Below are 40,582 nucleotides of genomic sequence, written 5' to 3'. Positions count from 1 at the left end.
CCCATAGGCATTTCTGAACCAGGTGCTTGATCTACAGGAGTTTGCGTACTTAGACCCTGCCCCATAGGCATTTCTGAACCAAGTGCTTGATCTACAGGAGTTTGCGTACTTGCACCTTGCTCCATCGAAACCTCTGAGCCCTGTATCTTTTCTGGCTGTTTTCTTACGGATATATCTTTGTTTGATAACTGCTCAGACACTGAAGAATCATCTCTACTTGATATTTCCGGTTCAATAACACGTCCTGAACCACCCATCATATTATAATTCAAATGAGAAATAGCCCACCAAGTTCCCCCAATAATAACAAAAACGCAAATAGCAGCAAACCACAACGCGCTTAAATTCCACTTGGCGTCTGGACCAGAATTCAAGTGCAAAAAGAAAACAATTTGTACTATAATCTGAATAATCGCCATCCCAATAAGATACGCAACCTTTGTACTAACTGCCCAACTTTCCATCATTCCATACATCACAGGAATAAAAGAACCCAAAGTGAAAAATACAGCCAGAATAAAACCAACCAAATAGGAACCAGTACTGGGACCATGTGTTTCATTTTGCACGCTCATCACAACGCTCCTAATAGATAAACCATGGTGAAAACACCAATCCATACAATATCAAGTAAATGCCAAAAAATGGAAAGACATGCTAAACGTGTTTTATTGTTCTGATCCAAGCCATTACGACGAAGATGAAAAAACATCACAACCATCCAAAGAAGGCCAACACTTACGTGAAGTCCATGGGTGCCAACCAAAGCAAAAAATGCTGACCAATAAGCAGAGAGAATTTCCCGTCCAAAAAGCTGTAAACCTGTTGCAGGATCAATACCCGCATAAGCATTTGGATCAAAATAAAAAACCTCACTCAAAAGTTCATGAAATTCGTAAAGTTCCATACCAATGAAGCAACACCCCAATCCAAAGGTAATAGCCATCCATAAACGCACACCACTGATGTTATTTTTATGTGCTTGTACCATTGCAAAGCCATAAGTGACGGACGAAAACAACAAGAAAGCAGTCTCAACCAAAACAAACTTTAAATCTATAAACTCACTGCCCGCTTTACCACCACCATAAGAAGCAGAAAATACAGCAAAACTTGAAAACAGTGTCGAAAACAGGATTAAGTCTGAAAGAATATAGACCCAAAAACCAAACGTCATTACCGAACTACTATCGTGGTGAAGTTCATCTATAGTACTCGCGTTATTCATTGTTACAGCACTCATACTGTCACTCCTTGTTCTTTAAGAACAGCCGTAAAGGCATCTTCAGTTTTTTGCACTTCTTCAGCTGGAATATAGTAACCATGATGATCACCTGTTAATGAATGACACACAAGCGTTGCAATAAAACCAACCAGTCCAACCGCAACAAGCCACCAAATATGCCAAACAAGCGCAAAACCAACAACTAATGAGAAGAAGCCAGCAATAATTCCAGCCGATGTATTCGATGGCATATGAATTTTTGTAAATCCACTTGTCGGCCGTTGATAACCACTTTTCTTCATATTCCAATAAGCATCATCAGACTGTATCTTTGGAAGGAGGGCAAAATTATAAGAAGGAGGCGGTGAAGAGGTAAACCATTCAAGTGTACGTGCATCACCCCAAGAATCATTTAATGTTACCGGTAAGTGCCCTTTATGCTTAATACCGTACCAAATCGCCAAAACAACCTGTAGCACAAAACAAAGGATACCAAGTAAGATAATACAAGCACCCAATGCAGCAATAATAAACATCGGCTGCCAACTAGGTTCCATGTAATGCTGAAGACGACGCGTCGCCCCCATTAAACCAAGCGCATAAACGGGGAAAAAGGCAAGGTAAAAACCAATAAACCAACACCAAAAAGATGTAATACCTAGTATGCGATTTGGTTTATAACCAAAAACTTTTGGAAACCAAAATGCAATCCCCGCTAAGTACGCAAAAACCACACCTCCAATAATTGTATGATGGAAATGTGCTATCAAAAAGAGCGAATTATGAAACTGCCAATCAGCAGGAACAATAGATAATAAAACACCTGTTAATCCACCACCAACAAATGTAAAGATCATACCCATGCACCAAAGCATAGGAGGCTCAAAGCGAATCCGACCTCTATACATCGTAAGCAGCCAATTAAAAACTTTTACACCGGTTGGAACTGCAATAATCATCGTAGCAATACTAAAGAAGGTATTTACAGCTTCACCCCCACCCATTGTGAAGAAATGATGGCCCCAAACAAGAAGCGAAAGAATCAAAATAACCAACATGGCCCATATCATTGAAGTATAACCAAAGAGGCGTTTTGAAGAAAAAGTTGATACAACTTCAGAAACAATTCCAAAAGCAGGAACAACCAAAACATAAACCTCAGGATGACCAAAAACCCAAACATAGTTAATCCATACCATCGGATTTCCGCCACCAACATTGGTAAAGAAATTCATGTTCAAATAACGATCACATGCCAAGAGTGCAAATGCTACAGCCAAAACAGGATAAATGACTACAATAAGAACATTGCTGACAAAAGCACTCCAACAAAAAATAGGCATTCTCATCATTGTCATTCCAGGAGCACGCATTTTAATCATCGTTGCAATAAAATTCACTGATCCCATTGTTGTTGCAATACCAGAAAGCTGAAGTGACCATAAATAATAATCTACCCCTGTATCTGGACTCGTTTGCAATTCTGTAAAAGGTGGATACATCAACCAACCACCACGACCAAAATTCCCAACACCTAGGGATATGTTAATCAATATCGCCCCTGCAGCCGTAATCCAAAAACCTAGATTATTTGCAAAGGGAAAAGCAACATCACGCGCACCAATTTGAAGTGGTATAAGATAATTAAAAAGACCAAATAAAATAGGCGTGGCCATGAAAAAAATCATGATCGTACCATGCGCCGAAAAAATTTGATCAAAATGCTCAGGGGGCAAATAACCTGCTGTTTCACTCCCAAGAGCTAAAGCTTGATGCGTTCGCATCATAAGTGCGTCCGCAAAACCGCGAACAAGCATAATAATTCCAAGAACGATGTACATAATACCTATGCGTTTATGGTCAACCGTTGTAATCCAATTTCGCCATAGAATCCCCCACCACCCAAGTACTGTTAGAGCAATAACAGCAATTAAACCAACCAAAACAATCGCAATACATGTATACAAAACGATCGGTTCATGTGCAAGCGCATGAAAAGCACCTGCCGTAGGATCTGTAAGTCTTCCAAACATTTCTCAACCCATTTCAAATGAAATTCAAGTTTAAAAGAAACCTTTGTTAAAAGGGCTCTTTACTTTATTGACTCTGTTAAATAACATCAGGATCAAATACTGAACATAGTGCACCCCATAGCGTCTGAGCAGCAGCACGTTTCATTAAATCTTCATTACATACCGTCTTTTCATCGACACATCGATTCACAACACGATAGTAAAGCCGCTTCTCAACAGGTGCAAAATAACGAACTTCAGCATCTTTTTCCTTCGCAGCAATATCACCCATACGAGGCGCAATAGAAAGTTGACGATAAGATGAACGATCAAGTACTCGACCATTAGCCCGAGCTTTTACAATCCAATCCTCAAAATCCTGCAAAGACACAGAATGCCACTTAAACCGCATACCCGAAAAACCATCACCACTATAATTTGCTGAGGCTCCTTTGAATACTCCTTGCTCTTCAGCGACCAAATGCAACTTAGCATTCATCTGCGGCATAGCGTAAAGAACTGTACCCAATTTGGGAACCCAAAAAGCATTGACAGAATTCTCTGACGTCAATTGCAATAAAACTTGACGTCCTTCAGGCGCATAAATCTCATTAATCGATGCAACACCGTATTCAGGATAAATAAAAAGCCATTTCCAATCAAGAGCAACAGCATCAATCTGTAATGGCTTTCCTTCACCTACAACTTCCACTGGAAGAGGATTTGTAGGTTCAAGCTTATAGGTATAATAAGCTGTTAATGAACCTAAAACCATTACAATTACAACTGGAATACCCCACATCAATGCTTCAATTTTATTTGAATGTGCCCAATCAGGAGAATAGTCCGCTTTCATATTCGATGCACGATATTTTATAGCTAAAAATACCACACTCACCATAACTGGGATAACAATACAAAGCATCACCACCACACAAACAACGATCAAAATGAGCTGTTGACGTGCAACATAACCTGATGGCTGCATAACATCAATTTTACAACCAGACAAAAGCAGTGCTCCCCCTAAAATCACAAGCATTTCTAATTGTCTAACAAAGCTTTTCATCTCTATTTACCCCCGTCATACGCACTAAAAACTGTCATAAATATATACCTCACATTGTACAGATTTGAAAATAATTATCAAGAGAATAAAATGCCTATATTACTCTTATTAAACGCTTACTCTTTACCTATCACAATTTAATTGTTTTGCTTAATTGTTTTGCAATATACTCAAGTGCAAACCGATATCCATCACCTCCACACCCAGTTATAATAGCGTCTACACCTGCAGATGTATAAGAATGGTGACGAAAAGCTTCACGCTGATAAATATGAGATAAATGAACTTCTACTTTCGGCCCTGAAAACATTTTTAGGGCATCAAGAAGTGCAACAGATGTATGACTGTAAGCCGCTGGGTTAATGATCAATCCAGAACTTGCCTCTATTGCTTCTTGTATCCATGCCACTAATTGCCCTTCATAGTTACTTTGATAAAAATTTATTATAATATCATTTTTTTTTTGCCCATTCTCTGCATCTTTTTTCAATATCTTCTAGAGTTTCAGTTCCATAAATTTCTGGCTCACGTTGACCTAGAAAATTTAAATTAGGACCATTTAAAATCGTTATTATCTCTGACATAGCAAGCCTTTTCTTTCAGACCTATCACTTATTAAAAAAATATTTAGCATGTTTTTACGGCAATAAAGCTCCATCCTTAATCTCAAAGAATTCTGCGCGTCCTTTTAAGTCATCAAATAAAAGACGATCTGTTCCTGTCATAAATGTTTGTACAGCTAAATCATCAAGAATATCAAATAGAGCAGCACGTCGATGCGAATCAAGATGGGCAGCCATTTCATCAAGAAGAAGAATAGGAGATCTTTCCGACATCATACCTGTTAGACGTGCATGACACAAAACTAAACCTGTTAGCAGCGCTTTTTGTTCACCTGTTGAACAAGATGTTGCTGCTCTATTTTTATCAGCATAAAAAACCTGCAAATCTGCACGATGTGGTCCTTCTAACGTCCGACCAGCAGCACGATCCATTGCGCGATTATGCCGCAATCGATCACAAAATTGTTCTTCAACTTCAGTTGCTGATATTTCACTAAGAGCTGTTTCTAAAAAACCATCAATTTGCAAAAAAGCTCGTGGAAAAGGTATCTGTGAGGGCATTTGTGTAAACATGTCATTTAAAAGACGAATAACATCAACACGCGCCGCAGAAATAGCTGTCGCCAATTCTGCCATTTGCTTTTCTAAAGCATCAAACCAAGCACAATCTTCATTTCCATCTAAAAACAAACGATTACGTGCGCGCATAGCTCTATCATAATCGGCTATGCGGCGCCTATGCAAGGGATCAATCGCCAAAACCATACGGTCCAAAAAACTACGGCGCTCAAGTGAAGGACCTGTAAAAAGACCATCCATAGACGGTGTTAGGACACTAATATGACAATAATCTGTTAGGCAATCACTCGACTCATTCACACCATTAATATGGACCTTTCGACTGTTATCGCTAACCTCAAAAGCTGTACCAATCTTTACTTCACCATAAAGAGCGCATTCAAGACGCGCAAATACAACAAATCCTCCACCACCACCATCTACAAAACTAACGTCAGAATAAACAGCACGCCGCAAACCACGACCAGGAGAAAGAAAAGATAACGCCTCTAAAAGATTCGTCTTACCAGCACCATTATGGCCAGTAAAAACCACATGCTGACCAGAAAAATGAATATTGAAAAAAGAATAATTGCGATAACGTAAAAGCTTCAGCTGCCTCACTGCCACTTTGTGCACATGACTGGCCATGCATTGCAAAACAACGGCCCCTAAACGCGAATAGGCATCAGTACATAGAGCACATCCGCATCATCATTATCACGAATCAGAGCTGGTGCTCCAGCCTCAGCCAACATAAAAACCATCTCATCACTTGAAAGCTGCCCAGCAATATCCAAAAGATAACGTGAATTAAATCCTATCTCAAGCGGTTCAGATGCATAAGTTACTGATAATTGATCTTCTGCACTGCCCGAATCTGGGCTATTAACAACAAGCCTTAACTGTCCATGCTCAATCGTTAATTTAACTGCACGCCCCCGATCACTTGAAATCGTTGAAACACGATCAACTGCAGAAGAAAAGTCCTGCCTATTAACAATTAATTCTTTATCATTTCCAAGAGGGATAACACGTTGATAATCTGGAAATGTTCCATCAATTAATTTTGATGTAAAAATCACAGAGCCTATAGAAAAACGAATTTTTGTCTCCGAAAGCTCTATACATACATCGCTATCATTTTCTTCTGAAAGAAGTTTTTGCAATTCTCCTACAGCTTTACGGGGAACAATAACACCAGGCATTCCCTCAACTCCCGAAGGAGCTTCCATCTCAACTTGTGCCAAACGATGACCATCAGTTGCAACCAAACGCAATTTCAAAACACCATCATTAATAATATGGAAATAAATACCATTAAGATAATAACGGGTTTCTTCAGTAGAAATGGCAAATTGTGTACAATCAAGTAAATGTTTTAAGCCTGATGCCGATAAAGAAAAACGATAACCAAATTGCCCAGGAAGCGACTCTGGAAAGTCTGCCTTCGGAAGACATTGAAGCTGAAAATGTGCACAACCCGAAACAACGGACATTGTACCTGCTTGATTCTCATCGAGGGATAATACAACTTCATTGCTATCAGGAAGTTTTCGAATGATATCATAGAGCAAATGTGCCGGAACAGTTGTTGCTCCAGCTTGTTTAACATTAACTGCAAAAGATTCCATAACCTCTAAATCAAGGTCTGTTGCTTTTAACTGTACACGGCCATTTTCTGCATCAATCAACACATTCGATAAAATAGGAACAGTATTACGGCGCTCTACCACACGGTGAACCCGACCAAGAGACTTGAGAAATTGACTGCGATCAACTGTAATACGCATAAAAGCCCCGTATGATTTACTAAAAACTATAAGAATTCTTTAGACTTAAAGAATAGATCCCTTTAGAGAATCGCCTGCTAGAGTTTATTAAACCTCTCTTAAAATGGCAAGTCACTCCTGCATAAGAAAAAATAAATCTTTTCATTAAATTCTTTAAAGTCTCTCCAAAGAAAGAAACGATAAACACTATACAGCCTGTTCTCCAATCAACCGCTTAAGCAACTCAAGTTCCTTAGCCAAGGTCTGATCACCACAAACCAAATCTTCAATTTTACGCACAGCGTGTAAAACTGTTGTATGATCACGCCCACCAAAACGGCGCCCAATTTCTGGTAATGAGCGAGGAGTTAATACTTTTGCTAAATACATTGCAACTTGCCGTGGCTTCACAACCGTACGTGTTCGACGATTAGATAACAAGTCCTGTTTAGAAACATTATAATGGCGTGCTACCGTACGCTGAATTTCTTCAATCCGAATACGCTTAGGTTCACCAGGACGTGTCAAATGACCTAATAATTCATCAATCCGCTCTAAAGATAAATCAGACTCAAAAGATTGACGAAACAAGAGCTGATTAAACGCACCTTCAATATCACGCCCCGACCCTAAAACCGTTTTCGCAATATATTCCAAGATATCATCAGAAATTGATACCATGCCATCATCTTGTTGTGCCACCTTCAACCGCTGGCGCAACATTTGCAAACGCATTTCATAATCTGGCGCTTCAATTTCAAGAGCTACCCCTCCCTGAAGACGAGAGCGAACGCGAAGATCAAGCGATTCTAATTCTGCTGGTGGACGATCTGCAGCGACAACAACCTGTTTTGCACTATCAAGTAACATATTAAGCAAATGGCAAAACTCATGTTGTATCGACTTACCCTGCAAAAACTGCATATCATCAATAATCAAAAGGTCGATATCACGAAGCTGTTCTTTAAAAGAAAGAGCATCATTATCACGAATAGCTGTTGCAAAACGCCACATAAAATATTCAGCAGTTAAATAAATAACGCGCGCAGACGTTAAACGCTTCAATGCAGAAGCAGCAATCGCTTGAAGCAAATGTGTTTTTCCTAAACCAACAGATGCGTGAATAAAAAGAGGATTAAAACGTAAGGCACTTTTATGCCCCTCTGCAATGGAACGCGCAGCTGCTAAAGCAACACGATTAGAAGCCCCCTCAACAAAACTTTCAAAAGTATAGCGAGAATCAAGTGGAGATCCAAAAACTCCCGTTTGAGAATTCTTAACTGAATGCTCTGCGCAACTTTCAACAAAAGATGAAGTCGCCTGCTCCTCTAGCACAACAGGAGGAACACTTCTTTTACAAACGACATCTCTTGAAACGCGTTCCATACCACGAACAATAACTTCAACACGAAGAATTGCTGAATTCTCTTGTTTCCATAAATGAGTCAAAAGAGAACCATAGTGATTATTAATCCATGAACGTAAAAAAGCAGTAGGAACAGAAAGCTTTACAAGAGTATGACTATATTCAGCAAGCTTCACACGTCCAAACCAACTGGTATAAGCCTCAACACCAACCTGCACCTTTAATTGCGCCATAACACGTATAAAAGCCGCCGCACTTTCCTCCTCTGAAACAATAGAATGCCCTATAGAAGCATTTCTACAAACGTTCTCATCACTTTCCGTCATCCTATTCTTTATTATGTTCTCTGCCGACAGGATATTTACCGAAACCCTTTTAAAGGAACTAGCTTTAGAGTTCAATTTATCCACCATCTTCCATCCTGATAAAAATAAAATTTTGTCCTGCCAAACAACTAAAATAAATCTAGCGAAGGCAAAACGCCCTACCCCAAATAAGATTACTCACCCTCCCCTAGGATAGCCTCATCACAACCCTACTAACAAAGATGACCAATAAGATTTACTTGCACTCATGATATGACCCACCCTTCTAAAATGGTAAACATATCCATTAAGAAAACTAAAAAACCGTCAGAAAACCTCTCCAACACAAAAATTTCGAAAAGCCTAAATCAAAACATCTTGTATTCAACAAAATACAGAATAATGCGCTGATGTGACCCCTTCATGCTTCTTAGTCTTCATAAGAACCATACAAAACAGCAGAGGTAAAATGCAAGAGGTCAAAATAAAATCAAAAAACCCGAAAAAAATGCTTATATTAATGAGGACTGAAAAAAATATTGATTCAATTCATTTTTTTTCTCTAAATTTACCAATAATTAAAGAATCTCTTCAGATTTAAAAAAAAAAAATAAAATGCTTGACAAAAAAGACTCTGTACAAATCCACAAAGCTTGTGGATAACCATACCTCCCTCTATAAACTTTCTCTCCTTTTTCAAGTGGAGAATCATTATCGATTCTTATTTTCAATAGAAACTTTTTGAAATAATAAACAAAAAGCCAGCATCCTCATGGATACTGGCTTTGTTCTCAATTAAAGGAGAAAAAGCTTAAACGCTGAGAGCCTTCAAACGTTTAGCTAAACGTGATACTTTCCTCGCAGCAGCATTTTTATGAAAAACCCCTTTAGAAACTGCACGCATAATTTCAGGCTCAAAATTCTTAAAAGCAATCTCTGCAGATGCCTTATCGCCACCCGCTAAAGCGTCATCAAACTTACGTATAAAAGTACGAACGCGTGAACGGCGGGCCTTATTAACCTGTGTGCGCGCCGCAACCTTGCGCACTGCTTTTCGAGCAGAAGGTGTATTCGCCATAAATATAATCTCTCTTTCAACACCTTGGTAAAATGAGTCTCAATAACAACTCTACCAATATAAATAAATCCAACTCAAGCAAAACTATAAAGCTGCCTATAACCGTGTGGGTTATAGCGCAATCCTAAAGCTAACGTCAATTAGATTTTCAAAGATAGCCATAAAAAAACGAAGCCAAACTCTTTGATCCGCAACTTTATAGCTTAATAATAGATATTCCTTAACAAACAAAAGAATTTAAACGGCTAACTTACGCAAGACATATTGCAAAATTCCACCATGATGCAAATAATCTAGCTCATCTTCAGTATCAACACGGCATAATAATGGAACAGTTTTTACCGTACCATCAGAAAAAGTAATTTTCGCTACAGTCTTTTGACGAGGTTTCAAGTTATGAATCCCTTCAATTGTCACCTGTTCATCTCCCTTTAAGCCTAAAGATTTCCAACTTAGCCCCTCCTCAAAGACAAAAGGGACAACGCCCATACCAACAAGATTAGAGCGATGAATCCTTTCAAAAGACTGCACAATCACTGCTTTGACACCAAGAAGATTGGTCCCCTTGGCAGCCCAATCGCGGGATGATCCATTACCATATTCAATACCTGCAAAAACAACGAGTGGAATACCTTCTTGTTTATACGCCATTGCTGCATCGTAAATGGTTTGTTCTACCGCTGACGGATAATGAACCGTATAACCTCCTTCTCGACCATTTTCCCCTAACATGAAATTACGAATGCGAATATTGGCAAAGGTCCCACGTACCATAACTTCATGATTCCCACGACGCGTTCCATACTGATTAAAATCAGCCACTTTAACACCATGATTCATTAAATATTTTCCGGCAGGAGAAGCTGCTTTAATAGAACCAGCAGGAGAAATATGATCCGTTGTGATTTTATCACCAAATAAACCTAAAATCCGTGCATCTCTAATATCTGGTAAGATATCAGGTGTTTTCTGCATATCATCGAAATAAGGTGGATTGCGTACATAGGTGGATTGCTCATCCCAAGAATAGGTAGAACCCGTAGGAATCTGAACTTTTTGCCAATTTTCATCTCCCTTAAAAACATCTGCATACTTTTCGGCAAAAACCTTACGCGTGACATTTTTTTCGATAAATTCCTGTATTTCTTGAGAAGTTGGCCAAATATCTCTCAAATAAATGGGGTGGCCATTTGTATCTTCACCAAGAGGCTCCTTAGTTAAATCTTTACACACCGTCCCGATGAGCGCATGTGCAACAACTAACGGTGGTGACGCTAAATAATTCGCTTGCACATCAGGGGAAACACGCCCTTCAAAATTACGATTTCCTGAAAGAACTGCAGATGCAATTATACCATTGTCATTAATCGTTTTGGAAATAGCTGGATGCAAAGGACCAGAATTCCCAATACATGTTGTGCACCCAAATCCTACTAAGTTAAATCCTAATGCATCTAAATCTTTTTGCAGACCCGAATTTTGAAGGTAAGCTTCAACGACTTGTGAACCAGGTGCAAGAGAAGTTTTTACCCATGGTTTGCTCTTGAGACCCTTTGCCACAGCATTTCGTGCCAAAAGGCCCGCTGCAATAAGAACACTTGGATTCGATGTATTCGTACACGACGTAATCGCAGCGATCACCACATCACCGTGACCAAGCGTATATTCTTCACCCTCGACCTGATAACGTTTATCTTGTCCAGAAGTCTTCTTATAGTCTTCGACCAATGCCTTCTCAAAACCCTGTCCAACATTTTCCAATGCAATACGTCCTTCAGGACGTTTAGGACCAGCCATAGAAGGGACAACGGTTCCCATATCTAATTCAATTGTATCACTAAAAATGGGATGAGCCACCATTTCATCATGCCACATCCCTTGTGCTTTGGTGTAAGCCTCCACTAAGGCAATCCGATTTTCATCACGCCCTGTCATATTGAGATAACGCACTGTCTCCTTATCAATTGGGAAAAAACCACACGTTGCTCCATATTCAGGTGCCATATTTCCAATCGTTGCCCGATCAGCAAGCGTCATATGCTCCAAACCAGGACCAAAAAACTCAACAAATTTACCGACAACACCCTTCCGACGTAGCATTTGGGTCACCGTTAATACGAGATCGGTGGCTGTTACACCTTCCTTAAGTTTACCTGTTAGACGAAAACCAATCACTTCAGGTAACAACATAGAAACAGGTTGGCCTAACATTGCTGCTTCTGCTTCAATACCACCAACACCCCAACCTAAAACCCCTAAACCATTTACCATAGTCGTATGCGAATCAGTTCCCACACAGGTGTCAGGATAAATCGTCTCACAGCCCTCTTCATTCTTCATCCATACACATTGTGCTAAATATTCTAAGTTAACCTGATGACAAATCCCTGTTCCTGGAGGAACAACGCGAAAATTTTGAAAGGCTTGTTGCCCCCATTTAAGGAAACGATAGCGTTCACCATTGCGTTCATATTCATGCTCAACGTTTTCCTTAAAAGCCATGGAATTGCCAAAAGCATCAACAATAACTGAGTGATCAATGATGAGATCAACGGGAATGAGAGGATTAATTTTTTCAGCGTTACCGCCAAGTTTAACCATAGCATCACGCATTGCAGAAAGATCAACAACTGCTGGAACACCTGTAAAATCCTGCATAAGAACACGTGCAGGACGGTAAGCAATTTCTGCCCCAGCGCTCCCTTTGTCGTTTAACCACTTAGCAACATTGAAGATATCCTCTTTTTTAACTGTGCGACCATCTTCGAATCGCAATAAATTTTCGAGAATAACTTTCATCGAAAACGGTAAACGAGAAACACCTTCAAGTCCGTTCTTCTCCGCTTCAATCAAGCTATAATAAGTATATTCTTTGCCACCAACATTTAATACTCTACGACAATTAAAGCTATCAATTTGAGTCATGACTGTCCACCCTCATACTATAACCACCCAATTTCCAGGAATGAACAACACAAACTACGAGTCAAGGTCGCAGCTTGAGCGCAGACGCAATTACCTCCGCCATCCATTTCCCCCTCCACCCTCTAGGCATAATGCGGAAATCAGCGCCAGAAACCATTTTACACCAGATATTGATGTAAGGTATCCCTTATAGAACTATTTCTAGAACTATTCTAGGTACAATTGCATAAAAAATGTGTTTTTTATTCTATAATGCAATAAAGAATATGAAAATAAAAACAAAATAGGCAATCACATGGTGTTATCAGGCAAAGATTTAGCCGCTTACAGAAACGAGGAAATTCTGTTTCAAGGTCTTTCTTTTTGTTTATTTTCACAGCAACTTATGACAATCACCGGTCCTAATGGTATCGGAAAGTCTACATTACTCCGAATCATTGTCGGTCTTCTTGAAGCTGCTGAAGGTCATATAATACTTAAAGACCATGATCAAATATACCCTGTTGCAACTGCTTGTCATTATCTTGGTCCTCAAAATGCTATGAAACCTCTCTTATCTGTCATTGATAATTTGCAATTTTGGGCAGATTTTTACGGTCAACATTTACGTTTTGCGCATGAAGCTCTTGCCGATATTGGTCTTTCTAACCTTGAACATTTACCCTTTAACGCTCTGTCAACTGGACAACAAAGACGCGTAGCTATTGCGCGCCTTTTGCTCTCCTATCGTCCTCTTTGGATTTTAGATGAACCAATATCTGGGCTTGATAACCATGCTCAAAAACTCCTTGCTCGTATTTTCCAGCGTCATCTCAATCAAGGTGGTATGATTATCGCTGCAACTCATAATTCCATAGGCATTCCAGAAAACCATAAAATCGCTCTGGAAAAATTTTTACCTCTCTAGGAGAGAATAAAATGAAAGCACTGTTCTGGCGTGATCTTAAACTATTATTAGCGCTACAAGCCACTTCACTAACAGGATTATTGTTTTTTATCGCTGTTGTTGTCATAACCCCCTTTGCCATTGGACCAGATCCCAAAACTCTTGCACAAATAGGACCAGGTATATTGTGGTTTGGGGCCCTTCTTGCAGGGCTCCTCAATCTGAACAAACTTTTCCAAATCGATCGCGATGATGGTAATCTCGACCAATTTATCCTTTCAGGAAAAAGACAAAGTTTTACACTAATTGTCTTTACAAAATGTCTTGCCCATTGGGTAGGAACAATGCTTCCTCTTATTTTTGCCACACCTATTTTAGCCCTCATGCTCCATTTAGATGTAGTAATAACTTTTACAACAATACTTACCCTTTTATGCGGAACACCAGCTATTATTTTTATTGGTGCTATAGGCGCTGCACTCGCAACCTCATTGTTGCACAGTACTTTGCTTATTTTTATCATTATCTTGCCGTGGATCATTCCAATTATGATTTTTGGTGTTTCCGCTGCTACAGCCCCAATAAACCCAAATACCTCTTTTCTCACTTCTCTAGCTCTTCTCAGCGCTTTTTCACTTCTTTTGAGTCTCTTTAGCTCTTTTGTTGCTGCGATAACGCTTAAACTTTTATCAGAATAATAAAAGATGATTGCCGCATAGCAAAACTCTGCCTATTATGAATTTTATGAATAAACTATCTCGTACATATAAAATCAGGTTACTCCCTGCAAGTTTCACCCTTTTCATGAAAATAAGCAGAGTCGTCTTACCTTGGTTGGCCGGCATAACATTGTGTTTCCTTATCTTAGGGCTTATTCTAGTGATGCATTCCCCTGATGACTATCAACAAGGCATTACTGTTAAGATTATGTACCTTCATGTACCCTTTGCGTGGTTGTCTACATTCTGCTATGTAACGATGAGTGCAGCGGCTTTAGGAAATCTGATTTGGAAATATCATCTTGCTGATGTAGCACTTAAATGTGGAGCGCCTATTGGGGCAATTTTTACCGCCTTGGCTCTCATGACAGGAGCGCTTTGGGGGCGACCTACATGGGGAACATGGTGGGTCTGGGATGCACGATTAACATCAGTTTTAATTCTGCTTTTTATCTATCTCTCCATTATCCTGCTTGGGCGTGCTTTTGACAACCAAGTAAAAGCCGCTCGTGCTACTGCAATTCTTACACTTGTTGGATTTGTTAATATCCCTGTTATTAAATTTTCCGTTAATTGGTGGAATACATTGCATCAACCAGCATCATTGTTACGTGCTGGAGGATCAACAATCGACAATGCTATGTTATGGCCCCTTATAACAATGCTCTTTTGTTTCATCTTTATGTTTATTGCTCTTTATTTGATGGCTATGCGAAATGAAATCAATCGTCATTATATCCGAATACTTCAGATTAAAAAATCCCGTCGTGCACAACAACAGGACGCTTCATCATGCTCGACCTAAATGGCATCCACGGCGGACTTTTAGGAAATCTATCTCAGAAAATTGATTTTTTCCTGAGCACCCTTAAACACGAGCAAATTGTTGTTTTAAGCTATGTGCTTTCTGCAATATCCCTCTTATGTCTTATTGGATATATTCTTTGCAAAGCCCTCTACCAAAAAAAAATTCTCCAACAGCTAAACAAAAAAGAGCTGTCACAAAAAGAAAAGTATAATGAAAAACATCCCTCCAAAACTTAAAAAAAATATATCTTTGCCTGTTCTGCTTGTTTTTTTTGGACCATTTGTGCTTTTTCTTCTTCTCATGATGTTTTTTTTCAACTTTATGGATAAAAAACACCTTCAAGATTCTTCTCTTCTCCCAAACGCATTAGCTGAAAAACCTGCTCCCAATATTTATCTTCCTCTTCTTGATAAAGAAAGTTATCTCAATTCAAAACAGTTTAAAGGACGTGTCACATTGGTCAATTTTTGGGGCTCTTGGTGTCTGCCCTGTCGCGAAGAACATCCTATTCTTATGCAAATTGCACAAGATAAACGTTTTGATCTGATTGGTATTAATTATAAAGATAATAAAACAAACGCTCTGCGTTTTTTAAACAGTTTTGGTAATCCTTTTAAATTTATTGGCTTTGATGTTTCAGGATATACAGCCATTGATTGGGGAATATATGGCCCCCCAGAAACCTTTCTCTTGAATAAAGAGAGCATCATTATTGCCAAACATGTTGGTCCCTTAACATGGCAAATTTATCAAAAAAAAATTCTACCAAAAATTGAACAAGCGATTATGACAGAAGAAAAATAATGCAGGTTTGTAAAAACATAACGTTTTATCATGCTATGTATGCTATTTTATTTATACGGACCATCATTCTTCTTAGAAAAATTTTACAAGAGCATTACCATTGTTGATTCAAAAACATGTGTAAAGAAATATCTGTTTGGGAGCTTTATTTTTGATTATTTGGACAAAACAATATTGCTATAGAACCATCGTTAGCTTAGTGACAGCAACCAACTATTGTTTTCAAAATCATATAGTATTTTTTCTCCGCTTTTTTATCTGAAATACACATTGTTATGAGGGGACTTCACCACTATTCTCATCTTTATAAAATAATAAATCTGCTCTTTTGCAGCGTCATTGTTATATTTATTCCCATTACACTTATCTGTTCGTAATAGACTCCATAAAGTCTATATTGAATCTATACATTCTTATTCTCTCGATAATTTCCCTTATGATTATAACTAATAAGCTTTATTGAGTCTTAATAAGATAAATTCGAGTAAGAAAATATGACTACAATCAAAAAGTCTCATTTAACAGAGAAGATAAGTTATGAGTACATACTCAATTTATCAATGAAAATTATAAAAGAATTCATTGTAAGAAATAAACTTTTGAGATGTAAAAAGTACAAAAGAAGCTTTTTCGAGAGGAGAAAATATATTTTACAGAGAACTCTTTTTTAAGCACTCTATGACGTAATTACCGATCTCAACAGAACGATCACTCGTATACACTAAAAAAACTCTAAGACAAGAAATATTCTAGAAGTTCATATGAGCTTATGCGTAAACTTTTATGACGCAAATAAAATAGGCTTTTGTTGCAATCATCATTTTTTATGAAAAATATTTGATTATGTTTTTTCTTCTAAAAATTCTTGCGGTGTAAAACAATATGTTTTTGAGCAAAATTCACATGTGACTGAAATATATTTATTTTTAACCATTTTATTGCGTTCATCAATAGAAAAGCCTTCTAGGATTCCTTTAATTTTTTCGTGTGAACAAGAACATTGATCGACAAGAGAAAAAGGGTTAAAAACTCTAATACCTTGTTCATGAAAAAGACGGAACAAGAGCTGTTTACTACCGACTTGGGGATCTGTTAATTCTGAACTTTCAATCGTTGCCATGAGTATTTTAGCTTCCTGCCATTGGTTATCCAATTGGGTATGAGTTTTCGTTTCTTCTCGCTTTTGATGAGGGGCATCTATTTTATGATGAGACGATTCTTGGGGTAAAAGTTGGATCAAAATACCTCCAGCTCGCCAGCTTTTCTGCTGTTTTCCTTGTTGGTCACGATTAATTAATATAGCAACAGCCAGACGGATATCGGTAGGAATTTGTTCTGATTGATCAAAATAAATACGAGAAGCTTCTTGTAAATTTGATCCATCTAATGCAACTATCCCTTGATAGGGTTGCATATGGGGACCTTGATCAATTGTGAAAGCTAAAGTGCCTTTTCCTAAAAGTGTTTCTGAAGAGGTTTGACCATTGTCTATGGCTTGTTTAAGCTGTTCTTTATCAAAACGAGCGTATCCACGTAAACTTGAAGGAGGCAAAAAATCGCACACCAACATATTAACTGGTCCATCGGAATGAGTTTGTAAAATAAATTTTCCCGTAAGTTTTAGAGAAGTTCCAAACAGAACCGTTAAAAGTAAAGCTTCTGCTAGAAGATAAGAAACCGGTTCAGGGTATTGATGTCTGTTAAGAATAGAATTTAAAGTTTCCCCAAGTTGTACGGCACGTCCACGGATATCAAGTTCTTCAACTTGAAAGGGAATAACACTATCATCTTCATGCAAGAAGTTGTTGTTGAGAGAGGCTTCATCTTTAGCTTGTTCACTCATAGCTTTGCCTTTTTTATATAATTTGTTGTAGGGAGGCTATTGTGGAGAGAAAAACGCATCTTGTAAACACCAAGAAAGAATTGCTTTTTGAGCATGAAGACGATTTTCAGCCTCATCGAAAACAACGGAGTGCGGTCCATCAATCACAGAATCAACCACTTCTTCACCACGATGAGCAGGAAGACAATGCATAAAAAGAGCATCAGATTTTGCTAATTTCATGAGAGATTCATTGACTTGATAAGGCTGAAAAATAGAATGACTGCGAGCACGAAATTCTTGTCCCATGGAGACCCATGTATCGGTCATAATACAATCAGCATCTTGAGCCGCTTTTTGGGGATCATGGGTTAGCATAAGATGTGCTCCCCGCTCACGTGCCCAATGGATAAATTTTTCCTGTGGTTCACTGCCCTTTGGTGTGGCAATACGCAAATGAAAACCAAAAAGAGCTGCAGCTTCAATTAAGGAATGAAGCACATTATTACCATCCCCCATCCACGCAAATATTTTGCTAGCAATTGGCCCCCGATGCTCCTCATAGGTTAAGATATCTGCTAGAATTTGGCAAGGATGTGTATCATCTGTAAGGGCATTAATGACAGGAATTTGTGCATATTGTGCCAATTCGAGCATACGTTGGTGTTTCGTTGTTCGCAATATCACGATATCCACAAAACGGGATAAAACGCGCGCCGTATCAGCTATGGTTTCACTATGACCAAGTTGCATCTCTGAACCCGTGAGCATGATTGTATCTCCGCCAAGCTGGCGCATACTGATATCGAATGAAATACGGGTTCGTGTGGATGGTTTTTCAAAAATCATCGCAAGTGTTTTACCTATAAAAGGTTTTGAACCTTTTCCTGCTTTAAAAGATGCTTTAAGGATCTTTGCATAATCGATCAGTGCACGTGCTATTGCTGGCGTTAAAATGGATAAGTCCGTGAAATGACGAAGAGCATTTGTCATGTGTGTGATATTTGTCTTTCTTTGTTTACTTGTGAAAGATACGCTATTGCTTTTTCAATACGATGTAAACTTTCATCTATTTCTTCTTCCCTAATGATAAGAGGAGGCAATAAGCGCACAACGTTGTTGTTGGCTGCAACGCTTAAGAGATATTCATTTTCCAAAGCATTAACGACAAGATTTGAAGGTACAATACACTGAATACCCAACATAAGCCCCATCCCCTGAACTGCGCAGATAATATCAGGATAGATATTGAGAATGTGCAAAAGCCCACTTTTTAGTTTATCACCCATGCGCTGAACATGGATGAGAAAACTTGGCTCTAACAAAACATCAAGAATACTATTTCCTACAGCCATTCCAAGCAAATTTCCTCCAAAGGTTGATCCATGCGTTCCAAGTATCATACTTTTTGCAACTTTATCCGTTGCAAGGCAAGCGCCCAATGGAAATCCACCTCCTAGTCCTTTTGCGAGGGTAAGAATATCAGGCGTGACATCACTCCATTCATAAGCAAAAAGCTTTCCTGTTCGTCCCATGCCCGTTTGCACTTCATCCAAAATCAACAACAGACCATTATCATCGCATATTTTACGCAAAAACCTTAAATATTCATGAGAAACCGTTCGTATTCCTCCTTCTCCTTGAATAGGTTCAATAAGAATAGCGGCGGTATTTTTATTAATAGCGTTACGCAAAGCGACTTCATCACAAAAAGGTACTTGAATAAATCCACCAGCTTTAGGTCCAAAGCCTTCAAGATATTTTTCATGCCCAGTCGCAGCAAGTGCAGCAAGTGTACGTCCATGAAATGCCCCTTCAAAAGTAATTATTTCAATGCGTTCTGAATGACCAGCAGCATAGTAATAATGGCGTGCCGTTTTGAATGCGCACTCCAATGCTTCAGTACCTGAATTGCAGAAAAAAACCTTATCCGCAAAACTATTTGCACAAAGCCGCGTGGCAAAAGATGCCTGTTCAGGAGATTGAAAAATATTAGAAATATGCCAAAGTTTTTCAGCTTGTATTTTGAGCGTATCAACCAATTTTGGATGTGAATACCCTAATGCGTTAACAGCAATACCAGATGTGAAATCAAGATAATGTTCTCCTTTATCGGAAATAAGCCATACACCATGCCCTTGTTCAAAATGCAAATTTCGTCTTGCGAAGCATTCATAAAGTGGTTGTATAGAGACGGCATCCATCATAATTCCCTTTATATTTTAGTCTTTTCAATATATATATACAAAGCAACACTACAAATAAAACAGCATGGTATATTTCGTTACGGTGCTTTCAACATTTCATTACGATTAGTGATTACACCTATAGAATAGATCATTACACCAATTGAAAAAAAGTCAATGAAGGTTCTACAAATAAGCATTTTGGGAAAAAGCCTTAAACAAAAGTGAAAGTTTAACCTATGATTGATTTGCAAGTTGGGGAAAACATTCTAAATAAACTCTTTAAGAGGTAAAGACTCTTGTCATAGAGTGAGTGCATATTGTAATTTACAATATAATAAGCAAGATGATGTGTTTTGATTTGTAAATCCACAGGTTGGATGATTTTTTTATGCTCACGTAGAGTGTAAAGTTCTTTCATTCAGCGTAATGAAAACATTATTTAAACATTTGAAGATGCAACGGGGGAGAGCATCTTAGTGACGTAATCGGAATGGAGTGCTGGTATGGGTTGGACATGTGAACGCGTTGAGCTTCTTAAAAAGCTTTGGAGTGAAGGGTTAAGTGCAAGTCAAATTGCTGCTCAATTGGGTGGGGTCAGCAGAAATGCAGTCATCGGCAAAGTACATCGATTAAAGTTACCAGGACGTGGTAAGACAGCACAAGGAAGCACCACGCGTGCGCAAAAAACTCCCGTGGGAAGTAGCAGCCCATCATCTCCACGTGTGCGTCGCAACACATCCACGGTATCGCCAATAAACACATCATCTGTAAGTATTGAAGAAACCGCTTTAAAGACAGAATTTGTAGTGGAAGATGTAAAAGAAGTTGATATGTCCACAAAATCCAATGTAGTTGTGCCTATATCACGTCAACTTAATCTTCTACAATTGAGTGAAAATACATGTAGATGGCCGGTTGGCGATCCATTATCAGCAGATTTTCATTTTTGTGGTGCAGATTCTGATGAAAATAGCCCCTATTGTGCCTTTCATGCTAAGCTAGCATTTCAACCAATATCTGAAAGACGTCGGATAAGAGTGTAATATCCTCAATTGAATCTCGTATTCTACGCCTTCTGCGCTTCGCTATTAAATTTTAATTATCGAATTATTATGAGAAAGAAATTTAATGGAGCTTTTAATGAATGAAAAAATTTCTTCATGAAACTATTCAACGAAACTGTATCTTTTGGTGCTATTGCGCAGCTGTGTGTTGTAAAGTTATATTCCTGTTTATTTTCACAATTTTCTTTAATTTAGTTGTACTGCTTTTAACACTATCCATAGCGACATCTTTTGAATAAGCTAGTTTCTCAATTTCTCATGTTTTTATGCTTCGTGTATTTAATAGAGTAATGCTGTGGTTTATAAAAATAATTTATCGCTTTGCAACCTGAATGAGATCCATTTATATCTCTCTCATTTTAAGTCCTCTTATATTGAATCAATCAAAATCTTTTGTTTGGGCGTCACGAGCGAGATGAGAACTGTGGAGAGTTAAAAACACTTAAAGAAAGGCATGCCTCTTATAAATGCTTTCAAGTGCCAAGGACTTAAAGGGTTGTTGCAACATTGGGAGATGGCAAAGTGTATGATGATGCCAGATTGCCCTTTTATTAAGTATAAAGATAGGGGGTGCTTCATGGATTTATCATTATACTCTTCACGGATGCCGTCGCAAAATAGGCTTGGGAGCGTTGAGAGATGTTTCTTTAAAACAAGCCTGTGAATACATGCAATTCAATGTCATTCTGTTTTGCGTGAGGGATGTGCCCCGTTAAAGAATGCGATAAACAAAAGCGTGAAGCAATACGTAGAATGTAAAATAATATCTTTATAATTTTTTATAAAAAATTATAAAGAAGGGAATATTGTATTCAAGGCTCTTACGAAATATACAAAAACAATAAATTATAAGTATAAATAAATATAAAATCTAGAGCGACCACAATAACATCACTTTCCTTCTCCCGACACAAAACGGCGTAACCAAACATAAAGCGCACCTTCTCCGCCATGCTGACGCGCTGCTTGCTCAAACGCGTGGACATAATATCGAAAAGCTGGTGTTGATAACCAATACGGAACAAATCTATACAAAGCTCCATCGCTCCCAACGGATCGTCCTTTTCCTGTAATCACAAGGACATAACGCAATCCTCTCTGCTGAGAGGACTGTAGAAATTTTTTTAAGAAAAAATAAGCTTCTTCCTGCATATAACCATGGAGATCAAGACGCGCCTCAAGAGGACAACGACCTTGGGAAATTTTACGATATGCAACATGATCAAAGAAATGAATCTTTTGTGCTTGTGTAACTGACCTCTTTTCTCTTTTAATAATTGTCGAGGGTTGTTGATTTTCCTGAGACAATGAGGAGATTTGAGTTACAGGCTGTTTTTTATCATTAATATTTGCAATAGTTTCTGAAGCAGAAGAGAGCATCTTACCGTGAAGCGGTGTTATCGTACGACAAACCATCTCCCATAAAAGACGATCTTGTGAAGCCAATAAATCTCTTTTTTGTCTCCATTTACTTGAGGACATTTTAATTTCTCATAAATCATTGAATGCTTATGGAAGAAAAACAAAAAGTATTTTAATTTTCATTTTCTGTAGCAAAAAGCTTCCAGTTGGGATCTGACGATAAACTATTGCGAACAAAAGTCCAAATATCCCTGATTTCTACAATAGCATCAGGATCACCGTCTATACGCTCGCCCTGTTCATTATAAGTAACAGAAATCATCTCACTGACAATACGTATTGTTAAAAGTTCATCTTTTTCTTGTATTGCCGCCGCAACAAATTCGGCCTTATTAATTCCAACAAAAGTGAATTCTATTCTTTCTTTATTTTTTTCTCGTTGCTCAATAGCCATACAAAAGCTCTCAAAAACATCCTGACAAAGCAAGCTTTTAAGTTGATTGCGATCACCTTTGGCAAAAGCTGTTACAATCATTTCATACGCAATTTGTGCACCTTTTATAAAAAGTTGAGGAGAAAAATGAGGATCAATTCTATGAAATTCCCGCAAATTTTTATTCAAAACACTCCCCTCCGGTGAAATTTTATCAATTTCACTAAAGTCGTCTTTTTGTGAATTTTTCTGATGAGGGAACGAAACAATATTATCAGCCGTTTCTGCTTCAACTTGTTTTTTAGAACGTCGTGAATAAGGATCAAAGGGTGGCTTTTCAAACCCAATTCGTTTCCCTAATACATTACGGAGTTGCACAAAAATAACAACCATAACAACAAGAGCTATGACAAGTATAACGTCAAATTCCATAGGCGCTATCAATCTCCAAAGCTTAAGTCTCTAATAAACATTGCAGTCAATACCATTTATCAATAAATATGTAAAATAAGGAATCTTATCATTCAAATATTTTTATAGATTTTGTATTTAAACGGAGTTCTCTTAAGAATTTCTCCCCCTACTCATCTAGAAGGAAACTTTCATGTGATAAAACTTTATTCTATAAATCCTCGTTTTTTTGTTGTTATCTTTCTTTGCATTCTTTTAATCGAGATTGCTGGTTTTATCTTTGTTGGTCAAGAAATTGGTATTTTGGCAACCTTGAGCTTGGTTATTCTCACAACCATAGTTGGGGTTGTTTTATTGCGAATTCAAGGGATTAGCCTCTTAAAAAATATACAAAATGAACTTATCCAAGGACGCACATTAGAGAATAATATTATTAATGATGCTTTCATCATGTTTAGTGCAATTTTACTTATTCTTCCCGGCTTTGTAACTGACCTCTTGGGAATATTACTTCTTATTAAACCAATTCGCTCTGTTGCTTGGTATTTCTTTGCATCATTAAAAAACAAAATGAATCCCAATACTAAAAGAAAAAATGACTCTGAAAAAATAATTGATCTAAAAGCAGAAGATTACACAATTCATGATACGACAGAATCTCCATGGCGCAAAAATGATGATAACCATTGAAATACCTAAAAAATCTGTAACAAACTAAAAAAATATTCAAGATAAAGAGCGCATTTCTTGCAACCTTTTGCAAGGCGTGATAACCAATCTGGTCTTTAGATCTAAAATAAATATACATATTATAATGGAAGAGGTTTGTCGTATGGCCGAAGATGAAATGAATAACAGTGGTGGAGAGCCGGTTTTTGCTGTATTAACTCAATATTTAAAAGATTTATCATTCGAAAACCCTGGTGCTCCTCGTTCATTACGTGCACGTGAAAAATCACCACAAATTGATATCAATATTAACGTCAATGCTAACCCAATTGGTGATGACAATTATGATGTCGTTTTGTCTCTCTCCGTCAAAGCCAATGATGAAACTGAAACCTTATTTCATGTAGAACTTATTTACGGTGGTGTTTTCCACCTTAAAAACATTCCACAAGAACATGTTATGCCACTGGTCTTTATTGAATGTCCCCGTCTTTTATTTCCATTTGCTCGCCAAATTATATCTGATGCTACTCAAAGTGGTGGTTTTCCACCTTTGTGGATTGATCCTATTGATTTTGCAGCACTCTTCCAAAAGCGTCTTTCTGAAGAGCAAAAAGACAATCAAATACAGCCCTCTTAAAAAATTTATTTTTTTGCTATCAAAAAGCCCCTTGATATATTATTGGTATATTAGGGGCTTTTTTCCTTTAGACGACTTTTGCGGCATGATAAGCCGCAAGCATTGCAATATTGACAACATCTGTATCGCTCCCACTAAACGGTACAATTTGGACAGATTTTTCCAATCCAATTAAAATAGGACCAATGATAGTTGCTTCACCGAGTTCTTGTAACATTTTGCTTGCAATGGAAGATGCGTGATATCCAGGCATAACCAAAATGTTAGCAGGCTCCGTTAATCCCATAAATGGATATTGCTGCATCAATTTGGAATTGAGCGCCACATCAGCGCTTATTTCTCCATCAAACTCAAAATCAACCTTGCGTTCGTGCAAAATATTAATTGCATCCTGAATTTGCTGCGTCGTCTGCCCTTTCATGTAGCCAAACGTAGAAAATGCTAAAAATGCTACCCGTGGTTGATACCCAAATCCACGTACAAACGAAGCTGTTTGTTCCGCTATATCAGCAAATTCTTCAGCATTAGGATTTTCATAAACAGCTGTATCGGCAATAAACACAGTTCGGCCACGGCAAATGGCCATTGAAATACCAATCAATCGTTCTTTTGGTTTTTCATCAATTGCCCGACGTATATCGATCAACGCTGTTTCATAATTGCGTGTCACCCCTGTAACCATTGCATCAGCATCTCCTAGTGCCACCATACACGCAGCAAAATAATTGCGATCATTATTGATACGACGATGACAGTCACGCAACAGCCAGCCTTGACGCTGCATCTTTTTATAAAGATAATTCGCATAAGCATCTGTACGGCAAGAAAGCTTGGCATTTATAATAGAAATACCTTCACGCTCCAAATCAATTCCAGCGATAACAGCTGCTTCTCTTATTTGCTCTTCCCGACCAACCAAAATCGCTTGTCCTAATTTTTGATGAACATAAGAAACGGCTGCCCGCATAACTTGTTCTTCTTCACCTTCTGCAAAAACAATTTGTTTTGGCGCTTGACGAACGTGGTTATAAACCCCACGCATTATCGAAGAAGTAGGATCACGCCTCGCATTTAAATCACGCTCATAGGCCTCTAAATCATCTATGTTCTTTTGTGCAACACCGCTTTCCATTGCTGCTTTTGCTACCGCTATTGAAACAACTGTGAACAAACGCGGATCAAAAGGAACGGGAATGATATAATTAGGACCAAATTTTAATCGCTTTCCACGATAAGCTTCTGCAACGCTGTCAGGTACTTCCTCATGCGCTAAATCGGCAAGAGCCCTTGCCGCAGCAATCTTCATGTCTTCATTAATAACTGTTGCACGCACATCAAGCGCACCACGAAATATATAAGGAAAACAGAGAACATTATTAATCTGATTTGGATAATCGGAACGCCCTGTTGCAACAATAGCATCATGACGCACTTGCATAACCTCTTCCGGTGTAATTTCTGGATCGGGATTGGCCATAGCAAAAATGATCGGCTGCGGCGCCATGGATTTTACCATTTCAGGGGTAAGAGCACCTTTAGCAGAAACCCCGAAAAATATATCTGCTCCTTCCATTGCTTCCATAAGCGTACGTTTATCCGTTTGAATAGCATGCGCAGATTTCCACTGATTCATTCCCTCTTTACGACCTTCATAGACCACACCCTTTGTATCACATAATATGATATTTTCAGAACGAAAGCCCATTGCTTTAATCAGTTCAATACAAGCAATCCCAGCAGAACCAGCACCATTACAGACTAACCGCGTATTTTGCATATCGCGCCCTGTTAAAGTCAAAGCATTGAGAACACCCGCAGCAACAATAATCGCTGTACCATGTTGATCATCGTGAAAAACAGGAATATTCATCACCTCGCGTAGGCGGCTTTCAATCATAAAGCACTCAGGTGCCTTAATGTCTTCAAGATTGATTCCACCAAAAGAAGGTTCTAAATGACGCACCAAATTGATAAAACTTTCCGTATCATTTATATCAATTTCTAAATCAATGGAATCAATATCCGCAAAACGCTTAAACAGCACTGCTTTGCCTTCCATGACCGGCTTAGAGGCAAGTGCACCTAAATTGCCTAACCCTAAAATAGCGGTTCCATTTGAAATAACAGCAACAAGATTACCTTTTGCTGTATAATCATAAGCTAGCGCTGGATTTTGAGCAATTGCCTTAACTGGAACGGCAACACCTGGTGAATAAGCAAGTGCTAAATCATGCTGTGTTGCCATAGACTTTGTTGCAATAATCTCAAGCTTTCCTGGTCGACCACGACTATGAAAATCTAGAGCTTCTCTTTCGCTCGCACTGTAAACAGTTTGAGACATTTTCTGATCCTGCTCGCTCTTTTTCATCTCACTTTATTTTCTCCAAAAACAGTGTAAATTTTGCTTGATAATGCGTATAGTCATTAAATTTGATTCATATATTAGAAATCGCTATTCTTGCCTTAGCAAATCTGATGATGCGTTGCAATTTAGAGATAAATAGATATTGAAGTAAACAAAAAAGAGTAAAAACTTCACTTAAAGGAAACAGGCCTCGTACAAATGGATAAAAAAAACAATCATAAAAATAATTTAATTCCACAGCCTGCCTCCCCATCTGCTTCCTCTCAAGAACGTCTTACACCTATGATGGAGCAGTACATAGAAATCAAAGCCGTCCATCATGATTCCCTTCTCTTTTACCGAATGGGGGATTTTTATGAATTATTTTTTAATGATGCGATTGAAGCTGCTCAGGCTTTAGGAATCACACTCACAGCACGCGGAAAACATTTAGGACAAGATATTCCTATGTGTGGTGTTCCCGTTCATGCTGCAGATGATTATTTACAAAAACTGATTGCTTGTGGTTACCGAGTTGCTGTTTGTGAACAAATAGAAGATCCTGCTGAAGCAAAAAAACGTGGCTCAAAATCTGTTGTTCGGCGTGATGTTGTTCGTCTTGTAACACCTGGAACAATAACAGAAGAAAAACTCCTTGATCCAACACGCGCAAATTATTTGATGACACTTTCCCGTATAAAAACTAGCGATGGAGAGGAATTTGCTCTTTCTTGGATTGATATCTCAACAGGCATATTTCGTGTAACAGAGAGCCGCCAAGAAAAACTTTTAGCAGATATTATGCGTGTGGATCCACAAGAAATCATTGTTTCTGATTCATTTTTTCATGATAAATCTCACAAGTCACTTTTTAGTGTTCTTGATCGTATCGTTTCACCTCAACCTGCTTGTCTCTTTGATGCACTCACCGCTGAACGCGATATTTGCAATTATTTTAAACTCTCAACTCTTGAAGGCGTTGCCGATTATTCACGCTGTGAACTCTCTGCAATTGTAGCTGCTATTCGTTATATCGAAAAAACACAAATCACGCATCGCCCTCCCCTCATGCAGCCTGAGCGCCAAAATGAAAGTGCAACTCTTTTTATTGATGCTGCAACCAGACTAAGCCTTGAACTTATTCGTACGACATCAGGTCAACGGGATGGAAGTTTATTAAAAGCTATTGATCGCACTGTAACAGGAGGAGGATCACGCCTTCTTATTGACCGCCTTATTGCTCCCCTCACAACTCCTTCAGCTATTGATACGCGTTTGGATTCTATCGATTTTTTTCTACGTAATCCTTCTCTTGCAGAAGCGATAAAGCTTATTTTAAAGGGGGGACCAGATATGCCCCGCGCCGTTTCACGTTTGGCTCTTGGACGAGGAGGTCCCCGTGATATGGCGACAATCCAGCGTGGCTTTGAAATCATTCATGAATTGCATCAACTTCTTGATAATGAGCTTCTGCCTCAAGAAATAAGTGATGTACAACAGGTGTTCTCAAAATTACCCACAGCGTTATACTTTCATTTAGAACAGGCATTAGCTGATGATCTCCCACTCCTTAAACGTGATGGTGGTTTTATTCGTTCTAATTATCATAAAGAGCTCGATGAAATGCGTGCTTTACGTGATGAATCTCGCCGTGTCATTGCTGAACTTCAAGCGCAATATGCCCAAGAAACAGATATTAAGACGCTTAAAATAAAGCATAATAATATTCTAGGTTATTTCATTGAAGTAACCAGCACACAAGCATCTTCCCTTACAAATAATCCACAAGCTAAAGCACGTTTTATTCATCGGCAAACAATGGCAAACGCTATGCGTTTTACGACAACAGAGCTCGCTGACCTTGAAAGCCGTATTGCCCATGCTGCCAATCACGCATTGACACTTGAACTAGAGATTTTTGATATTCTCGTTCATGAAATTACCAAACAAGTTGATTTTATTCGTAAAGCCTCTGAAGCACTTGCTATTTTAGATGTCTCTGTCGCTTTAGCATATCTTGCTGAAGAACAAGGATATTGCCGCCCTAAAATTGATCTTTCACTTACCTTTCGCATTACAGCAGGACGCCATCCTGTCGTTGAGCAAGCACTCCGCAAACAAGCAGCAGAACCTTTTATTGCCAATAATTGTGATCTCTCTGTGCAAGAAAATCAGCAATATGCAGCAATCTGGCTGTTGACAGGGCCTAATATGGGAGGAAAATCAACTTTTTTGCGGCAAAATGCTCTTATTGCTATTATGGCGCAAATGGGGTCCTTCGTTCCAGCAACTTCAGCACATATTGGTGTCGTTGATCGCCTATTTAGTCGCGTTGGGGCTTCCGATGATCTTGCACGAGGGCGCTCAACCTTTATGATGGAAATGGTTGAAACAGCAACGATTCTCAATCATGCTAGCCACCATTCCCTTGTTATTCTTGATGAAATAGGACGTGGAACATCAACCTTTGATGGACTTTCTATTGCTTGGGCTGCTGTTGAATATCTCCATGAAGTTAACCATTGTCGTGCTATTCTTGCTACCCATTTTCATGAAATGACTGCACTTACCGAAAAACTTGACAGACTGCATAATGTAACCATGAAAGTCAAAAATTGGGATGGTGATGTAGTTTTTCTTCATGAGGTCACACCAGGAGCCGCTGACCGTTCCTATGGTGTACAAGTCGCAAAGCTTGCTGGACTTCCCCCAGCCGTTATTACACGAGCAACAGATGTACTCCATCAATTAGAACAAGGCGAAATGGCTGGAAAAGGACATAAACTCATTGATGATTTACCACTCTTTTCTCTTAAAGCAACATCTCCCGTCAATGAAGCAAAAAACAAACATTGTATACTTCACGAAGCTTTAAAAAATATTCATCCCGATGAACTCTCTCCTAAACAAGCTTTAGAAGCAATTTACCACCTCAAACAGCTTGAAAAGAGTAACCCTTTATAGAAAACAGATGTTATTTTTTATTAAAAAACCTTCTTAATAGGAGATAACGTAACCATTTTTGATATACCACAGCATAAACAGTTATTTATCGTATTCCCATCGCTTTTCTACATAATATATTTTGATAAGTGTAATTGCCTATAGGCAAAACCCTATGCATTATATTTCATATTCCCTTAGATTAATATTGGCTCTTATACAAAAAATTGGTCAAGATCGACTATTTTTACAAGATAGTCGTTTTTTGTAAAGATTGTCATGAAATCTCCTCCACCTTGCAAATACGCCATATTTAGTGAATTATGCTTTTTCACGATCGATATTATTGTTATCATAGCAACATTTCTAGTTTAAAGCTGTTGGTGTTGGAATGCCATCCCATTTTGCATAATAAATTCATAGATAATGGGTCTCGTATTTTCTTCACATTTTAAGTTATAAAGAGCTCTTTTACTGTTTTCATATGAAACATATAATCAGATATATCACAGCTGTACTTTATTTTCATAAACATCCTTCAACTCCTTCCCACACCTTAATGGATAAGGATTTTCATTCGAATAAAGTCTGCAAATAGTCCAGCTTCTAACGAATTTTCCTTGACTTCCTAATCATGTGCTTCTCTTAAACTCAAAGCTTTACAAACAAGTCTAAGAATATTCACCACACACTAAAAACACACTTAATATTTAAGGAAGATGCCGTATATCACAGCTCTAAATGACAGTGTTTTTACGGTACAACAAGATAATGCCACCAGTACAATAAATATCTTTCATAAATTATGAGTAATAAGAAATCATAATCTCATATAAGATTGGAATATGATATGAAAAGTAATTATACTGTATCTGTCTTACATAGCTGCTAAAATAAGCAATCTACCGCAGTTTTTAGTTGTATTGATAGCTTTTTAATCATACTCATCATGACTCGAAATATTCTGATAAGTTCATAAACTCATAAAATAATTAGCTTAGAATATCGTGCAAAAGATGCAAAAAATCAGAGCACTATCTCTATTCAACTCATCAAATATTACGTACTGCACCCTTTGCAGCAGATGTGGTCATCGCTGCATAGGCTTTGAGAGCCTTTGAAACTTTACGCTGACGCTTCTCAATCGGTTGCCAAGCGCCTTTTCCTTTTGCTTCCATCTTAGAACGGCGCTGGTTCATCTCAACGTCATCCACCAACATATGAATTCTACGATTTGGAATATCAATTTCTATGATATCCCCCTCTTCCACCAACGCAATTTCTCCTCCTTCAGCAGCTTCTGGTGAAATATGTCCTATTGAGAGCCCTGAACTTCCACCTGAAAAACGTCCATCTGTAACAAGTGCACAAACCTTGCCTAATCCTTTAGATTTGAGATAACTCGTTGGATAAAGCATTTCTTGCATTCCAGGTCCACCACGTGGGCCTTCATAACGGATTAAAACAATTTCACCTATTTTAATCTTATCAGTTAATATAGCTGAAACAGCTGAATCTTGGCTTTCAAAAATTCTTGCCGGACCTTTAAAAGTTAAAATTGATTGATCAACGCCTGCTGTTTTTACAATGCAGCCATCTTTTGCAAGATTCCCATAAAGAACTGCCAATCCTCCATCTTGTGAATATGCGTGTTCCCTATCGCGAATCACACCTTTTTCACGATCAAGGTCAAGGGTCTCATAGCGACAAGATTGACTAAAAGCTGTCTGTGTTGGAATACCACCTGGAGCGGCACGATAAAATGCATGAACTGTTGGCTCATTAGTTTGCTTTACATCCCAGCGGTAAAGAGCTTCTTTCATTGTTTTTGCGTGAACCGTATAAGTTGATGTATCAATGAGTCCTGCCGCATCCAGTTCACCTAAAAGCCCCATAATACCACCAGCGCGATGAACATCTTCCATATGTACATTTGCAACAGCAGGAGCAACCTTACATAAAACAGGAACACAACGTGAAAGATGATCAATATCCGTCATGGTAAAATCCACCTCACCTTCTTGCGCTGCAGCTAAAAGATGCAGTACTGTATTGGTTGATCCCCCCATGGCAATATCAACGGTCATTGCATTTTCAAAAGCCTTGCGTGAAGCAATAGAGCGCGGCAAAACTGTTTCATCATCTTCTTCATAATAACGTTTAACCAATGCAACAATCTGTTTTCCAGCTTCTTCAAAAAGCATTCGTCGATCTGCATGTGTTGCTAACATTGATCCATTTCCGGGAAGAGAAAGCCCCAATGCTTCCGTTAAGCAATTCATAGAATTGGCCGTAAACATTCCTGAACAAGAACCACATGTAGGACAAGCAGCACGCTCCATTTCAGCAACTTCTTCTTCTGAATTTTGTTCTGAAGCTGCTGCAACCATGGCATCGACCAAATCAACCGTTAGATCTTGATCCTTCCATTTAATCTTACCTGCTTCCATAGGACCGCCTGAAACAAAGATTGTCGGAATATTCAACCGTAAAGCAGCCATTAACATACCAGGTGTAATTTTGTCACAATTAGAAATACAAACAAGTGCATCTGCACAGTGTGCATTAACCATATACTCTACAGAATCAGCAATGATTTCACGTGAGGGCAACGAATAGAGCATTCCATCGTGCCCCATCGCAATTCCATCATCTACAGCAATGGTATTAAATTCTTTCGCAACACCACCGGCAACTGCTATCTGTTGTGCGACTAATTGCCCAAGATCTTTTAAATGAACATGCCCTGGTACAAATTGTGTAAAAGAATTCGCAATCGCAATAATGGGTTTACCAAAATCAGTATCTTTCATCCCTGTTGCACGCCAAAGTCCGCGGGCTCCTGCCATATTACGCCCGTGGGTTGATATTCTTGAACGGTAAGAAGGCATTATTTTTTTCCCCTCAAATAATTCCATTTTGCTTGTTGTGCTGTAACTTCATTATAAAAACAAGAGCTTTAATATTCAAAAGAGAAAAATACCTTGTACTGCGGCATTTGAAGCACAAAATTAAAAGCTCTGCATAAACTTTTTCATAAAGCCTTTGTTTTTTATTACCTGTTAATCAACATCTAATCCCTGTGCAAGTCCACGTTTGAGACAAATATCAAAACGCTTCAGTATGACACGAACTGTTCCAGATTTTTGTATGCCAGATTTGGTTAGCATATTGCATCTATCTGTTTGCGTAATTTCTGGAATTGGAAAGAATATAAAGAAATCGTGATAAAAATCTATCATCTCCTTATAATTCAGCTTTACACCTTTCAAACGCATTCATAAAAATATCTTTTAAATAATGATGACGCATTATCTCATGCTTTTGTTTTTACACTCTTCAATAGAGCTACTCCCCTCAGGAAGAACAAAACACACCAAACAAAATACACTTGTATAGCCTTTATACTCATTTTAAAGAGACATCTTTCAATGCACTCGAGCCCATTTCACGATAGCGCCTATGAATGGTATAACAGCCCCCGTGAATAATATAAATCTATAAGGGACATCTTCACACTTATGAAGAAGAAAACTGACACCATCATACATTTTTTTATCCCCATATCGTGAACGTCCTTGGTAATTGAGACAATTAAAAAGAGATATTTTTATTCCTTTCTTCAAGTGTTTTTATCCACATGGCTCTCCCTGCTTATGACATCAAGCAAGTGACTTTAATTGTTTCAATATAAGAAGATCTCAAATGAGAGAACCTTATGATATTCGGGACTCTCATTCCAGTTGTAAAAAATTAATTATGAATATAAATCAATACTTAATCTAATTATAACTCACATTACACCCTTTACGAAAAAACAGATAGAATTTATAAAGAGTACAGCTTTTTCTCGTAAGGTAATCTAGTGCAGAGTTACAATTTGTAGTTCATGCTCATTGGCTCCAGCAAGGGCGATAGAACGCTCATCGGATAAAATGATAGGATAACCTGTTTCACCAAAGAGAGCCCATATCGTAATGCCTGGGGTCATTGGTGGAAGATCTGGAAAGTTTTTAGCCAGATCATCCGTACAAACTTTTTTTAAATAGGCAATCTGTCCCGCATCAGAGTAGGATGTGTTCTGAAACGACAAGTTTTGTTTGTGTTCTCCCATTTCACTGTTCCTTTACGCCTTAACTTTTATGACTCACCACTACTGACTTTAATTGGAATCTGTTTTATTTCTTTTTTTAATTTTGGTTGATACAGATTAATTGATAAAAGACCATTTTTCAACTCTGCATTTGTAACATGCATCCCTTCCGCGAGAACAAAGGTTCGCTGGAATTGTCGCGCAGCTATACCGCGATATAAATATTGATGATTTTGGTTGTCTGTTTGTTTACCATGAATAACCAATTGATTATCATCGAGTAAAATATTAAGATGGTTAATCTTAAATCCAGCAACAGCCAAAGTTATCCGGATATGATTTGCATCATCACTTTTATGCAAACGTTCAATATTATAGGCTGGGTAAGCCTCATCAGCTTTACCGATACGTTGCAATATTTTTTCTACGGTTTCAAACCCTAAAAGAAAAGGATTGGAGAAAGGCGTCACATGTGTCATTCATGAGTATCCTCTTTAAAACGGCTTTACTTGACCAAACTCTATAAAAGTGTTCGCTGCACTCCTCTCATATGGCGAGCGTGAATGATAACTTCAAGAGAGAAGATTTAAGAGAGTTCAATGCCTCAAAGTAACATAAAATTATCAAAGGTGCGAAATTTATCTAGTATATTGTATAATAAAGATGAAATTGCGGAAATATTTCGCCGTTTTTCTGTGCAACGCCCAACACCTAAGAGTGATCTTAACTACATAAATACTTTTACACTTTTAGTTGCCGTTGTGCTTTCGGCTCAAGCGACAGATGTAAGCGTTAATAAAGCGACAAAAGAATTATTTTGCCTTGCTGATCAACCGGAAAAAATGGTTGCATTAGGGGAAGAAGAAATAGCAAATCATATCCGTTCAATTGGCCTTTGGCGTGCAAAAGCACGTAATGTTTATGCGCTTTGCAACTGTTTAATTGATTATTATGGCGGTCAAGTACCCGATACGCGTGAAGCACTCATGGCCCTTCCTGGAGTGGGGCGCAAAACGGCTAATGTGGTCTTGAATGTTGCTTTTGGTCAGCCTACATTGGCAGTAGATACACATATTTTTCGCTTAAGCAATCGTCTTGGTTTGGCGCCTGGAAAAACACCAGAAATTGTTGAGAAAAAATTATTAAAGATTATACCGGTTCATTATATTCGCCATGCGCATCATTGGCTGATTTTACATGGTCGCTATATTTGTCAAGCCCGTAAACCACAATGTACGCAATGCATTATTGCCGATTTATGTAAAGCAGCCATCAAAACAAATGCAATTCCAGCACCTTTGGTTGAGCTTCAAGGCAATGGAGCGCCGATTTTTTTGTAATACGGTCTTGCTATTTTGTGTATACTAGCTTATGAAAACGTCTTTAAGAGCCGCCCGGCAGGGCATGCCGTGGCTGTTTAAATGCTTGTTCAAGCGTTGGTCCGCTTGAGTGAATAAAATGTTTGATTGAATAAATTAATGTACGGAGTAGCAAAATGCCCAAGATGAAGACCAAATCATCCGCTAAAAAGCGGTTTAAAATCACTGCGTCAGGCAAAATTAAAGTAGCAGCTGCCGGTAAGCGCCACGGCATGATTAAGCGTTCGAATAAATTTATTCGCGATGCACGTGGAACAATGGTTTTGTGTGAACAAGATGCTAAAAAAGTCATTCAGCATTATTTGCCGAATGGTATTTAAACCTTACGCTTTTGATTTTGAGGAGATTATAATATGGCTCGTGTGAAAAGAGGTGTGACAGCACACGCTAAGCACAAAAAAGTTCTTAAACAGGCTGAAGGTTTTTACGGTCGTCGTAAAAATACCATTCGTGCAGCTAAAGCAGCGGTTGATCGTTCAAAGCAATACGCTTATCGTGACCGCAAAAATAGGAAACGTACTTTCCGTGCTTTGTGGATTCAGAGAATTAATGCGGCTGTTCGCGCAGAAGGTTTAACTTATGGACGTTTTATTGATGGCTTATCAAAAGCCGGTATTGAGGTTGATCGTAAGGTTCTTTCAGATATAGCAATCCATGAGGCAGAAGCATTTTCTGCTTTAGTTGCTTCGGCAAAAAAAGCTTTAGAATATTTAAAAGATACGACACCTAATGCTTTCGAAGGCGCTGTCAAATAAGCCAGTCGTGTTCTCTTAAAGCATTCATTTATTCGAGGTCCCGTGCTGGCTATTGCGAGTGCGGGTTTTTCTTTATTAAAAAATAGGCAAAAATATGAATGATATTGAGCGTCTGGAACAAGAAATTTGTTTAGCCTTAGAGGCAGCAGGTGATGAACAAGCACTTGAAGAAGTGCGTATTGCAGCATTGGGTAAAAAAGGTAGTATCTCTGAAAAATTAAAAGAATTAGGAAAAATGGATGCTGGCGAGCGCCATAAAGTTGGACCAGTTCTTAATGGATTAAAAAATCGCATTTTAGAATTATGGGCACAAAAGCGTGATCTTCTGAAAAGACAGGCAATGGATGCCCGTCTTTCTCGTGAAACAGTTGATGTTACCTTGCCTGTTCGCTCTTCACCTATAGAACGGGGACGCATTCATCCTATTTCACAAGTGATTGAGGAAATTATTGCCATTTATACAAAGTTGAGTTTTTCTCTTGCAGAGGGACCTGATATTGAAACAGATTATTATAATTTTACAGCATTGAATTTTCCTGAAGGGCATCCAGCGCGTGAAATGCATGATACCTTCTTTTTTGATGTTGATAAAATGGGAGAACGAAAATTATTGCGAACCCATACATCACCCGTACAAATTCGCACACTAGAAAAACAAAAAGCACCGATACGAATCATTATTCCTGGAAAAACTTACCGCATGGATTCGGATGCAACACATTCTCCCATGTTCCATCAGGTCGAGGGTCTTGTCATTGATAAAACCTCCACCATTGCACATATGATGTGGCTGCATGAAACTTTTTGTAAAGCATTTTTTGAAGTTCCCTCTGTAAAAATGCGTTTTCGTCCCTCTTTTTTCCCTTTTACCGAACCATCTATGGAGGTAGATATTCAATGTGATCGTTCTGGTTCAGAAGTAAAGTTCGGAGAAGGGCAGGATTGGTTGGAAATTTTAGGATGCGGAATGGTGCATCCCCAGGTGTTGAAAAATGTTGGTTTAGATCCAGATGAATATCAAGGTTTTGCATGGGGCATGGGCATTGATCGTATTGCCATGTTGAAATACGGTATGCCTGATTTGCGGGCTTTTTTTGATGCTGACCTGCGTTGGTTAGACCATTATGGCTTTCGTTGCTTTGATATGCCTGCTTTTTTTCCTAATAGAAATGTGTGATCTTAGTCATCGCTTTCATGTGAGGTTTTAAAATGAAGTTTACATTGTCCTGGTTAAAAGATCACTTAGAAACAAATGCATCTTTGAATGAAATTTGTGAAAAATTAACCGCTATAGGTCTTGAGGTTGATTACGTTGATGATCGGTCTTCTTTAAAAGGTTTTGTGATTGCAAAAGTTTTAACAGCAATAAAGCATCCTGATGCAGATAAACTTCAAATTTTATCAGTCGATACAGGGACTTCCACACCTGTTCAAGTTGTCTGTGGAGCACCAAATGCACGCGCAGGTCTTGTTGGTGTTCTGGCACTACCAGGCACTTATATTCCAGGACTTGATGTAACATTATCTGTAGGAAAAATCCGAGGTGTTGAAAGTTTTGGGATGATGTGTTCACAAGCGGAGCTTGAATTATCAAATGAGCATGATGGGATTATTGAACTTCCAGAAGATGCACCTATTGGAGGTTCATTTGCAGCTTATGCTGGTTTAGATGATCCGGTTATTGATATTGGTTTGACCCCTAATCGTTCCGATTGCACAGGTGTTCGTGGTATTGCACGTGATCTTGCTGCCGCTGGAATGGGAAAATTAAAAGAATTATCCTTGTCAAAATTTGATCCTTCCTTTGAAACACCTCTCGATGTTTCATTAGATTTTTCGCAAGATTCATCATTATGTTTAGGTTTTGCTTGGCGTGAAGTGCGCAATGTTCAAAATGGTGCATCACCACAGTGGATGCAACAGCGTTTGAATGCAATTGGTCTGAGACCGATTAATGCGCTTGTTGATATGACCAATTACATCAGTTTTGACCTTGGTCGTCCGCTCCATGTTTTTGATGCAGATAAAATTAAAGGTAATTTGTGTGTACGTTGCGCGCGTGAAGGAGAGCAGCTTCAAGCACTGAACGGAAAAATCTATCATCTGGGCCCTAAGAATTGTGTCATTGCAGACGACGAGGGGGTTGTTTCGATTGCCGGTATCATGGGCGGAGAAAGAACGAGTTGTGATGAAACAACACATCGCGTTATTATTGAATCGGCGCTTTGGGATGCGCGAAGCATTGCACAAACAGGAAGAGCATTAGGTCTTATCAGTGATGCACGTTATCGATTTGAACGAGGTGTTGATCCGGCTTTTATAGACACAGGACTTGAGATTGCAACAAAATTGGTCTTACGTCTTTGTGGTGGTGAAGTATCTAAAAAGAGGATCGTTGGCTATCAGCAACAAGAAATCAAACAGATCGCTTTTCCTTTTTCTGAAATTAAACGTTTAACAAATTTGGAAATAGAACCTGAAAAAGTCATCTCTATTTTAACAAAACTTGGATTTTTTGTTGAAGGAAAAGGAGAAGTCGTTACGGTAAAAGTACCATCATGGCGCCCTGATATTATGGGTAAAGCCGATTTGGTGGAAGAGGTTATGAGAATTTATGGGTTAGATAAAATTAAACCTATTCCTTTGGAAAACTTTGCAGAAGGAAAAGATCAAATTTTAACATGCGCACAAATTCGTTCACGTGCTACACGTTTGGCTCTAGTGCAACGTGGTATGAAAGAAGCGGTGACATGGTCTTTTATTTCTGAAAATCAAGCTCTTGCTTTTGGAGGAGGTCAAGAAGAGCTTAAATTAGTTAATCCTATTGCTGCTGATATGTCAATGATGCGTCCTTCCCTTTTACCTGGCTTGATTATGGCGGCACAAAGAAATGCTGATCGTGGTTTTTCCGATCTTGCTTTGTTTGAAGTTTCAAGTATTTATGAGGGCGACACCCCTGATAAACAACACCGTGTTGTTAGTGGAATTCGTCGCGGAACAGAGCAATTTAAAGGGGCTGGGCGTTTTTGGAATGGAAATGCAACCGTCGTTGATGTTTTTGATGCCAAAGCAGATGCTTTAGCTATTTTAGAAGCATGCGATATGGATGTTGGGAAAGTGCAGATTGAAGTTGGAGCACCGGATTGGTATCATCCTGGTCGTTCAGGTGTCATAAAACTTGGATCAAAGATTATTCTTGGTTTTTTTGGTGTTTTTCATCCTGCTACATTAGAAAAGTTAGATGTCAGTGGCCCTTTATGCGGCTTTGAAATTTTTCTAGATCGAATTCCAGAATCAAAGAAAAAAACGACCAAAAGCCGTCCTCCTTTGAAACTCTCACCTTTTCAAATGGTGCGGCGTGATTTTGCCTTTATAGCGGATAAAACTGTTGCCTCTTCTCTTATTATTCGGGCGGCAAGTGGAGCCGATAAAAAACTTATTCATTCAGTGCAGGTTTTTGATATTTTTGAAGATTTAAGCTTTGGTGAAGATAAAAAATCTGTTGCAATTGAAGTAACTATTCAGCCCATAGAACGGACTTTAACAGATGAAGATTTAGAAAAGCTTGCCTCAAAGATCGTGGATAATGTTACCAAAATGACAGGTGCATATTTACGCTACTGAGTATTCTCATTTTTTATGAGATATTTTACATGAAGTGGGAGCATCTTTGAGTGCTCCCTTTTTGTTTGGCATTCAAGAGCTATAGAACTTCTTGAAAGGGGACCTCCTTACCAAAACAAGCTGCTTAAATCATCAATTTTTTCAATATGAAAAAACTGTTTTTAAACATTTTGAAAAGTTATTTTTCTCTTAATCCTTCATTGCAAATGTAAAAGATAACTGCTATTGCTAAATGATAATGCAAATTATTTGCAATAAAAAGAAGGCATATAAAGGAAAGAGAGAATCAATGAACGTAAGAACGTTTTTCACCATAGTTTTTGGAAGTGTTATTTTTTTTACACCTAATTTTGCTTTGTGTGCTGGTAAATTTAAAGCTGTTACGACATTCACTATCATTGCTGATATGGCACGCAATGTAGCAGGTGATGCCGCTGATGTTGAATCCATTACAAAACCAGGTGCGGAAATTCATGAATATCAACCCACCCCACGCGATCTTATGCGTGCTCAGGGAGCTAACCTTGTATTGTGGAATGGTTTAGAGTTAGAGCTTTGGTTTGAAAAGTTTTTTCAAAATATCAAGGATGTTCCAAGTGTTGTTGTTTCAAAAGGTATTGTACCCATTAAAATTGGTGAAGGCCCCTTTAGCGGTAAACCTAATCCTCATGCGTGGATGTCACCGACCTCTGCTTTGATTTACGTTGATAATATTCGCGATGCTTTTGTAAAATATGATCCTGAACATTCTGAAATTTATAAAC

34 protein-coding genes and 2 pseudogenes (1 of these 36 only partly in view) are annotated in these 40,582 nt (G+C 38.5%); 16 read left to right on the top strand and 20 right to left on the bottom strand.

Annotation, left to right across the window (positions count from 1 at the left end; genetic code table 11):
* The 10 genes and pseudogenes from cyoD to acnA form a co-directional block, all read right to left on the bottom strand.
* Positions 1 to 575 (bottom strand): cytochrome o ubiquinol oxidase subunit IV (gene cyoD, locus ACFIMS_RS04240; protein WP_375696409.1); only part of this gene is annotated, 575 nt, incomplete at its 3' end.
* The gene (locus tag ACFIMS_RS04235) at positions 575 to 1,243 is read right to left on the bottom strand and encodes a cytochrome (ubi)quinol oxidase subunit III (protein WP_375628427.1); all 669 of its coding nucleotides are present in this window, start codon (positions 1,241 to 1,243) and stop codon (positions 575 to 577) included. The genes ACFIMS_RS04235 and cyoD, both read right to left, overlap by 1 nt.
* Positions 1,240 to 3,258, bottom strand: a complete 2,019-nt coding sequence (gene cyoB, locus ACFIMS_RS04230; protein ID WP_375611433.1) for a cytochrome o ubiquinol oxidase subunit I — start codon at positions 3,256 to 3,258, stop codon at positions 1,240 to 1,242. Before cyoB ends, ACFIMS_RS04235 begins: the two co-directional genes overlap by 4 nt.
* Positions 3,259 to 3,334: 76 nt before the next feature.
* A complete protein-coding gene (cyoA, locus tag ACFIMS_RS04225; RefSeq protein ID WP_375611432.1) occupies positions 3,335 to 4,306 on the bottom strand; it encodes a ubiquinol oxidase subunit II in 972 nt (323 codons plus the stop codon).
* 130 nt (positions 4,307 to 4,436) lie between these two features.
* A pseudogene (gene aroQ, locus ACFIMS_RS04220) lies at positions 4,437 to 4,890 on the bottom strand (type II 3-dehydroquinate dehydratase).
* Between the two features lie 54 nt (positions 4,891 to 4,944).
* The gene (gene recF / locus ACFIMS_RS04215; protein WP_375611469.1) at positions 4,945 to 6,078 is read right to left on the bottom strand and encodes a DNA replication/repair protein RecF; all 1,134 of its coding nucleotides are present in this window, start codon (positions 6,076 to 6,078) and stop codon (positions 4,945 to 4,947) included.
* Between the two features lie 20 nt (positions 6,079 to 6,098).
* Complete coding sequence (gene dnaN / locus ACFIMS_RS04210) at positions 6,099 to 7,220, bottom strand: DNA polymerase III subunit beta (protein ID WP_375606188.1); 1,122 nt, start codon at positions 7,218 to 7,220, stop codon at positions 6,099 to 6,101.
* 186 nt (positions 7,221 to 7,406) lie between these two features.
* Positions 7,407 to 8,978 carry a chromosomal replication initiator protein DnaA gene (gene dnaA, locus ACFIMS_RS04205; RefSeq protein WP_375611430.1) on the bottom strand — a complete coding sequence of 524 codons (1,572 nt, stop codon included), beginning with the start codon at positions 8,976 to 8,978 and terminating at the stop codon, positions 7,407 to 7,409.
* Between the two features lie 703 nt (positions 8,979 to 9,681).
* Positions 9,682 to 9,948 (bottom strand): 30S ribosomal protein S20, encoded by a 267-nt coding sequence (rpsT, locus tag ACFIMS_RS04200; RefSeq protein ID WP_273790272.1) that lies wholly within the window; start codon positions 9,946 to 9,948, stop codon positions 9,682 to 9,684.
* A gap of 237 nt (positions 9,949 to 10,185) precedes the next feature.
* On the bottom strand, positions 10,186 to 12,873 hold the full coding sequence (acnA, locus tag ACFIMS_RS04195; RefSeq protein WP_375681210.1) for an aconitate hydratase AcnA: 2,688 nt from the start codon (positions 12,871 to 12,873) through the stop codon (positions 10,186 to 10,188).
* A gap of 295 nt (positions 12,874 to 13,168) precedes the next feature.
* Between acnA and ccmA the strand changes: the two genes are divergently transcribed.
* Genes ccmA through ACFIMS_RS04170 form a run of 5 tightly spaced genes read left to right on the top strand, consistent with a single transcriptional unit; the run spans position 13,169 to position 16,090 of the window.
* Positions 13,169 to 13,780 carry a heme ABC exporter ATP-binding protein CcmA gene (ccmA, locus tag ACFIMS_RS04190; protein ID WP_375611428.1) on the top strand — a complete coding sequence of 204 codons (612 nt, stop codon included), beginning with the start codon at positions 13,169 to 13,171 and terminating at the stop codon, positions 13,778 to 13,780.
* 11 nt (positions 13,781 to 13,791) lie between these two features.
* Entirely contained in the window at positions 13,792 to 14,457 is a 666-nt protein-coding gene (gene ccmB, locus ACFIMS_RS04185; protein ID WP_375611427.1) for a heme exporter protein CcmB, read from the top strand.
* Between the two features lie 46 nt (positions 14,458 to 14,503).
* Positions 14,504 to 15,283 (top strand): heme ABC transporter permease, encoded by a 780-nt coding sequence (locus tag ACFIMS_RS04180; RefSeq protein ID WP_375611426.1) that lies wholly within the window; start codon positions 14,504 to 14,506, stop codon positions 15,281 to 15,283.
* A complete protein-coding gene (locus ACFIMS_RS04175) occupies positions 15,271 to 15,522 on the top strand; it encodes a hypothetical protein (RefSeq protein ID WP_375612828.1) in 252 nt (83 codons plus the stop codon). The genes ACFIMS_RS04180 and ACFIMS_RS04175 overlap by 13 nt, the downstream gene beginning before the upstream one ends.
* The gene (locus ACFIMS_RS04170; protein ID WP_375611424.1) at positions 15,497 to 16,090 is read left to right on the top strand and encodes a DsbE family thiol:disulfide interchange protein; all 594 of its coding nucleotides are present in this window, start codon (positions 15,497 to 15,499) and stop codon (positions 16,088 to 16,090) included. The genes ACFIMS_RS04175 and ACFIMS_RS04170 overlap by 26 nt, the downstream gene beginning before the upstream one ends.
* An 841-nt stretch (positions 16,091 to 16,931) precedes the next feature.
* Here ACFIMS_RS04170 and ACFIMS_RS04165 read toward each other — a convergent pair.
* From ACFIMS_RS04165 to ACFIMS_RS04155, 3 genes are read right to left on the bottom strand one after another with little or no spacing between them, the layout of a single operon-like run.
* Positions 16,932 to 17,933, bottom strand: a complete 1,002-nt coding sequence (locus ACFIMS_RS04165; RefSeq protein ID WP_375611423.1) for an Hsp33 family molecular chaperone — start codon at positions 17,931 to 17,933, stop codon at positions 16,932 to 16,934.
* A gap of 36 nt (positions 17,934 to 17,969) precedes the next feature.
* On the bottom strand, positions 17,970 to 18,905 hold the full coding sequence (gene argF / locus ACFIMS_RS04160; RefSeq protein WP_375696408.1) for an ornithine carbamoyltransferase: 936 nt from the start codon (positions 18,903 to 18,905) through the stop codon (positions 17,970 to 17,972).
* Positions 18,902 to 20,116, bottom strand: a complete 1,215-nt coding sequence (locus ACFIMS_RS04155; protein WP_375696413.1) for an aspartate aminotransferase family protein — start codon at positions 20,114 to 20,116, stop codon at positions 18,902 to 18,904. The genes argF and ACFIMS_RS04155 overlap by 4 nt, the downstream gene beginning before the upstream one ends.
* 488 nt (positions 20,117 to 20,604) lie before the next feature.
* Here ACFIMS_RS04155 and ACFIMS_RS04150 point away from each other — a divergent pair, with 488 nt between their 5' ends.
* A complete protein-coding gene (locus tag ACFIMS_RS04150; RefSeq protein WP_375612825.1) occupies positions 20,605 to 21,144 on the top strand; it encodes a GcrA family cell cycle regulator in 540 nt (179 codons plus the stop codon).
* A gap of 528 nt (positions 21,145 to 21,672) precedes the next feature.
* A pseudogene (locus ACFIMS_RS04145) lies at positions 21,673 to 21,921 on the top strand (Arm DNA-binding domain-containing protein); the annotation flags it as partial.
* Positions 21,922 to 22,056: 135 nt separating this feature from the next.
* Here ACFIMS_RS04145 and ACFIMS_RS04140 read toward each other — a convergent pair.
* A complete protein-coding gene (locus ACFIMS_RS04140) occupies positions 22,057 to 22,647 on the bottom strand; it encodes a Smr/MutS family protein (protein ID WP_375611420.1) in 591 nt (196 codons plus the stop codon).
* Positions 22,648 to 22,699: 52 nt separating this feature from the next.
* Entirely contained in the window at positions 22,700 to 23,392 is a 693-nt protein-coding gene (locus ACFIMS_RS04135; protein WP_375612823.1) for a Tim44/TimA family putative adaptor protein, read from the bottom strand.
* A gap of 174 nt (positions 23,393 to 23,566) precedes the next feature.
* Between ACFIMS_RS04135 and ACFIMS_RS04130 the strand changes: the two genes are divergently transcribed.
* Positions 23,567 to 24,061 (top strand): FxsA family protein, encoded by a 495-nt coding sequence (locus ACFIMS_RS04130; RefSeq protein WP_375675441.1) that lies wholly within the window; start codon positions 23,567 to 23,569, stop codon positions 24,059 to 24,061.
* 142 nt (positions 24,062 to 24,203) lie between these two features.
* Entirely contained in the window at positions 24,204 to 24,680 is a 477-nt protein-coding gene (gene secB / locus ACFIMS_RS04125; RefSeq protein ID WP_375611417.1) for a protein-export chaperone SecB, read from the top strand.
* 67 nt (positions 24,681 to 24,747) lie between these two features.
* Here the strand turns inward: secB and ACFIMS_RS04120 are convergent, their stop codons facing one another.
* On the bottom strand, positions 24,748 to 27,048 hold the full coding sequence (locus ACFIMS_RS04120) for an NADP-dependent malic enzyme (protein WP_375611416.1): 2,301 nt from the start codon (positions 27,046 to 27,048) through the stop codon (positions 24,748 to 24,750).
* A 195-nt stretch (positions 27,049 to 27,243) separates the two neighbouring features.
* Here ACFIMS_RS04120 and mutS point away from each other — a divergent pair, with 195 nt between their 5' ends.
* The gene (gene mutS / locus ACFIMS_RS04115; RefSeq protein WP_375696407.1) at positions 27,244 to 29,988 is read left to right on the top strand and encodes a DNA mismatch repair protein MutS; all 2,745 of its coding nucleotides are present in this window, start codon (positions 27,244 to 27,246) and stop codon (positions 29,986 to 29,988) included.
* Positions 29,989 to 31,019: 1,031 nt separating this feature from the next.
* Here the strand turns inward: mutS and ilvD are convergent.
* From ilvD to ACFIMS_RS04095, 4 genes are all read right to left on the bottom strand, one after another.
* On the bottom strand, positions 31,020 to 32,858 hold the full coding sequence (ilvD, locus tag ACFIMS_RS04110) for a dihydroxy-acid dehydratase (RefSeq protein ID WP_375638162.1): 1,839 nt from the start codon (positions 32,856 to 32,858) through the stop codon (positions 31,020 to 31,022).
* A gap of 171 nt (positions 32,859 to 33,029) precedes the next feature.
* Positions 33,030 to 33,209, bottom strand: coding sequence for a hypothetical protein (locus tag ACFIMS_RS04105; protein ID WP_375652402.1), 180 nt, complete (start codon positions 33,207 to 33,209; stop codon positions 33,030 to 33,032).
* A 620-nt stretch (positions 33,210 to 33,829) separates the two neighbouring features.
* Positions 33,830 to 34,081 (bottom strand): DUF1150 domain-containing protein, encoded by a 252-nt coding sequence (locus ACFIMS_RS04100; protein ID WP_012754519.1) that lies wholly within the window; start codon positions 34,079 to 34,081, stop codon positions 33,830 to 33,832.
* A gap of 26 nt (positions 34,082 to 34,107) precedes the next feature.
* Positions 34,108 to 34,539 carry an Hsp20 family protein gene (locus ACFIMS_RS04095; RefSeq protein ID WP_375612819.1) on the bottom strand — a complete coding sequence of 144 codons (432 nt, stop codon included), beginning with the start codon at positions 34,537 to 34,539 and terminating at the stop codon, positions 34,108 to 34,110.
* A 120-nt stretch (positions 34,540 to 34,659) separates the two neighbouring features.
* On the opposite strand from ACFIMS_RS04095, the gene nth reads away from it, so the two are divergent.
* The 6 genes from nth to ACFIMS_RS04065 all read left to right on the top strand — a co-directional run.
* A complete protein-coding gene (gene nth / locus ACFIMS_RS04090) occupies positions 34,660 to 35,400 on the top strand; it encodes an endonuclease III (RefSeq protein WP_375612818.1) in 741 nt (246 codons plus the stop codon).
* Positions 35,401 to 35,555: 155 nt separating this feature from the next.
* Positions 35,556 to 35,759, top strand: a complete 204-nt coding sequence (gene rpmI, locus ACFIMS_RS04085) for a 50S ribosomal protein L35 (RefSeq protein ID WP_183193590.1) — start codon at positions 35,556 to 35,558, stop codon at positions 35,757 to 35,759.
* Positions 35,760 to 35,792: 33 nt separating this feature from the next.
* Positions 35,793 to 36,194 carry a 50S ribosomal protein L20 gene (rplT, locus tag ACFIMS_RS04080; protein ID WP_012754515.1) on the top strand — a complete coding sequence of 134 codons (402 nt, stop codon included), beginning with the start codon at positions 35,793 to 35,795 and terminating at the stop codon, positions 36,192 to 36,194.
* A 94-nt stretch (positions 36,195 to 36,288) separates the two neighbouring features.
* Positions 36,289 to 37,371 (top strand): phenylalanine--tRNA ligase subunit alpha, encoded by a 1,083-nt coding sequence (gene pheS, locus ACFIMS_RS04075; RefSeq protein WP_375696406.1) that lies wholly within the window; start codon positions 36,289 to 36,291, stop codon positions 37,369 to 37,371.
* Between the two features lie 32 nt (positions 37,372 to 37,403).
* Positions 37,404 to 39,818: a phenylalanine--tRNA ligase subunit beta gene (gene pheT / locus ACFIMS_RS04070; protein ID WP_375696405.1), complete on the top strand. Its 2,415-nt coding sequence runs from the start codon at positions 37,404 to 37,406 to the stop codon at positions 39,816 to 39,818.
* Positions 39,819 to 40,107: 289 nt separating this feature from the next.
* Positions 40,108 to 40,582, top strand: partial view of a metal ABC transporter substrate-binding protein gene (locus ACFIMS_RS04065; protein WP_375630541.1) — the 5' portion only. Its footprint extends 434 nt past the window's final position; the window shows 475 of its 909 coding nt (coding positions 1-475); its start codon is at positions 40,108 to 40,110; the stop codon falls past the right edge of the window.

This window comes from Bartonella sp. AP331QHHD, assembly GCF_042195905.1.
Taxonomy (GTDB): Bacteria; Pseudomonadota; Alphaproteobacteria; order Rhizobiales; family Rhizobiaceae; genus Bartonella.
Note: the sequence above shows the minus strand (reverse complement) of the source record. Positions and strands in the feature narration are given on the sequence as shown.

Coding starts and splice junctions, on each gene's coding strand:
- rplT (WP_012754515.1), top strand. CDS start 35,793: ATGGCTCGTGTGAAAAGAGGTGTGACAGCACACGCTAAGCACAAAAAA.
- recF (WP_375611469.1), bottom strand. CDS start 6,078: ATGGCCAGTCATGTGCACAAAGTGGCAGTGAGGCAGCTGAAGCTTTTA.
- rpmI (WP_183193590.1), top strand. CDS start 35,556: ATGCCCAAGATGAAGACCAAATCATCCGCTAAAAAGCGGTTTAAAATC.
- ACFIMS_RS04175 (WP_375612828.1), top strand. CDS start 15,271: ATGCTCGACCTAAATGGCATCCACGGCGGACTTTTAGGAAATCTATCT.
- ACFIMS_RS04095 (WP_375612819.1), bottom strand. CDS start 34,539: ATGACACATGTGACGCCTTTCTCCAATCCTTTTCTTTTAGGGTTTGAA.
- cyoB (WP_375611433.1), bottom strand. CDS start 3,258: ATGTTTGGAAGACTTACAGATCCTACGGCAGGTGCTTTTCATGCGCTT.
- ACFIMS_RS04150 (WP_375612825.1), top strand. CDS start 20,605: ATGGGTTGGACATGTGAACGCGTTGAGCTTCTTAAAAAGCTTTGGAGT.
- ccmA (WP_375611428.1), top strand. CDS start 13,169: ATGGTGTTATCAGGCAAAGATTTAGCCGCTTACAGAAACGAGGAAATT.
- secB (WP_375611417.1), top strand. CDS start 24,204: ATGGCCGAAGATGAAATGAATAACAGTGGTGGAGAGCCGGTTTTTGCT.
- dnaA (WP_375611430.1), bottom strand. CDS start 8,978: ATGGTGGATAAATTGAACTCTAAAGCTAGTTCCTTTAAAAGGGTTTCG.
- ACFIMS_RS04155 (WP_375696413.1), bottom strand. CDS start 20,116: ATGGATGCCGTCTCTATACAACCACTTTATGAATGCTTCGCAAGACGA.
- ACFIMS_RS04140 (WP_375611420.1), bottom strand. CDS start 22,647: ATGTCCTCAAGTAAATGGAGACAAAAAAGAGATTTATTGGCTTCACAA.
- pheT (WP_375696405.1), top strand. CDS start 37,404: ATGAAGTTTACATTGTCCTGGTTAAAAGATCACTTAGAAACAAATGCA.
- rpsT (WP_273790272.1), bottom strand. CDS start 9,948: ATGGCGAATACACCTTCTGCTCGAAAAGCAGTGCGCAAGGTTGCGGCG.
- ilvD (WP_375638162.1), bottom strand. CDS start 32,858: ATGCCTTCTTACCGTTCAAGAATATCAACCCACGGGCGTAATATGGCA.
- ACFIMS_RS04235 (WP_375628427.1), bottom strand. CDS start 1,243: ATGAGTGCTGTAACAATGAATAACGCGAGTACTATAGATGAACTTCAC.
- dnaN (WP_375606188.1), bottom strand. CDS start 7,220: ATGCGTATTACAGTTGATCGCAGTCAATTTCTCAAGTCTCTTGGTCGG.
- ACFIMS_RS04100 (WP_012754519.1), bottom strand. CDS start 34,081: ATGGGAGAACACAAACAAAACTTGTCGTTTCAGAACACATCCTACTCT.
- ACFIMS_RS04120 (WP_375611416.1), bottom strand. CDS start 27,048: ATGAAAAAGAGCGAGCAGGATCAGAAAATGTCTCAAACTGTTTACAGT.
- ACFIMS_RS04105 (WP_375652402.1), bottom strand. CDS start 33,209: ATGATAGATTTTTATCACGATTTCTTTATATTCTTTCCAATTCCAGAA.
- ACFIMS_RS04165 (WP_375611423.1), bottom strand. CDS start 17,933: ATGAGTGAACAAGCTAAAGATGAAGCCTCTCTCAACAACAACTTCTTG.
- nth (WP_375612818.1), top strand. CDS start 34,660: ATGCCTCAAAGTAACATAAAATTATCAAAGGTGCGAAATTTATCTAGT.
- ccmB (WP_375611427.1), top strand. CDS start 13,792: ATGAAAGCACTGTTCTGGCGTGATCTTAAACTATTATTAGCGCTACAA.
- ACFIMS_RS04135 (WP_375612823.1), bottom strand. CDS start 23,392: ATGGAATTTGACGTTATACTTGTCATAGCTCTTGTTGTTATGGTTGTT.
- argF (WP_375696408.1), bottom strand. CDS start 18,905: ATGACAAATGCTCTTCGTCATTTCACGGACTTATCCATTTTAACGCCA.
- ACFIMS_RS04180 (WP_375611426.1), top strand. CDS start 14,504: ATGAATAAACTATCTCGTACATATAAAATCAGGTTACTCCCTGCAAGT.
- mutS (WP_375696407.1), top strand. CDS start 27,244: ATGGATAAAAAAAACAATCATAAAAATAATTTAATTCCACAGCCTGCC.
- pheS (WP_375696406.1), top strand. CDS start 36,289: ATGAATGATATTGAGCGTCTGGAACAAGAAATTTGTTTAGCCTTAGAG.
- ACFIMS_RS04170 (WP_375611424.1), top strand. CDS start 15,497: ATGAAAAACATCCCTCCAAAACTTAAAAAAAATATATCTTTGCCTGTT.
- acnA (WP_375681210.1), bottom strand. CDS start 12,873: ATGACTCAAATTGATAGCTTTAATTGTCGTAGAGTATTAAATGTTGGT.
- cyoA (WP_375611432.1), bottom strand. CDS start 4,306: ATGAAAAGCTTTGTTAGACAATTAGAAATGCTTGTGATTTTAGGGGGA.